This window comes from Bacteroides oleiciplenus YIT 12058, assembly GCF_000315485.1.
GTDB classification, from domain to species: Bacteria; Bacteroidota; Bacteroidia; order Bacteroidales; family Bacteroidaceae; genus Bacteroides; species Bacteroides oleiciplenus.
Window position 1 is genome coordinate 446,703 of the sequence record NZ_JH992944.1, and the last position, 57,671, is coordinate 504,373.

The window sequence follows — 57,671 nt, forward strand, 5'->3', positions numbered from 1 at the left end:
CTATCGGATTTCATTACGATTTTCATTTGAGGCTTAATAGTAGCTTCTTGTGACTGCATACCAATGTAAGAAATTTGCAATGTTTTCGCAGAACTATGGCGATGCTATTAGATTGATAATCATTGATATATCCAAAACATGGGAACTTGATTTTAAATGATAATTATTTATAATATCCTGATTGATAAGCATCTATAAAATAGTAATTTGTCTTTATTTATACCATAATTATACTATATCGCTTACCTAAACGCCTTATTCCTAATATACTATAGTTCATTTGAGAATGCAAATGAACTATAAAACAAGTACTATGAGGTTTTACTAATAAACAAATGTATGAAATGATTTATAATTCCACCAAAATACCATTAATAGCGATATAAATAAAATGGGTGAAGTATATTGTTCTGTTTTTTTATATAAGACTAGTCTGTACAACCAAATATATTACAAGTTGTTTTGTTTTTCTATAGAGCAAATGGTAGCATAAGAAAGAAACGAAAAATAGAACAAAGTCATTAATGAGCAAAGATAATCTTTGTGACCAGATAGTTTATCGGCTATATACAACTATTTCACAAAAAGAGTTTAATCTCGGTTAAAAGCAAAGAGTCCGGTACATACCGAACTCTTTCTCAAATTAGTTGATAATCTACTGTCTAACTTTTGAGGTGCAGTTTACTTTTGGTATTCCCTCTACAGTTAATATTATTCTGCAATAAATATTTTATGGCAAAGTAATAATGACAACTCCGTCTGAAGTAGCTCCGTTAAAACCACCGGAAAGTTCTTCAATATAATAATAAGGAGCCAATTGGATAGTCTTTTCATCAACTACCTTATTGAATTCAGTGGGTACTCCGGTAAAATTAGAAGGATGGTAAGCAAGGACATCACCACCACCAACATAATTCAAGCCAATAGCAAATTTATTGTAAAGAACAGCACCATCTTCAATCCAAAAATCTAAATTAGATACTCTGGCTGTTGAAAGCGTAAAGTCTCCAACTAAGTCAGCCGGTAACCCATTGGTATAGTATCCATTATAAGGTTCAACCACGCGATAACGGTCAAAACCTTCAGCCTTGAATACTTTTACTTTGTTTGTACCTCCGAAGAAATAGTTATCCGTAAACGTCCCCTCTCCAAGCTCTTGCCAGTTATAATCTTTGCTTACTGTAAAAGAAGCCTGGGCAGATCCGCTTATCGCAATATCTCCCTCCGGTACAGACAATGCTAATGTAACGGTTATTACTTGACTTATCTGTAAAGGGGTAACATCAACCGTTACAGTCGTTTTGTTTTCGCCGGCAGCAAAATTAAAGCCGGTAACAGTGCATCCCTCAAATGGCACTTTATTGAGTACAGCAGAAATAGTAATATCTCCACTATACGCTGAAGCTGTATTCGAACGAAGCAAATCTATTGTAAAAGTCGGCTCTGCAGGCGACACAACAACAACATCCAAAGATTTGGAAATAAAGGTAACTCCCTGCCCCTCTCCTTCAGTATACAAAGGCCCTTCTTGGTCTGTGCTACAAGCAGAGAACAGCAATACTGTCAAAAGAGACAATAAGACTGAAATTCTATTGATATATTTCATAATGTTTTTTCCTCTAAAGTTTGTAAAATGAATCATTCTTTATAATCTCCCACCGGATTCTGGTCAGTTTTTACATCCATGTTCACATTACCGTCGAATTCACTCTGCGGAATAGTCAATACCCACATATAGCATTCCGGATCGTCTGTCGGACGATTACCCAGCAAGGCATCAGAAGGCCATCCCATAGCGGCTGTACGACGGAATCCTTGTTTCAGACGGCGTAAGTCATAGATACGTCCAAACTCACCCCATAACTCAACACGACGTTGTATAATGATTTCTTCGAGTAGCGAACCTGTATAATCGCTACTTGTAGCTCCCAGACTTGTGCCGGTCTTCGTGCAGGTATATCCTTCTACACGTTTGTCCATGACAGCTTTCAAATCCTCAATGGCAGGTGCAGTTTCACCCAAACGGCATTCTGCTTCGGCAGCCGTCAGATACATTTCTTCTACACGCATCCAGATGTAATCTCCGGTCCAAGTTTGTCTGTCGGAGAACTTAAATTTCTCCTGCTGATAACCGCCGGACTTATTATTCTCATTTTCCGGATCCCACCATGCCTTACGGGCATCTGCCGGGTTAATCAAGCCATATAACTCTTTGCTAATCTGCTTACGGGCATCTGCTCCATACTTTCCGTCACCTCTCTCGTCGCAAGCATCCATATGAGTAAAGAAGCCGGCATACATGGTAGATTGGTCGGAAATAATTTCAGCTCCCCACATCACATTACCAGCGGAAGAATCATTCAACCCAGAAAAGCTTGAAACTGGCAATACAGTGCAACCACTAACCGCAATAGCATTTTTCGCTGCACTTTTGGCAGTAGCCCAGTCTTCCATAACCAATGCTATACGTGCCTTGAGTCCTAAAGCAACAGCATGGTTAATGTGACTGACATGTTTCCGCTTTATTCCGTTCAGCATATCGACAGCTTTATTGATGTCCGAAGTAATCTGGTCGTAAACCTCTTGTACAGTCGCACGTGCCTTGCCCGCAGTACCTGCAACGGTTGGCTCAGTATAGATAGGGCAACACTGATCCGACTCATGTCCTTTATAAGTGCGGGCAAAACTTTGTGCCAGCATGAAGTAAGAATAAGCACGTATGGCATAAGCCTGTCCTATCACATAGTTAATCTCCTCTGTTGTACCCTCTATTGTTTCTTCAGCAGCAATAATGTAGTTTGCATTAGAGACCCATGTGTAATAACCATTCCATAAATCGTAAGAACGCCATGCTCCGCTGGAATAGAAAGATTTTACGTTATAAAGGCAATCATACCAGAACCAGCCACTACCTATAGCACTCATTACCATGTCCTCGCCCATAACATCAGCCATCAAATTATAAGAACTGATACCAAAGCTTTGGTGAGTGTTGCCTGTAGGAGACCAGGAAGCGTACATAGAACGATAGATACCATTCAGAGGAACCAACGCCGCATTGGCGTTTGCCAGCAAACCATCTCCGGACATAGAGTCGGTAGGAGCAGTTTGAAGTGCATCGTCCAAGCAGGACGACAAACTTGCACAACCCACAAAACCAGCAAAAATATATTTGAATATCTTTTTCATACTTGTTTTTATCTTAAGTAAATATTAGAAATTAATTTCGACACCTAATGACCAGGTCTTATTAGGCGAATAAGAGTAGCTTGTCTCACCGCTAAAGTTGTACTGCGGGTTCATGCCTTGTAAGTGAGTGAATAATGCCAAGTTATCTATAGAACCGAAAACACGTACAGAGCCCAATTTGGCCTTTTGCATCCACGCCTTTGGCAATGTGTATCCCAATGTAATATTCTTAATAGCAAAGTAAGACGCATCTACTAAGAAACGATCATTCGTTGTGCTTTTTCCTGCAATCTCAATACGGGGAACATCAGTGACATCACCCGGCTTCTGCCAACGACGCAACGCATGTTCATTCCATGCATTATTGTAGTACATATTATTCATAGAAGCACTGTACAAGCCATCATACACCTTGCCTCCAATAGAATAGGTAGTCAAAATAGACAGGTCAACACCTCTCCAGGAAAGGTCGGTCCCAATACTACCATAAAGATCTGGAATACGGCTTCCCAAATAATACTTGCTTTTGGCTGCTTTTTCATAATCACTGCTGATACGTTCGTTAATCATGTTGCCTTCATCATCAGTGTCATATACCCAATACAATTGGGCACCGGTTGCGGGGTCAACACCTGCAGCTTTTGCCATATAGAATGTATTGATAGGCAAGCCTTCCTTGATACTATAAATACCATCGATTATTTCCGGAGTTTCTCCAGTCAGCTTTAACACCTTATTCTTTACTGTAGAGCCCATCCAAGTGACATTCCAAGTAAAGTTATTGGTCTTGACAGGAGTACCTTTGATTTCAAATTCAAAACCACTGTTACGCATGTCACCGACATTGGCATTATAGCCACTGAAACCTGTGGAAGTAGCCATAGGATAATTCAACAGCATGTCGGTAGTCTTCTTATTATAGTACTCAGCATTAATACTCAAGCGGTTGTCAAAGAAAGATGCTTCAACGCCAATATTGAAATTGCCGCTTTTTTCCCAGCTTACATTCTTATTCTCCAATGTAGATACCAAGCCACCAATCTGGTTGGAATTTGCCCAACCCAGATCATAGAGACTCTGCCACAAATAATAGTCGCTGGTGTATACTCCACCTGAAATCTTCAAAATGTCATCATTACCTTGCTGTCCGTAGCTAACTTTGAAAGAAAGATTGTTTATCCAACTGATATCTTCCATAAATGCCTCTTTGGAAATACGCCAGTTTCCACCGACTGACCAGAATGTACCCCAGCGGTTATCTTTATAGAAACGAGAAGAACCATCCGTACGGAGAGAAGCTGAGAAATAATACTTCTCATCATAATTGTAGTTGAAACGTCCTAACCATGATTCGATGCGGTACTTATCTGTATAAGAGTCTGCATCGCTAAGAGTTGTACCCGGACGCAATTCCAAAATACCATCCACCAAATTAGTCTTTGCAGCTTTCAGATATTCATATTGGTAAGCATAGAATTCATGACCAGCCATTACATCAAAATTATGAAGACCAAAGGAGCGGTTCCACATCAACAGTTGATTGAAAGTGTAACTCTGCATACGAGTGCTGTATTTAGACAATAAACCACCGGCAGCAGCCTGATTGCCATGATACATATTCATATAATTCATTTGAGATGCCTGGCGATAGTCCATACCAAAGTTTATAGCCAGTTTCAAGCCTTTTAATACTCCGAAATCATCCTTATCAGAGCCAAAAGTTAATCCAGTACGTAAACCGGCAACATCATTCTTTACGCTTGATTTATCATCCAGCAAGCCCCCCAACGGGTTATAATCAGAATAGCTACCCGGTCGACCACTTTCACCATAATCTAATTGTGGACGGCCATCCTCTCCTAAAGCATTATTACCTTGTGCATCCTTTATATATACCGGGAAAAGCGGAGATACAAACTGTGCGGAATACCACACATTAGATTGAGAACTACCAGTATATTGACTGTAGTTTGATACGGAATGCGTTAATGACGTATTTAGATTTGCGCTGAACCAGTCTGTCACTTCAGAGTTTATGTTAGCACGTGCACTGTAGCGTTGGAATCCGGTAGTTACCAAAATGCCATCTTCATTCAAGTATCCCAAAGAGAACATGTATTTAGTTTTCTCGGTACCGCCAGTCAATGACAGTTGATGTTCGTGACGGAAAGCGTTATCCTTTTGAAGTGCATCCATCCATCTTTCATCCCATGCGGAAGTTGCATCGGCACGCACTGTCCCAGTTGTTGGGTCAATGATATTGCTCCAGGTATAGTTCTTAAACGGATTATATTGTTCACCGCCCAACGTACCGCTCAAGCTATTACGGGCAGCAGCTTCTGCATCAGCCCAAGCATATCCGTTAGTAAACGCAAAACCATTGCGCAAACCCTCGTAAGTCAACTGCACATAATCTTTCTGACCAACCATGTCATACTCCTTAAGTGCACGTGAAGACCAACCTACAGTAGAACGCCAAGTAACTTGAGTCTTACCTTCTTTACCTTTCTTAGTAGTAATCATCACAACGCCATTAGCACCGCGGGCGCCATAAAGAGCACCGGCTGAAGCATCTTTTAGAACCGTCATCGATTCTATATCAGAGGGATTGATGGAAGATAGTGTACCATCATAAGGAATGCCATCCACTACATATAGCGGATTCTGCGACGCATTAATAGAGCCATAACCACGAATTACAACCGAAGCTGATTCACCCGGTTGGCCGGTTCCTGAAGTTGTCAAAAGACCAGTAGCTTGTCCTTCGAGTCCCTTTGATACATTTGTAATAGGACGAGATTGCAACTTCTTGTTGTCGATTGTAGAAGCCGATCCTGTAAATGAGGATTTCTTAGCCGTACCGTAAGCAACTACCATAACTTCATCAAGCATTTCAGAGTCTGATTTCATAAATACTTTCACAGAAGATTTGATAGCGACCTCTTGTGTTTGCATACCAATGTAAGAAATTTGCAATGTTTTCGCAGAACTATGGCGACTATATACTATTGATAATCAGAAATATGATAAAGCATGAGGAACTTAAATTGGAATAATTATTATCAATAATGCACTGATTAATAGAATCTTATAAAATAGCAGTATGTCTTTATTCGTACTCTAATTATACTATACTGCTTATTTAAGTATTTGATATTTAATATATTCTGGATTGTTTAAGAATGCAAACGGAATATAAAACAAGTACTATAAGGTTTTATTAATGAATAAATGTATGAAATGATTTATATTTCCACCAAAATACGATTAATAGCGATATAGACAATATGCATAGAGTGTATTGTCCTGTTTTTTATATAAGGCTAATGTGTATGATCAAATATATTACAAGTTGTTTGTTTTTTCTATGGGGTAAATGGTAGCATAAGAAGGAAACGAAAAATAGAACAAAGTGATTAATAAGCAAAGATAATTTTTGCAACCAGATAGTTTATCACCTATATATAACTATTTCATAAAAAAGAATTTAGTCTCGATTAAAAATAAAGAGTCCGGCGCAATACCGGACTCTTTCTCAAATTAGATTGATAATCTACTATCTAACTTTTGAGGTGCAGTTCACCTTGGACACACACCCTTTTTCATATAGCGATTATTCTCAGTTCATCAATTCTGTACCGGTGTCGGTGGAATTGCGGCTTCATTATTATCAGCTGGAGTAATAGCCTTGTTTACTGCGGTTTCACATTCTGGAATTGTATAGATCAGAAGTGGTGATTCAGCAGCTATATCAGTAAATGTACTACCTGCAGGGAAGTTAGTTCCAATACGTTTGACAGGCTTTTTCAGACGTAGGATATCGAATAATGAGAATCCCTCACCCCACAATTCAATGCGGCGTTGAAACCATACTTCATCTATAAATTCATCCAGATTCGTAGCTTTGCAAGTGTATGTTTCATCACGATAACCTTTCACAAAAGCTTCTAACTTTTGCTTCCCGGCTGCAAGATTGTCTCTACCGATAGCTTCGGCTTCAATAAGCAGCATCTCTTCTACACGCATTAAAGGCCAATCTTGTGCATTGTCAGAGTTGGCAATCTGACCACCTTCGGGGCCAAACTTAACATTTACATAAGGTGAAAACATAGTTGAACCAAAAGCTCCGCTTACCCATCCGGCGGCATTCTGCGCACCATATGCATTAACTAAAGCATCAGAGTGGAGGTTTTCATCCACCCACCAAGTCTTGCGTACATCAGTAGTTGGTATTTCTGCCCATAACTTATTATTGATAGCTCTAAATGCTACATCTGTAGCACTTGCTGCGGTGGTATATCCCATGCCAGTAAGTGAACAAAGATGAGAGGGCCAGTTTACGATACCCGTCTTTACAACTCCATCTTCTGATGTAACAACTATACCCCAAATCCAAGAGGCATCATTGGCATCGTAAAATTTGGGTACGCTTACTTCTGCTTTAGAGTAGGGGCGAGCACCGGCATATGCCTTAGCTGCGTCCGATGCCGCAGCAGACCAATTGCCCATAAGCAAGTTGGCGCGTGCGCGAAGGCCATAAGCAACTTCAGCCGTAATTTGTGCCTTGTCCTTACGAGTAACAGGGTTTTCTGATAAATAAGCAATTGCAGTGTTCAAATCAGCCATAATCTGAGTATAAACCTGTTCTACGGTTGCACGGGGATTGTTCAACTTCTCATCATCAGTCATAGTATCCAATACCAAAGGCACACTTTTAGCTGATTCATGGCCAATATAGGTAAACTGGTAGGTCTGTACTAATTGCAGATAATCAAATGCACGTGAAGCCAGAGCCTGTCCGAAATAACTCTTTACCTGAGCTGTACGATTATCTTCCGGGAATGCAGCTGACAAAGTTGCAATACAGTCATTGGCTGTTTTCAGATGATTATAGTAGTTCTTCCAGATAAATTCATTAAAGACAGAAGTTGTGATACGGTCTCTGAATTTTTGTGGAGAAATGTATTTGTTATAGCCAATAGCATCATTTTTACAGAGCATATCTTGCCCTGCCTGATCATAAACTATACATATTGCCGGGAAGCCATAATCAAAGTGGTAACCGGTAGTATTCGGGTTACCTAACGTTCCTAAAACATTTAATCCGCTTTTCAAACCATTCAACTCAGACTCAATGCGTTCAGGAATCATGGAGATAACTTCATCTTTTTGATCTTGCGTCATGGTAGAGCCTTCGGGATATTTATCCAGGTCGCACGCAGCCATCACAAAAACAGATGAAAGTAACAGTATACTCTTATTTATTTTCATATTTTCTTGCTTATTAAAGGGTTAGAAAGAAAGGGTTATACCACCGGAAATAGTCCGTATTGGAGAATAAACATCAGCACTTGATGCTGTGTAACTCTGACGAGGATCCAATCCTTTTCGTGCACTAAACAATGCAACATTGTCAGCAGCCATATATACACGCATAGAACTGATTAGCAACTTACGAGTCCAGGTTTTAGGTAATGTATATCCTACTGTGATATTATTAATGCTTAGGTAGTCGGAACTTGTCAAAAAACGATCTGACAGAGAGTTGGCATACTGAGCAAATACATTGAGCTGTGGGACGTTGCTTGTTTTGTTTTCTGGAGTCCATGCATTCAAAGCGTCTTTATGCCAGTTCTGACCAGGATCATCACCTGCATGCATCAGAGCTGCATAGCCGTTGTCATATACGCGACCACCTAATTGATAAGCTAATGAGATAGCAAAATCAAAACCATAAGCATTTAAGCGGGTACCGAATCCACCGTATACTTTAGGAAGAATATCCCCAGTTGCATAACGAGTTGCATCAGACCAGTTCTGAGTTTTTTCTTGACCGGTAACATTGTTATTCTCATCCGTTATATCTTTATAATAGAGGGCAACTCCAGTTTCCGGATCTACACCTGCATATTTACGCAAATAAAATTGGTACATAGATTCCTTTTCCTGATAGATACGGTTTCCATCAATCAATTCACCATTCAAATCAGGATGTAATTTCAAAATCTTATTCTTGAAGTGGGTCAGGTTGAAATTTACGCTCCATGTAATGTCATTAGTACGAATAATATCACCGTTCAAATCGAGCTCAACGCCACGATTGATCATGGAACCTACATTCATAGGGATAGAAGAATAGCCTACCGATGGATTTACAGGCTTTTTATACAACATATCTGTAGTTTTACGGCTGAAATATTCGATTGTACCATTCAGGCGTTGATCAAAGAATTCAAAATCAAAACCGGTGTTAAAGCTATGCGAGGTTTCCCAAGTGATGTTTTTATTGCCTTTGTATGCAAGTGAGACAGAGAAATCATCATTGCTGTTTGATACCGTAAATTGATCTTGGTAGGCATAATAGTTACCAATATTGTCATTTCCTTGTACACCATAGCTGGCCTTAAATTTCAGCATATTAATCCATGTCAGGTCGTTCATGAATGATTCTTTATTTAGCAACCAGCTGGCACCAACTGACCAGAAATTCCCCCACCGGTGATCGGGATGGAAACGGGAAGAAGCATCACGACGATAGGAGGCACTTGCAAAGTATTTACCGTCATAATCATACTGGGCACGTGCAAGGAAGCCTTGGGTTGCATAATTAGTTGTTGCAGAATAAACAGCCGGAGTTTTAATAGCATTATTGATTTCTACAATTGTTGGATTGTATAATTTCTGTTTGCTGCCCGATAAATATTGAGATTTATAGTTGTAAGATTCGAAACCTGCAAGTAAGTCAATATTATGCACATCAAAGTTGTTCTTGTAAGTAAGCAGATACTGTTGATTCACGCTAAAAGTACGAGAATGTTCCATAGAAACTAACCCACCTACACTTTCAGAAGCATACTGTCCATAATAGGGATTAACCAATTCGGAGTAGCGGGTGTTATCTAAATCCATTCCCCAATTACCGGTAGCTTTTAAACCTGGCATGAACTCTATTTCAACAAATCCTTTGGCGCTTAGAATATCCATCAGGAACTCACGCTTATCTAATTGTAATGCAGAAGCCGGGTTAGAGTTAGACAAGAATGGGCGGTTTAAGGCTTCTGTTTTCCCATTCACTACTCGGTTGTACATACCATTACCGTAATCGTACATGGTATAACCACGGCTATCTTTTTTGATGCTGCCATCCGCGTTGCGAATATAAAGCGGATAAATAGGAGCAATGTTATTGGTAATATAGAACAAATTCATACTACTACCTGAAGTAGTCTGTTCATCAGGGTAGCGACTTTTCACATTAGCATACGAAAAGTTAGCTCCAACTTTCATCCATTCTTTGACTTTATAATCAGCTTTTAAACGAGTTGAAAGACGAGAGTATCCAGAACCCGGAATGATACCACTATCGTCCAGATAACCAGCTGACATATAATAGGTCATTTTATCAGTCGAACCACTGATGCTTACATTGTATTCTTGACGTAGATTACCATTATCAAGCAGCTCATTTTCCCAATCATCCGGTGTGATATAATAGTTGCCATAAACAGAACCAAGTTTGGCATTTGGATTAATCTTGCCATCCATGCCGATTACATTTTCCCCGTTGGAAGTGGAATATATAGGATAACCTAAATAGTCACTTCCAAAAATCAAAGCGTTAACAAGATTATTACCAGACATCATAATGGACCCATCGCCTGCATAATCAACAATTTTGTTGGGATCACCACCGGCCCAGCCGTTCAGCATTGCTTGATAGTAGGTTTCAACATATTGGTTCGCACTATTCATAACATCATAGCTGGGAACACCACGGCGATTTGTACCCCATTTTGCATCCACATTTACAACTGCTTTTCCAGAAGTACCTTTTTTAGTAGTCACCAAGATTACTCCATTGGCGCCACGTGCTCCATAAAGCGCATTCGAAGCAGCATCCTTCAGTACGGTCATACTCTCAATATCCTGAGCGTTAATTGCAGAAATGTCACCATCATAAGGAACACCATCTACTACATACAATGGATTATTGCTGGCAGAGATAGAGCCAATACCACGAATACGTACCGTAGAACCTGTACCAGGTTGCCCATTACCACTTGTTGTTTGCACACCGGCAACTTGTCCGGACAACGCATTTGTAATATTAGAAACCTGACGTTCTGCTAATTTATCAGCTTTAATAGTTGAAGCAGAACCTGTAAAAGCAGATTTCTTTGCTGTTCCATAAGCAACTACCATTACTTCATCAAGCATCTCCGAATCAGATTTCATCATAATCTTTACATTTGGCTTGATAAGCACCTCTTGTGTTTGCATACCAATATACGAAATTTGAAGCGTTTTCGCAGAACTATGCATTTTCTATTTAGTTGTAAATGAAGTAATTGAGATTATATCAGGAACTCCATGTCTGATAATGTTGTTACTGTAAAATATTGATTTATAACCACATATCAAATAATGAGATATAGTCAAATCTACCGTAATAGCTCTTGTTTTTAACCTTAAAATCTTAATTATAAGTGTATTATCTTTGAATGATAGACAATGATAAACTAAATAACTGATACTATGCGTTTTGATTTACCAGTAATGTGTAAAATAAGGAATACTTCAATTCGTGTTTTGCTAATAGTCTATATGTCCACAAAGAAATAAGGCTAAAAGTCTCGATTTTTCTGTAAGAAATCATAAGACAACTTTACCTGATGAAATAAGAGAATACTCAGCACCCTTTTTCGTTGGTAAATCTAATTCGTTTTTGCTCCAGATACAACCGGATTCTGTTGTAGATAGCCCCCCTTCCACACCTCTGCATTTCCTTATTCATCGGTATTGTCGGGTGGAAGGGCTCCGTTTGTGGCGTTTGTTGTAATAGTCCGTTGTCTCATCAGTCATAGTACACAATCTCCATTTGCATATAAGAAGTTGATGCTTTACAGTAAACATTAATAGGTGTTGACAGCCGTCAGTAAATCTGTTGACGGCCGTCATTCAACTTACTGACAGTTGTCAACAGATTTACTAACGACTGTCAACATCTGATTTTGCCGTATATAAAGCAGGATAATACACTATTCATCAGTGATGCATGTAGTATGTATTGTTTGCCGGAAATATATGTTTAATATGCCCGGAGACATAAACAAGGGGATAAATATCCCCTTCCATCAGCAAACACCGATAAATAAAGAGGTACAGAGAGGTGAAAGGGGGTTGAATCAAAACAGCGAGAAAGCAGTAGATGCTAATGTAGCCTTAAATGCGAATTGCACGAAACACACGAAGAGAGGGAAATATTTATGTAATTCCATACCGGGGAGAAAAACGACAAAAAGAACATTTCTTTTGTTTTTTCATTAGGTCTGCAATTTTGAATCCCGCACATTCCAAAAGAACAGAATGAGGCAATGGAAAATAAGAAGAAGAGAACAAAAACGACAAGCGGAAATTAGTATGTAAATCCACAAAGAAAGGTGTAACCTATTTATCCAATATCCCTAAGGTCTCATGATAAGTAGTTACACCTTACTTTAGTAGGGGTTATTTCCCTTTTTTACGATGAGCCAACGAGTGGTTTTTCTCTAAATCACTTATTATTGTCATATCCATTACATTGGTATATATTTGCGTGGTTTTCACACTCTTATGCCCTAATAACTTCTGTACGGTTGTAATATTTACGCCATTATAAATCAGTAGCGTTGCATTAGTATGTCGCGCAGTATGGAATGACACTCTTTTAGGTAGCCCGGCTAATCGGGCAATTATAATCAGTTCTTTATTCACATTCGAATTGTCTCTCAAATGAAAGAAGTCTTGTAGATTTGCCTGATATTTATTCAAAATTTGAATCCCTTTTCCACAGAATAACAAATAAATTGGAAGCCGGACTTCCGTGCCTGTCTTGATGGATTTATATATCAACCAGGTTTCCTGATGCATCTCTACAATGTTCTCAGGCTTCATATTGACAAAGTCGGAGTACCTCATACCAGCATAGCAACAGAACAAAAATGCATCCAGTGTTTTCTGGTATTTCGTATGTCTTCCTGTCAGTTGCAAGGTTTCCAGCTTCTCCAATTCTTCCGGCGATAAATGGGTATGCCTGTTCTCTACAGTCTTTATTTTATATTTCCTGAAAGCATACTTCTGTATATCCATATATTCCTTATTAATAGCCACATTGATATGTCGCTTTAAATGCTTCATATGCTTGGCTATCGTGTTGACATGATACCCTTTAGACTGAAGGTAGTACTCGAAAGAGGATATAAATTCAAAAGTCATTTCAGAGAAGGTCACACCTTTCTTGAAGTCTTGCAGCAATGCAACGGTAGATAGGTGATTTCGTTTCGTGCTTTCTTTCAAGCCTGAAGTCATTATTTCCTGCTTGAAGAAGGGTATAAACAACGATTTATCCTCTTGCTCTTGCTTCTCTGTCAGTACATCCTTCAATACATCGAGAGTTATAGGCTTCCCCTGCTGCCAAAGCTCAAGCTCACGCTTCTCTATCATTGCCATAAATTCGTAAATCAGTCGATTTAAGGCATCTGCATTGGGATGGTTTTTTACTAGTAGTTTTTTTGCATCCCATTGATCGGGTCTCAAGTAAACCTTGGTCGAAAAATACTTTTTCTTCCTGTTTAAGTAGGCCTCAACTTGCACTAGAGCCATTCCCCTTTTATTAAGGCTCTTTTTGCGGTTGTACACTAAACTGTAAATAATCTTGTTCATCTTTAGTCGTTTTAGTTAATACTATGAACAAATAAGACGATATAATGTGCTACATAAGAATTAAATAAGACTTAATATCTGTAAAAGTTCGATTTACAAAGCGATTTTTGTTTTGTATTTCCTTTATAAAAAAGGTAAATCTACGTAAAATGACTTTCAATTTAATCCTGTCATACCATCTTTTTAACTCTTTTTGTTTAAAAGTAGCCGTCTATATTAAGGAACACAGCTCCAAGGAGCACTTCAGAGTGATAGCATTTGTATGACCATTTAGGTTTTTTTAGTACGAAAAATCTGCTGTTAAGCATAAAAAAAGCTTTTTGATTAACAAATTGATAGATTTACAAGGTTTTTTCAATAAAATAGTTGTTCGTTTCAGTTTTATTAATATATTTGCATTTTGTTAGAGTAAAGAAACAATTAATGTAAAGTTAAACTTTAAGAGAGAATTTATGAAAAGAAAATTAATGCTGTTATTGGCCTGTCTTTTTGTTGGAATAGGCCTAGTAACTGCCCAAACTCAGACAGTCACGGGTGTTGTGATTTCTGAAGAAGATGGGCAGCCAGTTATTGGAGCCTCTGTATTGGTAAAAGGTACTCAATTAGGTACTATTACTGGTGTAGATGGTGATTTTACTTTATCGAACGTACCAAGTTCTGCGAAAACATTGCAAATTTCTTACATTGGTATGCAGTCACAAGAAGCTACTATTAAGCCTCAAATGAAAATCGTAATGAAATCCGATAGCGAAATGCTTGAAGAGGTTATGGTTGTTGCTTATGGTACTGCAAAGAAGTCTGCTTTTACAGGTTCAGCGAGTGTTGTTTCCTCTGATCAGATTGGTAAGATTCAGACTTCCAACGTTGCTAATGCGTTGACAGGTAAAGTATCTGGTGTACAGCTAAATACCACTTCCGGTCAGCCAGGAGCAACGACTCCAACCATTCGTGTACGTGGTATTAGTTCAATCAATGCGGGTAAAGATCCATTGATTATTTTGGATGGTATACCTTATGACGGTGACTTGAATAATATAAGCAATCAGGATATAGAATCAATGACTGTATTGAAAGATGCAGCTTCAAGTGCTTTATATGGTGCACGTGGTGCTAATGGTGTAATTATCATTACTACTAAAAAAGGTAATGCCGGACAAGCTAAAGTAACAGTAGATGCGAAATGGGGTTCCAACTCTCGTGCTACCAAGGATTACAATTATGTGACCAGTCCTGCGAAATATTATGAGATGTATTATGGTGCTCTAAAGAATTACTTTACGAATGCTCAAGGGATGGATTCATATACGGCTCACGTCATGGCTAACCAAAACCTGACCGCAAACAATGCTTATGGCTTAGGATATAACGTATACTCTGTACCTACAGGTCAGTATATGATTGGAGAAAATGGTAAAATGAACCCGAATGCTACATTAGGTAACGTTGTGGAGTATCAGGGACAAAAATACACTTTGTTGCCGGATGATTGGACAGATGCCGCTTATAAAACAGGTTTGCGCCAAGAATATACAGTGACTGCAACTGCCGGTAGCGACAAGTCTTCTTTCTATGCTTCTTTTAACTATCTGGACAATGAAGGTATTGCCCAAAAATCAGATTACGAACGTTTGACTGGTCGCTTGAAAGCTGACTATCAGATTAAAGACTGGTTGAAAGTAGGAGCTAATATGGCTTATACTCATTATGAATCAAACCAGTTGGGTGATGATGGTAGTTCCAATTCTTCCGGCAATGTGTTTGCTTTAACTCAAATGGCACCAATCTATCCGCTCTACATTCGTGATGGAAATGGTCAGATTATGACAGATGTGAATGGTATTACACGCTATGACTATGGTGATGGTGCCAATGCTGGCAATAGCCGTCCGTACCTGGGACAAAGTAATGCGATATCTAATAGTATTTTGAATACACTGAATGCAGAAGGTAACGCAGTGAATGCTGTTGGCTTCTTTGAAGTACGTTTCTTGAAGGACTTTAAATTTAGCTCAACTAACAGTGTATATGTAGACGAAATGCGTCAGACCAATGTAACCAATCCTTATTACGGCCAGTATGCCTCGTCTAATGGTATCGCTTATAAATATCACACCCGTCAAATGGCATATAACTACCAGCAGCTGCTGAATTATAAGAAAAGCTTTGGTCCACATAATGTGGAAGCTATGTTGGGACATGAATCTTATCGTTATAAATACTACTATTTATATGCTTCAAAGTCTAATATGTTCGATCCGAGCAATCCTGAACTGATTGGCGCTATTTTGGACGGTTCTGCAAATTCTTATACTAAGGACTATAATACAGAAGGTTATTTTGGCCGTGTACAATATGATTATAGTGAGAAATACTTTATTTCTGCTTCTTATCGTCGTGATGCTTCTTCACGTTTCCATCCGGATAACCGTTGGGGTAACTTCTGGTCACTGGGTGGTGCTTGGTTGATTTCTAAAGAAGACTTTTTCAATGTGGAATGGATTGACGAATTAAAGCTTAAGGCTTCTTATGGTTCACAAGGTAATGATAACATCGGTGACTATCGTTACGTAACAACTTATGAAATAGTGAATGCAAACGGTAACCCGGCAGCAGTACCTAATACTATGGGTAATAAAGATATAACATGGGAAACAAATGGTAACTTTAACATTGGTGTTGACTTTGCATTCCTGAAGAACCGTCTGAACGGTACTGTGGAATTCTTCAATCGTAAGACTTCTGACATGTTGTTCTCATTCCCGCTGCCTCCTACAATGGGCTTTACATCTTATTACTCCAACGTGGGTGATATGCGCAATACCGGTATTGAATTAGAATTAGAAGGTACGCCTATCAAAACTAATGATATGAAGTGGACGGTTAGCCTGAACCTTACTCACTATAAGAATAAGATTACTTATTTATCAGAGAAATCCAAAACATTGAAGGCTGACGGTGTATCCGGTTATTCCAGTGGTAGCTTTTTCTATGGCGAAGGCGAACCTCTCTACACTTATTATTTATATCAATATGCCGGCGTTAATGAAAATGGTGAATCTTTATTCTATAAAGATATTAAAGACAAAGATGGCAATGTTACAGGAGTTGAAACAACTACGAAGCCGAGTGAAGCAACGCAACATCTTTGCGGTACTGCCCTGCCGGACGTATACGGTGGGTTCGGAACAAGCTTTGAATATAAAGGTATTGACTTCTCTATAGACTTTGCATACCAACTGGGTGGACAAGTATATGACAGCGACTATGCAGCCTCAATGGGAGTAAGTAAGGGACATGCATTCCACGTTGATTTGTTGAATGCCTGGACTCCGGAAAATACAGGTTCTAATATCCCTCGTTTTCAATACAATGATTCATATATGAATCAAAGTTCAGACCGTTTCCTGACAGACGCTTCTTATCTGAGCTTGCAAAATATTAATCTGGGCTATACTCTCCCATCACGAATTTGTCGTACCATGGGTATGGAAAAATTGCGTATCTACATGTCTTGTGACAATGTTTGGGTATGGTCTAAACGCCAGGGACTTGATCCGCGCCAGAGCATTACGGGTAGTGTAACATCAGCTTACTACGCTCCTATGCGCACTATTTCGGGAGGTATAACACTAACATTCTAAACCAATTAGCAATTATTGAATATGAAAAATATATCTAAATTAATATTAGGGGTTTGTCTCTCTTCATCCGTTTTGATGACTGGATGTATTGAAGAAACGCTTCCTACGCAGGTAGCGACTGAAGACCAGTTGGGTTCCTCGTCAAAAGCTACAGAAGCATTATTATGGGCAATGCCTGCCTATTTTAATACATTCCAGATATTACCTTCTCGTCAAGATTACGACTGGGGATATGGTTCCATCATGCATATTCGTGACGTCATGACTGAAGATATGCCTATAGTATATAGTGGTAGTGGCTACGACTGGTATGACAGTTGGGAAACGAATAAATCTCAAGGAGATAGCTACATGCTTGCACAGTTCCATTGGTGGTATTACTATAAGTTTGTGCAAACTGCTAACAATATGATTGGTGCAGTAAACGTAGAGACTGCTAATACGCTGCAATTAGGCTATTTGGGTGCAGGCTATACTTTCCGTGCATTGGCTTATCTGGAGATGGCGCAAATGTATGAGTTCTTACCGGTTGAAGGTTTCTCTTCTGTCAATTCAAGCGGAAATGATGTGCTGAACCTAACTGTACCTATCGTAAAAGAAGGTATGACTGAAGCGGAAGCAAGAAATAATCCCCGTGTAACCCGTGAGGTAATGGCTGAATTTATTTTGGGAGATTTGAATAAAGCTGAAGAATATATTGTCAATCTGAAAGAGGCATCTAAAACTTTGCCTCATCTGGATGTGGTATATGGATTGAAAGCACGTTATTATATGTGGCTGGGTGACTATACTAATGCAAAGACTTATGCACGTAAGGCTATCGATGCATCAAGTGTTACTCCAATGACGGAAGACCAATGCCTGAGTACTACGAAAGGATTCAATGACCTTTCCCGTTGGATGTGGGGATCACAGTTGAAGGCAGAAGATGCTCAGGTGAAGAGTGGAATTATCACTTGGACTTCCTGGATGTCAAATGAAACAAAATATGGATATTCCGGTCAGGAACCATATCTGATGATTAACCGTAACACATATGAAAGAATAAGCGATACTGACTTCCGCAAAAAAATGTGGAAAGCTCCTGCTGGTAGTATACTTGAAGGTCAGACACCGTTTATTGATGATGAGTTTGCAGAGAAGTTGCCAGATTATGCTTCTGTGAAATTCCGCCCGAATGAAGGAAATATGAGTGTGAACAACGTTGGTAATGCTTCCGCTTTCCCTGTGATGCGTATAGAAGAAATGTATCTTATTGAGGCTGAAGCTGCTGCTCATCTGAATGCCGCTGATGGCAAACAATTGCTGGAAACATTCATGAAAAATTATCGTGATCCTCAGTATGTTTGCTCCAATAATGATGTAGCTGAAGAAGTTGTGTTCCAGAAACGTGTCGAATTCTGGGGTGAAGGTCTGACATTTTTTGATGTAAAACGCTTGAATATGTCTGTTACCCGTGGTTATCCGGACACAAATTTCTTTGACACTGCTCGTCTGAATACCAATGGACGTCCGGCATGGATGAATCTTAGCATAGTAAGACAGGAGAGTGATAACAATGAAGCTTTGGTAGGCTTTGGTAATCCGGATCCGACAGACTTCTATAAACCTTGGATTAGTGCAGGAGAGTAACTTTAAATTCTGAATAATCTGATTATAAACAAAATTATTAAAAAAAAATTCGTATGAAAAAAATAAATACATATCTGCTGGCGCTGATGGGTGTATTTGCACTAACTTGGAGTGCATGTACCGACTCGTACGATTATGATCCGGCTCCGGGCGTTGATGGTGAGGGTGTATATTTCCCCTCATCAACCCAAACTTCTATTACCCTGAATGGTACAGAAGGAAATTTCACCCTCAAAGTGCAACGTACAAAGTCTGCAGGCGTTGGTGAATCTGGATTGACCGCAGAATTTAATGAAGGCGGAGCAAGCGTATTCTCTGTTCCTGCTAAAGTGAGTTTTGCTGATGGCGAGACTGAAACGACCCTAACAGTGGGATATAATAATTTGGTACGTGGAACAACATATGATGTGAAGCTTTCTTTTGTTGATGGTACATCTTATGGCAGTTCCTCACTGACTTTCAAAGTTTTGTATCCGGCTGAGGTTCTTGAAGAATGGGTTGTTATTTCTACAGAAGCTGTTCTAACAGAAAACATATTTACTCCATTTGGTCATACTCCTATCACTCTTACAGAAGTTACTGTAGAAAAGGAGAAAAACTCAAACCAGTATCGTTTCCAAAGTCCTTATGATAATGATTATTTTGTGTATGGAAAAGGTTGGGATGCATTTTTCCCGGCAGATTTTGTGCCGCCGTATATCGTTTTAAATGGAGAGAAGTATAAAGCAGAAGCTCCAGGTTCTTATTATATTGCCTCTACAGCTCTTGGTTTCCAAATGGTGAATGGTGTGGGCCCGAAATATGATATGGAATGGAATACATTTGGCTCTGTAGCCGGCAATTTGAGTTCAGGCGGTTCACCAATTCCTCCTACCAGCACAAGCTATCCGTTAGGTAGTTTCGACGAAAAAGTCAAAATGTTTAATTTCGGTGCTGTCTATACGCAGATTGGTGGTGACAAAGGAGGATATAGTGTGATACCTGCTGGTACATTTACACTCTATCTTGATCCGACTTTAATGGCACCAGATTATGATCGTGATTATACTTGGGAAACAGTAAATGATGCTACTGGTTATTTCACTTCTGGTATTGCAGGAGAAAGCTGGACACAAGTTGTACAACAAGCAAAAGAAGATCCTACTTTCTATCGCTTTACATCACTCTATGCTCAGGATGTTCATATCTACTTCAACTATGATGCAGCAAAAGGAACGTTGACTATGCCCAAAATGCAACCGACAGGTCTTACAACCTATGGGAATAAGATTTATGTAGACGCAGTTCCTGGAAAATGCACCGTAAATGCTGATCATGATTTTACTTTTGTATTGTCATTCTACCTTGTTGATGCAGATGGCAAGAAGACTGCAGAGTTGATGCAGAGCACAGAAACCTTCCTTTGGGGACGTGGTCCACTTGATCAATTGGTAAAAGGAAAGAAGATTGAAGATTATGTTGGCACATGGTCTGTGCCTTTGACAGATGGGCAAGAGGGAGGCAAAATGCCTGTTAGCATTACGAAGGCAGATAAAACGACATTGCTTGTTCAAGGTTTATCCATTGTAAAAGATTACGATGATACTATGGCGCTTGAGTATGATAGTGAAACTGGTTTCTTGATTTTTGAGTTCCAACAAGTTGCTTCCATAAATGGATATTATGGTTTTGTATCTCCATTTAATTCTGAAACCATGGAACTTGGCACAAAAGCAGGAGAATCTTTAATTGGTGGATTGAGCAAAGATGGAATATTGACATTCCTTAATAATCCTGCAAATGCGGGTACGTATGACTCAATGGTGTATGTTAAGTCTCCTGATGGAAAACAATTAGGATTTATGACTGGCTATTGGAACTACTTGGAGTGGACACCTGTCACTCCGGCAGCGTCATTTGGTTCATTAAATAATGTAAGCTTCAATACTGGCTTTAAAGTTGTAAAACAAGGAAATACTCCGAGACGTACATATAAGACAGAATTGAATCTTAAATCTTCTCCGGTACAACCTCAAGGACTTTCTACAAATATCCAGACCCCAGTTCAGAATGGGTTCTCTTTGGTAGTTCGTTGATTTCTTTATAATTAAAATCCAAAGGGAGTTTGCAATTAATCCATGTGAATATTTGCATACTCCCTTTTGTTTTTTGGCGATTAAATCCTAATAAATATATTGCTTATGAGAAAAATATTACTTCTGTCTTTAGTACTATTCTGTACCATTTCCACATGGGCCACACAGCGTTCTACCGGGGAAGCACTTGAGATTGCCCGTTCGTTTTTTGCCCAATATCCTGCAACACGTTCTGTTGATGATATCCGGTTGGTTGCTGTATCCGGAGACTTATTGAAGTCTGCTTCTACTCGAAGCGTTTCGGATGAACCGGCTTTTTATGTCTATAACCATGGACAGTCTGCCTATGTGATTGTTTCGGGTGATGACCGGATGAAACCTGTATTGGGTTACTCTGACAAAGGTGCTTTTGTGACTGACAACCTACCTTCCAATATACAAGGATGGCTGGAAAGTTATAATGCCGTGTATACAGCTTTAGCGGATGGCAAACAAGCGATCAAAGAGCCTCGACTACTGACACGTGCTGTTTTTCCGGAAACGGTAACTCCCATGTTGGGCGATATCAATTGGAATCAAGATGCACCTTATAATAATGCTTGTCCGTTGGTGCAGGGAAATCGCAGTGTAACAGGTTGCGTAGCCACAGCTATGGCTATGATTTTAAAGTATCACAATTTTCCCGTAAAAGGCAAAGGTACCTATTCTTATAAGACCTCATCAGGGATTGAATGTTCGTTTGATTATGGAAACACAACTTTCAGCTGGGATAAAATGTTGCCTCAATATGTCAGCGGCAGTTATACGACTGAACAAGCAAATGCAGTTGCAGAATTGATGTATGCCTGCGGCGTAGCGGTTGATATGGAATATTCCCCTTCCAGTTCCGGAGCTTACTCTTTCAAAGTGGGACAGGCTTTGATTGATTATTTTGGATATGATGGGAATCTTGGATATGTATACCGTCAGTATTTCACTTCTGAGGAGTGGATGAATATGATTAAGACGGAACTCAGTGAAGGACGCCCTGTACTCTATAATGGTGCATCCAAAGATGTAGGACATGAATTTGTCTTTGATGGCTACGATGCGCAGGATATGGTCCACGTAAACTGGGGCTGGGGTGGTTCCAACAATGGCTATTTTGAAGTTGTTTCCCTCGACCCATCATCTCCGGGAATTGGTGGAGGCACGAACCTTGGCGGTGGTTTTATCTACCAACAAGGAATGCTCATAGGGCTTGAACCTCCTACTGTATCTTCAAGTTATACTTCTCATTTTTATCTTTCAAAACTTGAGGTTAATAAGAAAGAGATAATTAAAGGAGAAAGTTTTGACCTTACAGTTACTGAACTGTATAATATGAGTACGAAATTCCAAAATGGGCAACTGGGCTTGATTGCTGAAAAAGATGGCAAACAATTGGCCTTGTGGAATGCATCTTTAGGAAATGTAAATACTAATTATGGGACCAAGGGACAAACGTTCCCGAACATTACAATTCCCAATGATCTGGTAGATGGAACCTACGCTCTATACTTAGCAACAAAGGACGTACGTGAAACAACTTGGAGCCGTGTGCGGGGCGGGTATGGTTTTGAATCCCAGTTTACACTTACTGTTACCGGCAATAAATGTATTCTTATCCCATTTACCGGCAACCTGACGCTACAGGAGGATCTGGATGGGAGTGTAGAAATTCTGCATAATCTGTATAGTGGTCGTAAAGGAGATTTCAGGATGTTACTTTCTAATAGAAATACGACGAATGACTTCTATGGTTTAGCAGGTGTCGCATTCATTACGACAGATGAAGAAGCACAGATTATTAGTTTGACCGGATATACTCAGTTAGAGTTAAAACCCGGTACAACCAATAGGGAAGTAATTATTTCCGGAGATTTGATTTCCAACCTGGCGGAAACGTCTACTGATATTCCAGCCGGAGATTATTATATTTGTCCGGGAGTTCAATGGGGGGAATATGTATATGGTATAGGCGACAATTTAGTTGCTGTCACAGTTAATAGAGCCTATGGTACGCCGACTTTAGTTGTTGCGAATGCACGTTTAGAGAAGAATCAACTTCAGGTAGGAGAAAAACTGAAACTACTGGCTGACCTGTCATTAAATGGTACAGGAAACGTATATGACAAAACCTTGATGACCGCAATTTTTGCTGTCGGTCAGTCCTCAACGTCTAATATCCACTACGCAGAGGTATTTATAGAAAAGGATCAGCCTCTTGATTTTGAGATGGAAATTGATCCGCAAATCGGCGAAGGTAACTATACCATCAATTTATATAAACCTGAACTACTGGGAGGATATGATGGGAGCAAGCCGATATGTCGCCTCAACTTTTCTGTTGGGCCAGCTACTGGTATTGAAGATGAAGTGGATGATAAAGAAGGGATGATTATCTATCAACAACCGGTAGAAAATGTTCTTTATATCCATACCTCTAATACCGCTAAGATGATTTCCATCTATAACTTAGCCGGACAGCAAATGATACAGCAGAAAGAATCCGGGAATAATTCAACTAAGGAGTATTCCATTCCAGTGACAGGGCTGGTATCAGGCTATTACATAGTAGTGTTACAATCAACGGACGGAAAAATATATCGGAGCAAATTTATAAAGAAGTAAATTCTAATATTATTGCAAAAATAAACATGAGGATGTGCTAGCTAGTCTGCCACATCCTCATTTTCATTCCATTATATCAATCCCTCCTTCAGTATATCCACCAATATCGGCTTCGCCCCACTCACGAAACATTCCACCGCAATCACCATCAGTATAAGTCCCATAAGGCGCATCATCACATTATTTCCCGTTTCCCCCAGCACTTTTACCAGACGTGTGGAAGCACGCAATATAAAATAGGTGATCAGATAAATCAAGGCGATAGCACCAATCAGAACTCCCTTCATTTCAATAGTATTGGCATCCTGCATCAACACAATGGCATTGGCTATGGCGCCGGGACCACACAGCATAGGAATACCTAACGGGGTTACGGAAATATCATCAGCATAAGTCTTGATTTCCTCGTCTTTCAACTTCATGTGGGTATAACGGGCCTGCAACATGTCAAAACCTATTTTAAAGATGATGACTCCGCCCGCAATACGAAACCCATTGGTAGAGATTCCAAAGAACTTAAAGAGGAACTGACCTGCAAAGGTAAAGACCATTATCGTAAGAAAGGCTACCAAAGTGGCACGAGATACGATAAACCGACGCTCTTTATCCGTCATACCCTGTGTCATAGTCAGAAAGACGGGCATGGTTCCCAAAGGATTTGTCAACGTGAAGAAAGATGTCAGACAAAGCAAGGCAAAAGGAAGAATAGATTCCATAGTTGCAATTTTATTCGTTTTTTATCGAATGCAAAATTACAACTAATCCCTCAATGTCACAACAATTGAAGTAACTCTTTCAAGTCTGTAATCTGGTAAGTAGGTTTAAATGGGAACTCCGAACGGCCCGTAACATTGTAATATACCTGATGCATCCCTACCCCTCTGGCACCGGCAATATCATTCTCCCAACTATCACCAACCATCAACGACTCACGCAGTTCGGACTGGGTAGCCGACATGGCAAAGTGAAAAATCTCCGGCCAAGGCTTCAGTACACCGATATCGTCAGAAAGAACCACCTTCTTGAAATAACGGTCGATCCCTGCAGAGCGCATCTTATGACACTGCAATTCCTGGAAACCATTGGAAAGGATATAAAGATTATACTTGGGTGCAAGGTACTCTAACACTTCCCGAGCATGAGGCATCAATCTGCTTTTAGTGGGAATCACTGCAAAGAAATCTTCAGAGAAAGCCTTTGCCAAAGCTGCATCCCCCTCTCCCACTGCTTCCAGTGGATAAAGAAAACGCTGGCGGTTCAACTCATCCTTTGTCACTTTTCCATCCGCATATTCTGCCCACAATTCCACATTACGCCGCTCATAGAGTTCATAAAAGTGCTGGAAAGACCGGAAATAGCGGTCATATTCATATTTGCGATACATTTCTTCAAAGGTATCGCGGGCATTATAAGAAAACGCCCAAAGAGTATCATCGAGATCGAAAAACAGATTCTTGTATTGCATAAAAAAGAAATGGCAGGGCTAATAACCCTGCCATCTTATGATATTATCAAATTATTTCACTTGGATAACCAGATATTTAGATACGCTCCAGAAATCTTTCGGATTCGTAATCTTCAGAACAAGCTGGCCTTTATCATCTTTTTCCAAAGCATAAGAACCTGCCGGATGAGTTGTCAGAACATCAGCATCCTTAGAATACAACTTAATTTCTTTCGTTGTACGGATGTCAACCTGAGTAAAGTAATCCTTATTCACATCACCATCCTTCAATACTTTACCTTTTTTGAAGAGACCGGTATCAGTCAGGATTTTTTGGTCTTTCAATTCCTTCTTAGTTCCAAATACGAACCAAGCGGTGTTTATTGCCTTATCTTGCTCAGCCACAGTCTTAGCCTTAGCCTCGTTTTCAGCAGAGAGAGCTTCTTTATCGGCCGACAGACCGGTTACGGCTGCATCCAATTCCTGAATACGGATATTCTTGGAAGCAAGTTCAGCCTGCAACTCTTCAATACGCTGAGTCTTGGCTACTAATTCCTGAGTCAGAGATTCTACCGCTTTCTTCATTTGTGCAGAATTGGTCTTGCTGCTTTTCAGCATAGCCTCCAACTTTGCAATCTGCTCTTTGTTTTCCTGCATCTGCTTCTGGATGAATTCAATATCAGTCGCAATCTGCTGTTTTGCAGATAAAGAGCCTTCCGAAACAGCGCCACGCTGCAAATCCACGCGGCTCTCAGCGGCATTGATTTGGCGGAAGCCTTCGGAGATATCATTGAAAGTGCCCATCATTTCGTCCAGTTCAGCATTACGCTGGGTAAGTTCCATCAAAAGAGAATCATTTTCAGCTTTCAACTGGTCTTTGCTACCACCTGATAAGCCATCGCACGATGCCATAACGGCTGCGCATACAATTAAAACTGCTAACTTTTTCATACGCTTTTGTTTTACGTTGGTTAATGAGTTATCTAATCGTCTATTCCTTCTACTACTATTACTATTTCTCCACGTGGCTCATTGGCGGTGAAATGCTCTATCAATTCCGTGAGACTGCCACGCACCGTCTCTTCGTGCATTTTTGAGATTTCCCTCGATACGGAAGCCTGACGTTCGACACCGAAGTGTTCGGCAAACTGCGTCAATGCTTTCACCAAGCGGTGGGGAGACTCATAAAACACCATTGTCCGGCGTTCCTCTGCCAAAGTTTTCAGACGCGTCATGCGGCCTTTCTTTTGGGGAAGGAAACCTTCGAAACAGAATTTCTCATTCGGCAAGCCCGAAGCAACCAAAGCCGGAACGAAAGCCGTAGCCCCCGGTAAGCATTGCACCTCGATGCCATTACGAACACATTCACGCACTACCAGAAAGCCCGGATCGGAGATTCCCGGTGTACCTGCATCCGAAATTAATGCCACAGTTTCACCTGCCTTTATTCTATAAACAACACTTTCCACCGTTTTATGTTCATTAAATTTATGGTGGGATTGCATTGCATTCTTTATTTCAAAGTGTTTCAGCAGTATTCCGGAAGTACGGGTATCCTCGGCAAGAATCAAATCCGCCTCTTTCAGGATGCGGATAGCACGGAATGTCATATCTTCCAGATTTCCTACCGGAGTAGGCACTACATAAAGTTTTCCCATATCCGTTATATACTTTAGCTAAAATATTTCTTGAGAAGTTCTACAAAATCGACAACTGCCTCATTTTCTTCGTCAGGATTTACCAGAGAAGAGAAAAGTTCCAGTGCCTTGTCCAGAGAAGGGGCATCACCCAACTGGCGTATGACCTCATTCATGCGTGCAGTGTTACCACCGAAAATCTCACGCGCAAAGCGGAAAGAATCATTCAAGCTGATAGCATGCCGCAAGTCAGTAGCCGGCTTTATCCGCTCTGCCAGGATTGGCGATGCAGAAGAGGAAATTGGAGCCGCCTCCGGTTCATGCTTGGGAGATACAGGCTCGGTAACCTCCGGAGCTTTGATCTCAACAATCTGAGGCTCTTCCACCTTGCTTTCAGTCTCCTCCAATACCTTCTGCAATTCATCCAGGCGCGCACGCATCTGCTGAATACTCCGTTTCGCCACAATCCGCAATTTAGAATCAGGCTCAGCCGTTATAGTTTGCATTAGATATTTCAGTTCCTGAATATCCAGTTCTATGTCGTCCAATAATGTCTGCATTTCCTTTCGCATCACAAATGTTAATGCCGCAAATGTAGAAATAAATAATGAAAAAATATCGGAAAGCCATTAAAAGTGTTATTTTTGCGGCTAAAATAAACATTTTAGAACAATGGTATTATTCTCGGAAGACCATATACAGGAAACCAATCGTAGAGGAAGAATTGAAGTTATTTGCGGCTCCATGTTCTCTGGTAAGACAGAAGAACTGATTCGCCGCTTGAAACGTGCTAAGTTTGCCAAACAACGTGTAGAGATATTCAAACCCGCCATCGACACCCGCTATTCGGAAGAAGAGGTGGTGTCACACGACAGCCACTCCATAGCATCTACCCCGATAGATTCTTCGGCAAGCATCCTGCTGTTCACTTCGGAAATAGATGTGGTAGGAATCGATGAAGCACAATTCTTCGACAGCGGTTTGATCGATGTCTGCAACCAGCTTGCCAACAATGGCGTACGCGTTATTGTTGCCGGTCTGGATATGGACTTTCGCGGACTTCCATTCGGACCGATGCCCGGTCTGTGTGCCATTGCCGACGAAGTTTCCAAAGTTCACGCCATCTGTGTGAAGTGCGGACAACTGGCATCTTTCTCTCACCGTACCGTTAAGAATGACAAGCAAGTACTTCTGGGAGAAACTGCCGAATACGAACCCCTCTGCCGTGAATGTTATCTGCGGGCGGTGAAAGAAGACCAGAAAGCGGCTGGCAGTTGACAACAAATAAAAAAGCATAAGCCTTATGGAACGTAAGAAGATTACATTCGACAGTTTTATCCGTGCCGTCATTCTCGGTGCCATTATCATCGGTATATTGATGCTTCTGAAGCGGTTGAGTGGAGTATTGCTTCCGTTCTTCCTGGCATGGCTGATTGCTTACCTGATATATCCGTTAGTATCCTTTTTCCAATATAAGCTGCGGTTAAAGAATAGAATTGCTTCTATCTTCTGTGCCTTATTCACTCTTACCATTATAGGAGGGGCTGCGTTCTATCTGCTTGTGCCGCCCATGATTCAGGAATTCTTGCGGGTGAAGGATTTGCTAATAGAATATTTCAGTACTACCCATACCGCAAGCAACGTGCCCACTACCCTCTCCGAGTTTATCCGGCAGAATGTTGACATGCACATATTAGAGCAGATGTTCAGTCAGGAAAATATATTGGATGCCCTAAAAGTGACCGTTCCCAAGTTGTGGGCATTAGTCTCGGAGTCCATAAACCTTTTATTCGGGTTCTTCACTGTCTTCCTTATACTATTATATATAGTGTTTATTTTGCTCGATTACGAAAGCATATCCCAAGGCTGGACACATCTCATGCCCAAGAAATACCGGCACACAGTGACCGGCATACTGAACGACGTAAAGGACGGCATGAACAGATATTTCCGCGGACAGGCATTAGTAGCCTTGTGCGTAGGAATCTTGTTCAGTATCGGCTTTCTGATTATCGACTTCCCTCTGGCTATTGGCTTGGGGCTGTTCATTGGTGCGCTGAATATGGTGCCTTACCTGCAAATCATCGGTTTTGTCCCTACCATCATGCTCGCCATTCTGAAAGCTGCGGATACCGGCGATAATTTCTGGATTATCATAGCTTCGGCAACGGCTGTATTCATAGTGGTACAGATCATACAAGACGGTTACCTCGTGCCTCGCATCATGGGAAAGATAACCGGGTTGAATCCTGCCATTATTTTACTCTCCCTCTCTGTCTGGGGCTCGTTAATGGGTATGCTGGGGATGATCATAGCCTTGCCGCTTACCACGCTGATGCTCTCCTATTATCAACGATACATCATTAATCAAGAAAATATTTATCGTACGGAATCTACTGAGGATCAGCCGATAGAGGGTAGCAAAGAAAAATAATGCAAACTTTTTTCCTTATATTCCTTGCAGATTAAATAAAAGTACCTATCTTTGCACCCGCTTAACAGCAATAAAGGTTTGATTCGCTAGCTCAGCAGGTAGAGCACAACACTTTTAATGTTGGGGTCCTGGGTTCGAGCCCCAGGCGGATCACTGAAACAACAAGAAGAATCAAGCAAATCCCTGATAATCAAACATTATCAGGGATTTCTTTTTTCTGGCAGGTAGCAGAAAATAGCCGTTTCAAGCATATTATCGGTGGATAAATCGTGGGACTAAAATTTAGTTCAAAAAAGCCCCACGAATTCGCATCTTTCTCACTGATTCATAGCATTTTGCATAGACTTACTTTGGAAGAGAATACATAGTTTTGTAACTTTAAAAACGATGTAAAAATGGCTCGAAAATCATTTTCTGTATTGTTCTTCATCAAGAAAGGTAAATTATTAAAGAACGGAGAAGCACCCGTGTGCATGAGAATTACTGTAAATGGCTGTATGGTAGATATTTCTATCAAAAGAAGCTGTCCCGTAAACCTATGGAATCAGGCAAAAGAGAATTCAAAAGGCAAAGACCGTATGTCGGTGGAACTGAACCACTACTTAGAAATCACACGCTCACGCATACACCAAATTTATAGGGAACTGGAAACTTCCGACAAGGTTATCACCGTTGATCTTGTGAGAAAACTGTATTATGGTGTGGATGAAAATAACAAAACGCTATTACAGGTATTCAGGGAGCATAACGAACAAAGCCGCAAGCTAATCGGTAAAGACTTTGTTAGTAAAACCGTTCAACGGTATGAAACCACTACCCGATATTTGGAGGAATTCATTAAGAGAGAATATCAGTTATCGGATATTGCTCTGAACAACTTGGAAGCCAACTTCATTTCTAAGTTCGATGCTTTCTTGAAGATTGAAAAAGGTTGTGCGCAGAATTCAGCTATCACCCGATTGAAGAACTTGAAGAAGATAATCCGCATTGCTTTGGAAAACGACTGGATAAAGAAAGATCCGTTTGCTTACTATCGCTTCAAACTGGAAGAAACCGATCCTGAATTTCTGACGATGGACGAGATTAAAATAATTCTTGCCAAAGAATTCACGATTAAACGAGTAGAACAGGTACGGGATGTTTTTATTTTTTGCGTTTTTACAGGTTTGGCATTCAGCGATGTGAAAGATTTATCGCCTGAACATTTGGTTAGAGATAATAAAGGAGAACTTTGGATAAGAAAGAACCGCCAAAAGACAAAAGTCATGTGTAACATTCCTGTGCTACCTGTGGCAGCTTCCATGCTTGAAAAGTATAAGAATGTGGCAGAATGTACTGGAAAACTATTGCCTGTATTGTGCAATCAACGCATGAACAGTTATTTGAAAGAAATTGCAGATGTGTGTGGAATACATAAAAACCTCTCCACACATACCGCTAGGCACTCGTATGCCACCTCTATATGCCTTGCAAACGGCGTGAGTATGGAAAATGTAGCCAAGATGTTAGGTCATGCAGATACCAGCGTGACGAAACACTACGCACGGGTACTGGATCAGAATATTCTAAAGGACATGCAGAAAGTAAATAGCTGTTTGTCGGAATTGACTCTATAAAAAGGTAGTAGCCAATATATAAAAAGGATTGGGAAGAATGAATTTCATTTTCTCAATCCTTTTCTTTTAAGGCAAGTTTTCCATAACTCAATATGAAGCATTGACAAAGGTAAGTTCCGTATTTAGCCTGTCAAGTCCAAGCCTTCGGTTTAGATGAAAATCTTCCTCTCATTACATTCGAGCGTATTTTCATCTAAAGACTTGCACAGACTAAATACTTCACTGGAAAAGTCAATGATTCAAATTAAATTCCGAAAAACAATGTTTTCGGGGCTGGTGGGCTATTCTTTCCAGCTTTCAAAGTAGTGCTTTTGGAGTAGCTTATCAATATCACTTTGACGGTAGATGATTTTACCTTTTATCTGAATAAAGGGGATTAGTCCCGTATCTCGCCACTCTTGCAGGGTTCGCAAACTGACATTCAGTTTCTTGGAAACTTCATTGTTGGAAAGAAAGCGTTCCCCGTTTAGGTGGGGCTTGTAGTGCTTGACAATAGATTCAATGCCGTTCAGCATTGAATCAAGCGAAGAAATAAATTCTTTGACTTGTGGGGTATCTTTATTTATTAGTTCCATGATTGAAAGATTGTTTTATTGAAATATTGATTTCAAGATGGCTAGATAGCAGACTAGTTGCGCAGATAGTCACCAAGCGATGAAATACTAAGTACATCTTTTACCGAATCATAATCTACATAGAGTCGTTTGGATGCAATGGAAATAAAGTACTGGCTATCATCTTGCCGTATCTCATAAGTAGCGGGTGAAGCCTGTTTGGTAGTTTCCGATACATATATAATAGAAAGAAGGTACTCTTTATCATTCCGATAGATGATAACCGTAGGATTCAGATTAACGCTTTCCCATGTGCCGACAATGGAAAATAGGTTGAAGGACGGATAATCTTTTTTAGTTCTTTTCATAAGACGTGGTTTGTTTGGGTGATTGATTCTGTGTTTCACTGTCTGCAATAATTCTTTCAATATCGGATGACTTATAATAAATCTTGCTCCCGATTTGAGAATAAGCCAACCGCCCACTACTTCGGTAATATTGCAGCGTGCGTTTACTAAAGCCTAACAATAGGCATACTTCCTGACTATCCAGCCAGTTTTCGCCTTTCTGAGTATGAGTGCTGCATAAACATTCTATTCGTTTGGCAAACTCGGTAAACCGTTCGCAGACATGCGAAAAGGTTCTCTTTTCAATGGTTACTACTTCCATGCTTTTAATTTAAAATGGTTTATAAAACGTGTTGATTCTATTTTCATCGGCAAATGAAAGAAGAATTAAGAGCCGTTTTCAAAACTGTCTGGAAGTGGTAGAATATGACTATATCTGGCTTCTTCCAAAAATTCAAAAGCCAGATATATAATTGAAATATGCTTTGTTATTAGAAAATACTATATTAATATCAAAAGTAGAATTTTAAGTCTCCACACCTGCGCTATGCTTCGGGTTATATTCTAGTTTAAGACTTGCACAAACTGGATAATACACTGATAGAGTTAATGTTATTAATCCGTCTCAGAAAAAATGTTTTATTGAATCGAGCTGTTTAATAAGCCCAACCTTTGAGCAATATTAACAGCTTCAATAGAATTGTTTGCCTTTAATTTTAATAGTATGTTTTGCCTATGAGTGTTTATTGTATTGATACTGACATTTAAAGAGTTTGCAATTTCTTTGCTTAATAAGCCTTGTTTCATTAATTGTAAAACGCACAACTCCCTATTAGTCAATGGTTCTTCTAAGGTATCTGACAAATCAATAAATATCTGTTCTCCTGTTTCAAAATTATATAGGTGGCTTTTGGTTATTTCTGATTCATGACTTGCATCAACATCAATAACCGAAAGCATAAGCCAAATATTACCAGATTTATCCAATTCTATTGCTTGCTCCTGTTCAATAATACGGATATATTCACCACGTACATTTTTTACTCGCATCTCATGTACCATCTTGTGCTTCATTTTTTCTTCTGCGGAAAGACTACTTAATAAAGAGTAGATTTTCTTTCTAACAAGCAAGCCGTAATGTATATCACCCGGATGAATAATTTCTAAGACAGGTTCATGTCCGTTGATAAATAACCTTTCAGGGTCAATTCCGTATGACTGAGGAATATTGTCTGATGCAAAAACGAATTTTTTAGTACAGCAATCAAAGACCAGCACAATACTATGCGCTAGTTCCGACAATTTGAGCCAATCTGCTTTTTTTTGTTCTATAACAGAGTAATCCAACTCGTTGATAAAAGTGCTTGATGTTGGCAGAATATTTTCGACTACTTTTTCTATTTTATCTATTGATTCATTTTTCATATCTCACATTTTCAGTTCATTAAGTCTTTCCTCATTATAAATGACTATTGTAACAGTTAAGGCTTGCCTATAACTTTGCACAAAGTTAATAAATTAATAATGAATAACATGTGTAGGGCTACATATAGTTATTCATGCCAATAATAAACAATTAAAAACTATCAATTATGATTCAGAAAGTTAAGCTAACAACACGTGAAGGTAAAAAAGTTATGGGCTACCGAGTTACTGTAACTTCGGATTTTCATTCTAATATAGAGAATATATGGGATAAAATTCAAGATGTCAATACTCTGAGAGAGATTTGTAAACCTAAAGCTAGTTTTATTGCTTGTGATGATTCTCCTATACAGTGGAAAGAGGGCAAAACTTTTGTTTTCAAAATGTACTTGCATGGATTTTTACCAGTAGGTAGGCATACAATTAATGTTGTCAAGATGGATAAAACGTCACGAGAAATAGATACAAAAGAATATGATAATACTGTAGTCATTTGGAATCACTATATTAAGATGGAAGAAATAAGCCAACAAGTAACCCGATATACTGACACTGTGGATTTATATGCAGGTTGTTTAACGTCTATTGCTGCATGGTGGACTTTAAAATTCTATAAGCATAGACAACGTAAATGGCAAAAGATAGCTAAGAGTTTATAAATTCATATAGAGCGATAAAAACAGAAAGCCATGTCAGATTGGGATTTAACTGAAAAACGTATATATAAATTGCTAAGACATCCATACCAATTAGATAAGTCTGTTGTTGAAGATATGGCTTCTGCTTATTTGGAATTTGTGGAGGAACTCTTTGATTACCTGAATAGAATAGGTGACAATAAAATACGTATTAGACAGCTTAATATGAGCTATATTGACTTTGGAACACTTAAAGCGTTGGAAGAATCATGTCCTACAGAAAACAGTAAGTTGAAATTGGTTTTTCTAGATAAGTTGTTATCGTTGATAAATATGGAACAGGAATTAATTTATCGACAGATGGAATACCCCAAATTCTTTATTAATATTGAATCTGAATGGAAATCACCATTTTATCTAAATAATGAAGTAATAAAACTCGTAGATATGATGGAGCTAGTTTGTGGCATTTTCTATATATCGGATGGTGTTATTCGCATAGATCATAAGGAAATCTTTCTTAGTGATGTGGCTCGTATCTTTGAAAAGATGTTTAATATAAATTTTGGTGATATTTATAAGAAAGAAAGTGCAGTAATCAAACGAAAGCCAATGAAAATAACTGAATTTCTCGATAGGTTGAAAGCTGCCATTATCCAGAAGAGTAAAGAAGAAGGTTACTATCATTCATAAAGTATAAAGTAATTTGATCTGAAAATCAATTATATACATGCAATTTATGGGGGAGTACCACTGGTATTCCCCTAACTTATTTGCACTCATTTGCCGAACTTTGCTTCATCAATCGATTGAAAACAAGAATGTTGAACTTAAAAATTAAGCAAAATGTATATAGATAACGAAAACTTCGAGAGGTGGATGGAAAAACTATCCAAGAAACTCACTGAAATCGGACAAGACTTGAAATCACTCATCAATACTGATACGGTACTAGATGATAATGAGAAGATTCTCGATAATCAAGATTTAGCTTTTCTCCTGAAAGTATCTTTCCGAACTCTTCAACGCTACAGAGTAAATAAACAACTTCCCTATTTCACTATCGGAAGGAAAACCTATTATCGGGCTGTAGATATTCGAGCTTTTGTTCGTGAACGTGCCGATTCTCAAAGCTACAAGCAGTTTGAAAAAGCCAATCAGTTGGATAATCAACCTTGATAGCAAAAAGTAGCAGAGGAAAGAAGCCTGTGTTCAGGCTATACCTTTGTGCCGTCACCCCGATTTAACACAAACTGCCTCACCTATCGGTTCAGCCCGTTTCGCTAAATCGAGCAAGAGGGAACTGGACAAGTCCTGTTCTTCCCTCTTGCCCTGCGGGGCAAAGCCTTCGGCTTTAGCGTGTTACAAGAACACGCTGTAATGACATCTGTAATAAGCATTTTCTTTGCAATGTTTATTATCAGGTATTTATCTATTCATATTTCTATAAAAAAGTAATTACCATGCCAAATAGCAGTCGAAAAACGATATTCACTACCATTTCCATAGACAAGGAAACAGCAGCTTTGGTAGAGAAGATATGCAAACGCTATTCACTGAAAAAGAGTGAAGTTGTAAAGTTGGCGTTCAGGTATATAGATAAGGCACATATCAATCCAACCGAAGCACCTGAATCTGTAAAATCGGAACTGGCGAAAATAAATAAGAGACAGGATGATATTATCCGCTTCATTCGTCATTATGAGGAAGAACAACTAAATCCCATGATACGTGCTACAAATTCTATCGCTTTGCGCTTCGATACTATCGGCAAAACATTAGAAACTCTCATTCTCTCACAACTGGAAGCCAGTCAGGAGAGACAAACAGCCGTACTTAAAAAGTTAAGCGAACAATTCGGCAATCATGCCGATGTGATAAACAACCAATCCAAGCAGATTAATGCACTTTACCAGATACACCAACGGAATTATAAAAAGTTACTTCACCTGATACAACTCTATTCGGAACTTTCTGCTTGTGGTGTGATGGATAGTAAAAGAAAAGAGAGCCTAAAAGCCGAAATCAATAATCTGATAAATACCTAGGATTATGCACATAGACTTTGCCCCACCATCAAACGGAACATATAATAATGCTGGTAGTAGTCGACAGCTAGCTAATTACCTCGAACATGAAGATTTAGAACGGATGGAGAAAGATATTTATACCGAAGGCTTTTTCAATCTGACAGAGGATAACATATATAAATCAGTTGTCATAAAAGATATAGATAGCAATATAGGACAACTCCTGAAAACTGATGCAAAGTTTTATGCTATCCATGTCAGCCCATCCGAAAAGGAACTCCGAGCAATGGGTAATACAGAACAGGATCAAGCCGAAGCAATGAAACGTTATATTCGAGAGATATTTATACCTGAATATGCTAGGAACTTCAATAAAAAACTATCCGCTTTGGATATAAAATTTTACGGGAAGATTCATTTTGACCGTAGTCGTTCAAACAATGAACAGAATATGCATTGTCATTTGGTTGTTAGCCGGAAAGACCAAACGAACAAAAAGAAATTGTCACCACTTACTAATCACAAGAATACCAAGATCGGAATTATCAAAGGTGGTTTTGATCGTGTGAACCTGTTTCAGCAGGCAGAGCAGGGATTTGATAAGCTATTCGGTTATGATCGTCAACAAACAGAATCGTTTGATTACCAAAATGTGATGAAGAACTGTTCTATATCCGAACAGCTTAATTTGCAGAAGCAAGATATTCAATCCGATGAAAGAAAAATAGAAGTTGATCAGAATAGTAATATTGAAAACAAAACAACAAGTAATCAAACTCTCAATCAAGAAAGCAATCAAGCATCCGATTCGTTTATCTCTTTTGTTTCGTCGGGAGCAGGCTTTCAGTATAACCTCGAAGAGCAAATATCAAAGCCTAAAAAGAAAAAGAAGAAAAGACACAATTTGTGATTTCTCTATCATATGACACATATCTGACTAAGGCTTTAAGCTGTTTTGCAACACCAATAAGCATATAATTATAAGAAAAATAGAGCAACAGCAAAATATTTTATATCTTTGCGGCTAATTTTTAATTTCTTATGAAGAGCGGTAGAACTAGTAAAATAGGAATTGATATATTTTCAGGTGCAGGAGGACTCAGTTTGGGTGCCGAGTGGGCTGGAATTACAGTTCGTTATGCCATAGAAATTGATGAGAATTCCGCGAAAACATATTCCAAAAATCATCCTAACACCCAAATTATAAGGCAAGATATATCAAATGTGGAGACATCAACTTTTTCGCATGAAAATATCTTTATTTTATTTGGTGGACCTCCTTGCCAAGGATTCTCTGTTTCCAATAGAAAAACTCGTACTGTTGAAAATGAAAATAACGGTTTATTTAAAGAATTTCTTCGATTTGTCGATGATCTTAATCCTGAATGGTTTCTTTTTGAAAATGTAGAAGGTTTGGTAAACTTTGACAAAGGTAAAACGTTACGATATATATTAAATCAATTTAAGAAAATAGGATATAAAACATCAGAAGCTATATTGTATGCTTCTGACTATGGAGTTCCACAACACAGGAATCGTTTTTTTATCGTAGGGAATAGAAATGATATTGATTTTGATTTTCCTCCCCCTAACGACAAGATTATTACAGTCGGAGAAGCAATCAATGATTTGCCAATTATTGAAAATGGCGCACATTGTGATGCTCTACCTTATAGAAATGATATAGAGTTAAGTGATTATTCTTTATTAATGAGGAGAAAATCGAATAAATCAACTCAAAATTATGTATCTAGGAATGCGGATTATATTATTGAACGCTACAAATATATAAAGCAAGGTCAAAATTGGCGTTCTATCCCAGAATTTCTAATGACAAATTACAAAAACAAAAACAATTGTCACAGTGGAATATATAAGCGTTTAGAAGAAGACAAGCCATCTGTTGTTATCTCTAACTATAGGAAAAATATGCTAATTCATCCATGGCAAGATCGAGGATTATCAGTTAGGGAAGCTGCCAGATTGCAGAGTTTTCCTGATGATTTTGTCTTTGAGGGAACAATTCACTATATTCAACAACAAATTGGCAATGCTGTACCCCCGTTATTAGCAGAGGCTATATTTAAAAAAATATTATCTTATGGAAAATAGCATGTGGAACGAATTAGACTTAGAAAAGATTTTACACGATAAATTAACAACTCGATTCGACAAATCTACAGCTGAGTCTATTTGGAGTGATTATATACAAATACGCAAAGAAGCGATAAATATTGCGGAGCAAATAAAAGCCAAAGAGCCGACATTAACAGATCATGGTCCAAAACATTTGGCTAATGTCATGGAAAATTCGTATAAGTTGATTAAAGATAAAATAAATGTCTTCACATGTGGCGATTTGTATTTCTTATGTACTATCATTATGTTGCATGATGTTGGAAACATTGAAGGACGAGAAAATCATCAAATAAAAATAACAGATATCTACAATGATATTAGAAAAGAAAACAGTAAATATTATCATGAAAGAACTTTAGTTCTTCAAGCTGCTGCTGCTCATTGTGGAGAATCTAAATTGGGAGACAAAGACACACTCAAACAACTAAGTGAAAGTTCGAACTTATTAGATGATAAATTAAGATTAAGAGAGTTAGCAGCGATATTACGTTTCGGTGATGAACTGGCAGAAGGTCCTCAAAGAACATGTGATTATATTATAAGAAGAGGGAGCCTAAGTTCAAAATCAGCTATATATCATGTCTATGCTCAAATCACTCGTGTTTATATAGACATTGATAGAATAGCACTTACTTACAATATTGATATAGAAAACTCAGAGATAAAAAAAGTAGGATTAAAAAAAATACTTAGCTTTATTTATAAAAGAATCATCAAACTAGATGAAGAGAGAAGATATTGCAAATATTATACAGAGATACTAACTCAATATAAACAAACTCATGTGACATTTAATATCACAAAAAAGGGGTTCCCTATCATTGATATTCCTGAAATTAGGTTAGAGGATAAATTTAATGTTTCCAGCAATAGCAATAAAGCGATGAAAGTATTCATTAATCAATATCCTCAATTGAAAATAGAAAATGTAGTAGAATCAATTCAAAAAGCGAATATATGAAAGCTATAAGTAATCCATTTGAATTTGAAGCGGCAAATAATTTGAAAGACGAAGATATAATTAAATTTTACATTGAAGATCATAATTATACTCGTTTCATCCGTTCTACCAAAAATATATTTATAGTAGGGGAAAGAGGAGCTGGAAAAACAATGACTCTTTTGTACAATTCATTTAGTATTCAATATAAAATTTCGCAAGGAAACAAAGCAATTGCAAATTTTGACAAAATAGGCATTCATGTTCCATGTAACACTCCTTTATTTCACAAAAAAGAATATCTATTACTAAAAGAAGAACATAAAAAATATATAATTTGCGAGCACTATTTAGTTCTTAGCATATTATTCAATATTGCTAAAACACTGTCAGAAATTCCAGAAATAAAAGATGGCTTAAGCAAAATAGATAATTATAACATACAAAATCTTCAATATATATGGGGAACTAGTCATGACTTTAGATCGGAGTACTTTTTTAATGACATAAGGACTTTTGTAAACAAAGAAATTAGGGAAACTCAAATAAAGATAAATACCTATGGCAATGATAGTTTCTATGAAACTTCATATTCTTTTTCTTCTTTATTATTGCCATTTTTCGATTTACTTAAAAGCATTCCATGCCTAAAAGATAGTCACTTTTTACTTATGATAGATGATGCTCATGATATGAACGAGTATCAGATAAGAACTTTAAATTCATGGATTGCGTATAGAGATCATTCTATTTTTAGTTTTAAAATAGCTATAGCAAGAATAGCAGAACTTGACAGACAAACAAGTTCTGGCGGAAGCATTTTAGAGGGGCATGATTACTTAACTATTGAAATGGGCAAGGATTTATACAATAAAGACTCTGATTTTTACAAATTTGCAAAAGATATAATTGAAACTAGACTTTCTAGAATAGAAATAAACATTCCAGCTGAAACATTCTTTCCTCCCAATAATGATTTCTTAAAAGATATAGAAGTAGCCAGAAGCAAAGCACGAATATTAGCAGAAACCAAATACTCTGAGCCCAAGAAAATTACGGAATATATAAAGAAATATCATCGAGCAATCTATTTTAGAGATAGAAGTCCCAAAGCCAACACCCCTCCTTATGCCGGTTTTGAAACACTTGTTGATATCTCAACAGGAATAATTAGAAATTTGTTAGATCCATGCTATTGGATGTTTGATAATATTGTAAGCGAAGATAATTTCGACATATCCAAATTAACAGAAATTAGCCCGGCAATACAAAATTCAATTATACAACAAAGAAGTGCTTCATTATGGACTATTTTAAGAGAAGGATTAGATAAGATAATACCCAATTGTTCAAATAAAGAAGGAGAGCAAATATACACGATGTTCGATAGGCTTATGATTCTGTTTAAAAAGAGACTTTTAGCTGACATTTCAGAACCTAGAGCTATAGTATTTACTTTAACAGGGGAGAAAAAATTCCCTCAAGAATATGAACATATCAAAAAGCTTTTAGATATATCTAGAAAAGCTCAAATGTTATACACTCGCATAAGCAGTGGAAAACAACTTGGAAGTAAAACGACTTATTATGTTCCAAATAGGATGTTATTACCTGATAGAGGATTAGATATTAAAGGACAATATTCCCAAGTACCTATTTCCGTAAAATATTTATACCAAACCATTACTTTAAATCAAGATTTGCCATTCTTTTTAGAGAATAGAAATAACGATTCTAGTAGTCACCAATTAACGCTGAATTTATGAATAAAATATTAATATTATTCCCAAGTTGGGAAGAAAGAAGTTTTTTAGGATTAGCAAAAATTGTTAGATCCAGACAGATAAATGTCATCTATGTAATAGAGAAACTAGATTCATTAAATAAGCAGGAAACGGAGAACTCTTTAAAAAGAATCAAAGAATTCTCTCGAAGTAATAACATTATTATTAATACAATAAATTTAGACAATGAGTTATTCTCTACATTTGAAACAATTGGAAAATCTATAGAAAGTATAGAACCAAATGATAAAATTACTATTGATATCACAACTATGTCTCGAAACATCATTTGGTCATTACTTTTCTTCTTAAAACAACACTTTTCAAAAGTGGATATAGTCTACAACTCCCCATTTGATTATTCAAATGAGTGGATTAGTCGTGAGCCTTCTAAGCCTAGATTGCTATTTAAACATTCAGGCATTATTAATCTAGAATTAAAAAACTGTCTTGTTATTGTAACTGGATTTGATGCTGATAGAACAAAGCAGTTAGCTCGATACTATGATCCACAAAAAATTATTTTGCTAATACAAGATGGAAATAAATTCAATAACAGTTTAAGAAACAAAAGTGATATTCATAAACAAATGTGTGAAGAACTGGGATATACAAACATTGATATACTAAATATTGATGCTTACTCTTCAGACTTAGGTTATTCAATTATAGAGGATGTTATTAGTAAAAATATACAAGATTATAATATTATACTTGCATCATTAGGTCCTAAATTATCTGCTATTTCTATCTACAAAGCATATATATGTCATCCAGAAATAGCATTGTCCTATGTTCCTTGCAATGAATACAATATTAATTATTGTACAGGAATTGGTTCAACATATGAATACAGCTTCGATCTAGAATGTTTAGTAGATTAAAATAGAATTATATACCCTATCAAGAAAAACTAACTACTCTTGCTAGTGATCTATATAATAAAATACTTTCGACTAATTTTGTATAGCATTAAAAAGTGGTTATCTTTGCCCTCAGTATTCTCCATGAGCAAACTACCGCAAAAGCATGTAGCAAATTAGTGGGATAATTCATGGGATATGCTTGAAGCAAAAAATACAAAGTTTTAAATATCAGCGTGGTAACTCTTTTAGGAGAATCCCAGGCGGATCACTGAAAACGAAAGAAAAATCAAGCAAATCCCTGATAATCAGACATTACCAGGGATTTATTTTTTTCCCTCAGTCCACCATTTTAGGCAGATTACAGCAAGAAAAGCAGGTGAAATAGGTGGACTTTATTGGGGTCCGATTACAAACGTCAGCAAACTGAATCATTCGATTATCAAAACACTATGAAGAACGGTTCTACATCCGACAAACTTAATTTAAATTAACAATCCATTATTTCCAGTGAAAGAAATATTGAAATAAAAAAGGAGTATACTATTGAAAACAGGAGAGTTATTAATCAAGAAAACAACCAAACAACTAATTCATTCATTTCTCTTTTTTCATTGGATTCCGATTCCTCTACTAAGTTACAGGAACAAATACCTAAAAAGAAGAAAAAAAACGTAGATTGTAATTTCAGTATTCAGACTAGTATATTTAATAACAATGTGAAAAGGTTATATATTCATGTACTATACTAACAATCAATATATTGAAGCTAATACACACATCATTCCATCTATTTTAATGCAACGTCTATCCTCTATCCACAAAAACATTCACTGATTATTACTGAATTTTGCATAAAATTCTATACCTTTGGAACTAAATTAATAATTAGCATTAATATTTTAATGGAAGCAAAAGACACCTCCAAACGCAATATATGGCAAAATATCCTTAATGAAAAGGTTGGATTATTGATTTCCTTAATTGGAATTCTATTAATCATACTAGGATTATATCTTTTTCTGATTCATGGAAGCTGGGCGAAATCATCAGTATTAGATGAAAGTAAAATAGGACAATTTGGAGATTTTATAGGAGGAGTTGTCGGAACTTTATTTGCACTTGCTGGGGTTATCTTATATTATGCAGCATTAGTTGATCAAAGAAAAGATTTCAAAACTAATCAAGATGCTTTAAATCTTCAAGTGAAAGCTTTAAATCAGCAAATAGTAGAATTTCAAGAACAAAGGAAAGAATTGGAGATTACTAGACAAATTTATGAACAGCAAAATAGAACAATGAAAATACAACAATTTGAATCTAATTTTTATTCATACTTAAATGTCTACATAACAATTAAAAACAATTTGAATTCCGGTTCTGAGCAAAAAGATTTTTTTAAAGATATCTACGACTTATTAGTTGATGACTTGTCAATTCAAAATAAATCCTTCTCAGATAGTCATATGTATATGATTGAAAAATACAATTGTATTTTTCAAAAAAAACGAGGTTTGTTATCTCATTATTTTAAGACAATATATAGACTATTAAAGATTGTAGATACTTCAACTTTTGTAACAGAAGAAAAAGTTTCTTATGGAAAAATCATAAGATCTCAATTGACTGATTATGAATTGTTGATATTATATTATAACTACCATACGTCATATGGGGAAAAGACACGTTCTTTAATTCTTAAATATAACATATTGAAGCATTTACAGACTTTATCAAAGATTGAATTTGAATTTAAATATTCTTTTAAGAGCGAAGACGAAAAAATTAAAGCTGTTTTCTTTACATCATGGCTCAACAAATTACTAACAGAAAATATTAATCATGGATACGATATTGAATATACAGATAAACTTATAGTTGAAGAGGTATGCAATATTTATGATTGTATTGTGGGGGTTTATATCGACGACACAATCGAAATAAAAATAATATTTGACAATAATAAAACAAATAAAATTCCATTTAGCATAAAAGAGTTCAACTCATTTATTTGTCATTTTTTATATGATAGATTATTTTATGACAGATTTTCTATTCCAAGTGGAGATGAACTGATAAAATCCATCATCAATGAGGATGATAGAACAATATTTGCGTATAAAATAGCAAGCGAGCAATCAATAATAATTAATTCTGACAAATTTTAGCAATATGGGTACTACAGTAAAAGAAGATAAGTTTATCAAAATTTTTAAAAGCAGTTTAAAGATTGATGCAAGAACAATATCAATAAAAACTCTTCTGAGTGAAAGAAATCTACGCCGAATCAATTACACACCATATTATCAAAGGAATTATGTTTGGGATAATATTAAACAAACATTTTTTATTGAAAGTGTTATTTTAGGAACTGAAATACCTCCACTAATCTTCTTTAAAAGTGGAATGAAAATGGAAGTTATAGATGGAAGACAGCGATTTGAAACTCTTAAAAGATTTAAGGAAAATGACTTAATATTAAGTGGTAAAGGCTTAATGACTTTGCCTGCTTTAGCACGCACTTCATTCAATAAAATGGCACCCGAAATTCAAGATATATTCTGGAATTCTAATATTAGAATATTTGAATTTGAAGTTATAAATGAACCCAATCTAGATCCAGAAATTGAAGATAAAATAAAAAAAGAAATTTTTAGGAGGTATAATACAGGTATAACGCCTTTGACTTCAACCGAAGTAGATAATGCCAAATATAATGATGACAAATTATCTATATTATTCACGAAGTATCTCAAAAAAAACAATAATTTTTTATGTAAAATGGAAGAATGTTTTTTTGGGAGTGTTTCAAATTCAGCTGAATTAGTTGTTAATATAGTGAATTATATTAGACGGTGCTATACACTTAGTTTTTTTCCTATATCAAAGTATGCCGCAGGAAGTGATAGAACAGAAACTTTAGATTTATTATATGATTTTACAACACAAAATATTGAAGATTATGATAGAGAATTTAAACTGTACAAATCACAAATAGATAAGGTGATTTATATTTACGATAAATTATCTCAAAAAGATGAAAGACTGAAGAATAAATATATATATGAATGCCTATTGTGGGGAATAAGAATATTAGACAATGAATCTATTGAATTAAATTTAGATGATCTAATAGCAAAAGCTCCCAACTATTACTCTAAAAATATAGATATATACTCTAACTCAAATCCTCATTATTATAAAAGTATTATCGATAGATTTAGTGATACCGCTATTTTTCTAAAAAAGATCACTAACTTTGATTTTGATATATATTTAAAAAACAACGGATTTAAAGACACTGTCAAAGATATCAAACAAACAGAGCAAGCAGCAGTTAGCACTATAGAACAATTATCCAATTTGAGAACCAATAAACCAGCTCCAATTTCAACACCAATAGATGAAATAAAGAATGATATTAAAACAAGTAATTATTTGGTAAGACCAACTTACCAACGCCAAGAAAAAATCAATCAATTAAAAGCTTCATCTATTATCGAGAGTATATTGCTTGGGATTAACTTGCCTCCTATATTTGTATTTAAACGTACTAGTGGAATTAAAGAAGTTATTGATGGACAACAACGCTTATTATCTATTATCGGATTTTTAGGAGAACAATATAAAAATGAAGAAGGGAAATTAGTAATTTCAAGAAATAACAATTTCAAATTGAAATCCCTAAAGATATTATCAGAATTAAATGGATGTAATTATTCAGACTTAAATATTGATTTACAAGATAAAATATTAGATTTCACAATTGACGTTATAATAATAGAAGAGAATATTAATCCGAAATTTGATCCAACAGATTTATTTATAAGACTAAATAATAAACCTTATCCAATTGAGCAAAATTCCTTTGAGATGTGGAATTCAACTATTGATAAAGACATTGTTCAGAAAGCTAAAGATGTTACAAAAAAATACTCATCTTGGTTTTTTAGTAAAGAAAGTAATCTAAATGAAGAAAATAGAACTGATAGAATGGAAAATGAAGAATTGATTACTATTTTATCATATATTTCGTACCATGGCAGATTAAATTCCTATGAAAAGATATTGGGTTTTTTCAATAGACAAGATAGAATTACATGCCGTCTTAAAAACAAAAGTGGAATGACCGATTTTTTATCAAAGTTAGAAAAAGAAGCAAATGAAAAAATTATATTTGTGAAGTGTATCGAAAAAACCGATCGACTCATAAACTATTTTGGCAATTTATTTATAGAAACTCCAAATAAAGAATTATTAAATAATTTCTTCAATGTAAAACAGGCATTGACATTTAGGCGATCATATCAAGATTTCTATATTATATGGCTCATTTTAGATAGTATTTCATTAGCGGAAGAAAATGATTTCAAAGAAAGCTTACTATCAGATATTCGTAGTCTACTATGTATATTAAGAAATGTAAACGGCGTATCCGTTAACGAGAAATACTTAAATGATTTTATTGGTAATATGGAAGCAATTCGCAGTAAATATAAAAAAGAAAATTAAAAAATAAAGTAAGCATTCGGTGAACCCCGTCTTTTTTTGAATAATTCTTTTCTTTACTTTTGCTAGTTTTTCGGTAAGCTCCCGATAAAGTCCCCGTATAAATTATAGAATCGCTATATACATCTAATAAGTTTATAGCGATTCTATGTTTATAATATTCTTTTCATTAGAGTATTGTTAGATTTCTTTGGAGTTTCTCAGTTTCCAGTAATTGGGTAGTAACTCTTTTAGGTCTTTTCCCTTATTCCTTGTGTAATATGGCAACCAGGCAATTATATCGGTAAGCCATTCTCTGGGGTTAACTTGCGATGCTTTGCATGATGCCAATAATGAACAGATGACAGCTGTGTTTTCCGCCGCCTCATGATTCCCGCAAAACAAGAAGTTTTTTCTCGATAAAGCTATTGGGCGGATTGCATTTTCAGCCAGATTATTATCAATTTTGAGCCTGCCGTCTTTGAGGTAATTTCTCATGCGTGGCCAGAGGGTATAGGCATAGGCGATGGCTTGTCCCATCCGGCTTTTAGGAAGCACTTTCGGATAGGTTGTTTCCATCCATTGTTCCAGCTCGTCAAGAATAGGAAGAGCCTGTTCCCGCCTTTTTGACATTCGCATTTCAGGGGATATTCCCTGTATGTCGGCCGCCTGCTCTATCCGGTAGAGTTCCTGTATTTTGGCCAGAACGTATTCAGCCTGAGACTTATTTTCCTCTTTGGCGGTCTCATAATGACGCCTGATATGGGCAAGGCAACCCACAAGGCACACCCCTTCCTTACCTTCAAAGACGTTGTAGGCCGCATAACCGTCACTTTGAAGATATCCTTTAAATGGTTCCAATAAGTTCCGTGCCGTTTCCTGTGAACGGGAACCGTCATCATAATGAAAGAATACTAATCCGGCAGTTATCGCCCTGACCATCCACAGGTATTCCCTGACAGCTTTGTGGCTTTGCTTGTTGATGACAGGCAATGTGGTTTCATCCACCTGGATGTAATCGACTGCCAATACCTGCTTCTTGAGTTCATCGTACAAAGGCTTTAACAGCTCACAGGCGGGTTTGAACCAGCCATGAAGCGTGTTTTCCGGGATTTTCAAACCTAAGTGATGGAACTCCCGTATCTGACGGTAGAATGGAACGTGATACTCATACTTTTGCAGGAGAATTTCTGCCAGCAGACTGGCACCCGGAAGTCCCTTATAAATAGGCAACAGTGGAAGATCGGCTATTACGATACCACCCTGATGTTCCTGGGGTAAAGCGGTATTGTCTTTCAGTCCATATTTGGGACGTATGATTTCCTTTACATATAATTTACCCGGTTCAAACTCAAGTGTACGCGTACGTTCCTCGCCAATCCGTTTATACTTTGTAAGATCCAGGTCTTGCGGTTCTATGACAACTTCCACAACCGGAAGTCCTTCCAGCAGTTTACGGTTCTGCCGTTCTTTCTTTTTAGTAACCATAGGTGTTGTAGTTTGTCCGACTACAGTTTCTTCCAAAGGTTCCGGTTCTAAGGATTGAGCCGGCTGTTCAAACAGGGATAGCTGATTTGGGTCCAGACGGGATAACTTTTCACTCTTACGACCAAAAAGTTGTCGGTTCAACCACGCTACCTGAGCCAGGAGTTCATCCAGTTTGTTTTGTAACTGTTCATTCTGCCGGGTCAGCTCTCTGATGGACTCAGACTGACTGGCGTTAGTCTGTTGGAGTGTGGCTACCAAAAGTTCTAATGTTTCTGTCTGAGTCATTATTTATGAGGATTTTGAACAATACAAAAATAAGAAAAAACTCTTACTTAAACAAGGTCTGGTCCATTGAGTTTCATTGTTATATATCACTTTTTCGTAACGCCTTCAATCGCTTGAGCCTCTTAGCGGATCCGTTATTGATTCCTTCCACCATCATGACCAGGTCACGCCACTCCATGGGGTATGATTTGCTTTGCTAATCATATTCGGGCAAGCGGAAGGTTCCTTCCTCCAGCCTTTTTATATACAGGACAAGACCGCCATCTTCCGCATGCAGAAGTTTCATCGTGGTCCGCTGGCGGTTTATGAAAATGAATACGTCACCTAAACGGACGTCGTAGCCCATCTTGTCATGAATGACTCCACATAGTGAATTCATGCCTTTGCGCATATCTGTCTTACCCGGGCAAAGGAAATACCGCATCGTATCATTCAGGCAAAACATGATGACCGCAAATTTGAGTGAGTAATTGCATGGCGGCATGGGATTCAGCCATACCACTGAAGCGGGCTATTATGCCACCAGGAAACTCTATTTGAATCTCCCCGGATCCCATAGCTACTCTATCATAAGACGGGTTGGATGTGGACGGGGAGGTCAGATTGACAGGAGCGAACTCTCCGGAAGAGGATCTTTCCCCATGATAAGGTCGTGAGAGACCAAACTTTCCTTTCCAATAATAAAAACTAGATTCGGTATAGGCTTCATTGACACAGAAGTCTTTTATTGTCAAACCGCTTCGTTGCTGACGGGATAGAATTTCTAAGAATTCTTCTTTGCTCATTTTTCGCATAATCTTTTTTGCGCAAAGATCGAGCGAAAAAAGATACTAGACAACGGGGATTTTATCGGGGGCTTACGTTTAAAACACTACTAAACATTGGTTACGAATCATAGTGAAATTTTAGCTACTCACACTAGAACGGAAAATCTCTTATCAATACAGATACAGTACTAAATGATAATGAGAAGATTCTCAATAATCAGGATTTAGCCACGCACAGGCGTAGCGGTTGGAGGATAGAAAAAGGCCCCATTTACACCCGTGATGTTTACTGGTAATATAAAAGCATAAAATCAGACATAAGGTCTTTCTATATAATACTTACCATTAAAATTATGCTTATGAATGTATTGTTAAACATGAGGATATTCGGATTATTCACCGGAACCTCACAAGAAGTAACTAACAATGAAATGCAAGAAGCCTATGGCGAATTTGTCGAACAAGTTAGAACTATAAGTAATAAAAATGATTATTCAGCAACTTATCGGATTCTTACAGCTACCCGCATCGAGATAACTTTACTCGAAACAACACCTCTTTACAAGCAAGGGGAAAAATGCGCTTAAAAAGCAATTTTCACAAAAGGCACAGGCTACTATTACCGCAGAAATGAAACTGCTGAATCTAAAAATTCAGTACCCCAACCAATTTCAAAATAGACTAAATAGTTTTCCACCTTCATCACTCTATTTGACCGACAATACCAACCTAGTTGAAATCATGGAGTTGGTTAGGGGAGTAGACATATTACACCCCTAACTTCTCTGCATCCATTTGCCGTACTTTGCTTCATCAATCGGATTGATAATAATCTGGCAGAAAACTCTCAAAAACTCTAAATCGTCTCTGAATGTTTTGCTAGTTTTTCTAAAAGAATCAGAAATACGTGCAAAGATAGAGGTCGAAGACTATAGAAAAAATACGGGGTTCACTGCTTACACACAAAATTGTGGACAGTGCCTTTCAATACGGATGATACCATAGTCTTGAGGCAGGGCCAATGCCAGTAGGTGGCCAAAAATTCCTTAACAACATATCCGTCTCCACTCAGGATATTCGGGTAAATTAAATTCATTCCCATTGATACCTCTCCAACAGATTATATTCGGATGCATGAAAAAATATCAGCCATCCGAATATTTGAAGAATTAACAATAAATCAACGAGAATTCCTATTACGTTCTAAAAATCCACCTAATGAACATCCACAAAAGCCCTCATAATCACTGGCTAGACCGGGAGTTGCTGATTCAAATATATTATTGTCTTGCATATAATCGGTTAATTTATTAAAAGCAGTCAACATATATTCATGGTTCGCCCAATTACCATAAGTATCTGATAGAATGCCTTCTGTTCCTGTGTTTTCCAGAATTGTTTTAGTATACTCCCCATCCACTTCAAACACAATATATAACCACTTCAAAAAATCGACAAGTAAATCATACAACTGTACTTCCCGGGGAGAAAGCTCCATGATATTTATAGACTTCAACCTTTCATCATCCATTTCTTTCTTACGATTTTTTAATATGACAACTAATGAATCGGCTGTTTGATTTAAGGAGTCTTTTATTAATGAATTTGGTATTCTTATCGTCTCATACCCTTTTTCTAAAGAATATTTAGTACGCTGCAAATCGACTAAAGCTTGTTTTGAATCTATATTATGATGACTTCCATCCACTTCGATATTAATTCTAAAGCGAGGTATTGCAATATCAATTGTTTTATGCCCATCGAATTTTTCTATTTCTACCGGCACATGTCTCTTTTTTAATTCTAAATATAATCTTTTGGCATACTCAGTTGCTTTCGTCTTATTTGTCAACCAACACTGACACACTCTACATAAAGGGAAACCATGATTTCTGATAGAATAATCATATACTTCATCATATAAAGGATATCCACATTTTAAGCAACTATGCTCAACAAACATTTCCATAGTAGTTATTTTAAAAATTATTTTTCCTTTTTTTATGTCACAAAGATAACATCTTTCCGTGTAATCTAAGCAAAAAACCGAAAGTATATAAAAAAAAGGAAAGCCTGATTGGTTTGTTGTCTTTCTCCCTACCAGTATGCTTCCTGCTGTTCCATGACGCTTTTCTTTTGCCAACTCTCGTGGACAATATGGATTATCAGGACAAAAAAAGATACCCATATCAGATATCCGATAATAATTTCCTGTTTCAGTTTTGCCCATATCATCGGGTGTTTGTTTTATAGTTTCATTACGTTTCCCTGATGATACAAGCAATTATGCATGTTTCATGACAAGCAGCCAACTTTCCTGTTCTTACTTTTGATGTTTACCTCTTTTTCACTCCAAAACAAATGATGGAGAGTGGGGGTTGGGGAGGGAATAATCATTAATTAAAAGAACAGTGTGATGAAAATGAAGACATTAAAGGAGGCTATTGTGGCACATGCGGAGGGGCTGGGGGACTTGTTTAAGTTCTCAGCGGAACATACGTGCTGGAGTATGCTGCATAGTTTGGAGAGGTTTACGGATATGGAAGTGCTGGGGGCTAAGGAAGTGACGGCGGGGGTATTTCTGAGTTTTGAACATTATTTGTTGGCTTCGGGGTGTTCACAGAATACTTCGGCGTGTTACTTTCGGGCGTTGCGGGCTATTTGCAGGGAGGCGGAAAGGAAAAAGGAGCTGAAGGATATACGACAGCTTTTTAACGGGATTTTTATGGGGTATGAGGAAACGAGGAAACGGGCGTTGAATATTGAACAGCTTCGGGCGGTGGCGGAGGTGGATTTGGAGGATGCACCAAGGTTGGGGATGGCACGGGATCTGTTTATTCTTTCTTATTATCTGAGGGGGATTCCTTTTATTGACTTGGCTTATTTACGGAAGACGGATATTCATGATAATGTGCTGTGCTATCACCGGAGTAAGACGGGAAGGGTGCTGAGTATTACGCTGGAGCCGTGGATGTGGGAGATTATTGAGAGGTATAGGTGTGAGAATCCGGATTCACCTTATCTGCTGAGAATTATTCGGAATCCGGGGAGTATTCTGGAAGAGAGACGACAGTATGAGAGTGCTTTGCGGCTTTATAATAAGCATTTGTACCGGTTGTCTATCCAGTTGGGATTGGGGGTGAGGCTGACTTCTTATGTGGCCCGCCATACTTGGGCGACATTGGCGTATAATGAAGATATTCCGGTGTCTAAGATTAGTGCGGGGTTGAGTCATGCTTCGGAAGAGATTACGCATACTTATCTGCGATCGTTTTCTACTGAACAACTGGCGGTGGTGAATTTGCAGATGGCATCGCTGATTAATCCTGCAGCGGAAAAACAGTGGAAAGGGAAGAAGAAAGAAATAGGGCGAGATAAAGAGAGAAAAAGCTCTAAAAATAAGCTTCATACAGGCGTTCCGATTCCCGGTAGGAAACGGAACGATTCCGGCGGTAAAGGAACTGTTTTCAATTGAGATAAACAAGGAAAACCGGAAATACTTATCGAAGTTTCCCTATTTTCTGTAAAAAATCGGTTAGTTTACAACATCAGACACGACAAAAACAGCTCTCTTATCCTGAAAGTTAGATTTTGTCCGGAAAAGTCATGTCAAGAAATGGGATATTGCTGTAATAATATGATATACTGCCTCGAAAGTCCTTTATATAGATTAGAAAGCTTTCACTTTTTTTATTTGAAGATACGACTCCCCTTACCCATACCTCAATATGGGGGAAGCTCATTATAAAATTGAAGAATACAAGGAGGAAAAACGAAGAATTGTCCGCCTTTTTAAAATGGAAGATGAGTATTATCCGCCTGTCCTATGCTTACGCCGCCGCTTGTTCCGTTTCCTACCGGGAATCGGAACATCCTTAACAAAACAGACAATAATCTACATAAAAAGCAAGCGCTATGTTAACACTCAGAACCAAACTCGCCCTGGCAGTACTACACGACATCCAATATAAGGATTATCAGTTGAGCACTTCCTTCAATTATTCCCCTTCCGAAATAGCCTATCTGTTGCAGGCTCTCTCAAAAGGACATATGATTACGCTGACGGAGAACCAACCGGACAACCTGCCCGAATCTTACCGCCTTGCCTGCGAATATCATAAAATCAACCTCCTCTCCATTCTTGAAGCATTGGGCGAAGGTATCTACTTCAACCGTCCCAGCGATGAGGATTTTTATTCCTGCTACGGGACAACAGCCCGTAAACTGGGTATCATCAACCAAATGACACGTATCTATCTGATGGAGATTTCCATAGCCGAACTTCCCGTCAGTGAATGCCTGATCGGCAATCATGCCATAACAATGCCGTAACCCGCATCCGACACGCCAATATAAATCCGAATTACCCATGAAACGACTTTATCTGCTGATTCTGTTACTCTGTACGGTGAGTACCGCTGTCTTTGCCCAACGTGTGGCATTGCGCACCGACTTGCTGTTATGGGGAACCACCACTCCGAATGCAGGAGTGGAAATCAGCATCAACCGTCATTTCACAATGGTACTGAACGGTGCTTACAATGCATGGAAATTCGGTAATGATATGAAACTGAACCTTTATCTGGTGCAACCGGAGTTGCGTTATTGGCCCTGCCGCAAATTCGAGGGGCATTTCTTCGGCGTGCACGGACATTACGCTTATTATAATGTGGGGCAGATTCCCTTTTTTTCGGGCATGGAAGACATCATTTACCGGGGCGACCTGTATGGCGGGGGCATCACCTACGGTTATCACTGGGTACTGGGCGACCGCTTCTCCGTGGAGGCCGTGATAGGTGGCGGCTACGCCCGCATGGAATATGACAAATACCGGTGCGCAGGCTGCGGCGAGCGCATGGGACATTATAAAAGGAATTATTTCGGGCCTACACGGGCCGGTGTGTCACTCATTTATTTCATACGATGAAAGTTATGGTAATTCTCTGCTGCATACTCTGGTTCTGCACCTCCTGCACGTTCGATTTTGACGAGCCGCAGGTGTGTCCCTACAATGTACGGCTGAATTACCGCTATGCCGGAAGACCCGATGCCGGACAGCTCGCCATGTATGTGGACAATATCCAACAGTTCCTTTTCGATGCGGACGGGGTGCTGGTGGATACTTGGACATTGCAGGGCGACAGTCTGGAATACTGGCAGGGAGAATTACCTCCCGGACACTACACCCTCGTGGCATGGGGAAACCAAAGATATGAAAGTGACATACTACCCCCGCCGCAACCCGGTGTGACAAAAATCCGTGAACTGGTAATGACCTCGGCCACGAGAACACCCGCAGGAGGATACCGGACCAATACCGAACGGCTCTATTACGGATATGGCACATTCGAAGTTCCCGCCACAGGGGTTTCAGTGAACAGGATCGTATACCTGACACACTGCCACGCCGTGCTCCGGATAACCGTACATTGGGAAGACGGTTACTATCCTGCGGAAGGAACGGGCGGATATACGCTCCGTATGCGGGGCGTGCCTTGCGAATACGGTTTTCCGGCAGGTTACGACATACCGCTGGCCATGGGCGACGGGGCTTTCACATTCCCTTCCATAGGTAGCCCGGTGACGTGGCACCAGACCCGGGCGGCAATGAACTACAATGACGAACTGACGGGGGAATTGGTGACGTACCGCCTAACATCGGGATCACACCCGTTGCTAAGTATCTACCGGGGCGATGAAAGGATTATGAAGGAGATAGACCTGCAACTATTCTTTCGCAAGCTACCTGTCAGTCTGGATGAGAACACGGAACAGGAATTCGACCTGTTGGTAACCATAGGGCGGACGATTGTGGTAACGCAAATGAATGCGTCGGACTGGACGGAAGGAGGAGGACTCGGATAAATTGAAAGTTGAAAATTAAAAATGAGGCATATAAAGAAAATATTAGGAGGCTTGGTTGGGGTACTGCTGGCGGCGGAAGCATGGGCGGGCGGAACTCCGGTACTCAGTTCGCATGTCTTTACGCAAGGGGACAGTCTTCATATAGAACTGCTGTTGAATCTGGACGATACAAAAGCAGGGAATGCGGAGGCTTACCACTTTACGCCCGTGCTGCGCAGTGCGGGACGCTTGCAGGAACTTCCGGCAGTGGTGGTGAGCGGGCGTCGTCGTGCCCGTGCCGATCACAGACAGCAGGTGCTCCAACCCACACCCGGTTATATTCCTCCTTACCACACGCTTTATGCCCGAAACCGGAAAGACAGTATCAACTATCATGTGTCCGTCGCTTACAGTCCGTGGATGGAACATGCCTCGCTGGTGCTGATGCGTGAGCAACGGGACTGTTGCCGGATGAAGATTCTCGGAGTGGAGCCGCTGATGGCAGACCTTGATTTGGCAAGCCCTTTCCGGGTGCCGCAGGGGCAGATAATGATTTCACAGGGGCAGGCAGCGGGTTCGCAAGGACAAGTAGCGATTCCGCAGGCGGTTGTGGAAAGGCAGGAAACGGGTGCTACCGACCGACGGGAAACAAAGGGCCGTGCAGACTGCATGCCCTGTGCTGAATGTACGGCTATGGTGACTTACCTTACTCCCGAGGTGGAAACACAAAAACACCGTTCGGAAAGTGCCACCTTATATATAGACTACCCAACAGGAGTGTATGATGTCCGCCGGGAGTTCCACAACAACCATTCTGAACTAGAGAAACTGGACAGCCTGATGCGTCCGCTCATCAAAGGGAATCTGGCAAGCATCTCTGATATTTCCATTTGCGGCTACGCTTCGCCTGACGGAACATACAAAGACAATGAAATACTTGCTTCCAACCGCGCCCGCTGTTTCAAGGAATATATGTGCGCAACGTATGCGCCGGGACACAACCTTTATAAAGTATCTTCCATACCCGAAGATTGGGACGGGCTGGTGGAATTGCTGAAACAGCATCCCATGAAACATGGTGAAGAGGTATTGACTCTTATTTCACGGACAGGCATTTTCGAAGGACGCGAAAAACAGTTGATGGATATGTATGGAGGAAATATATATAGGGAACTTTTGAAAGACTATTTCCCGCAATTAAGGCGCATACGGGTTACGGTGGGTTATGAAGCCCGCGCTTTCAATATCGAAGAGGCGGCAAGCCTGATATACACACATCCCCGCCTGCTGTCATTGCAGGAGATGTACCGGGTAGCCGCTTTCTACCGCCCCGGCACGGAGCAATACCGTGAAGTTTATGAGATAGCCGCTTATCACTTCCCGGACGATGCATTGGCAAACATCAATGCCGCTTCGGCGGTAATCATGGCAGGCGACCCGATAAGTGCCCGGCAATATCTGGATAAGGTAGCGGACGATCCGCGTGCATGGAATGACTTCGGTGTGCTGGCTTATCTGGAAGGTGACCGGAAGAAAGCGGAAGAATGGTTCCGCAAGGCACTGGGCATAGAGCCGGAAAAGGCGAGGAAGAACCTGAAGAAAATGAGGAATGAGGAATTAAGGATAAAGTATAAAGTATGAAGTCTGAAGGATAAAATATAAAAGATAAGTAATGAAAATAAATAGTAACTACATAAAACACTACAAGTTATGAAAAGATTAGCTAAATTCTTGCTACGCCTCTCATTGGCGGTGCTACCATGCCTGACGGCAGCTTGCACCTCGGAGGTGGAAACAGTAGGCGAAACTCCCGGAACACCGGAGAATCCACAGGCCAATGACCCCAATCGCCGTTCGGTGGTAATCTCTTTGCAAAACAAGTTGATTCTGGTGAGCGGTACACCGGAAAACCGTACCACCATGACCCGTGACGGCATAGCCGAAGACGATGAAAACCGTATTGAAAGTTTTGATATTTACGCTTTCGGCAGTGATAAAGAAGAAGGGCCTTACACTTTTCAGGAACGCTTTGCCTACCGTGCGGAAGCCGGTAACCTGCCCGCAGGCACTTCTCCGCTCGACCTGAAATCAGATGAAGCAGCCGGAAAAGTGAATGTGGTGTTCTATCCCCGCAAGGGCCTGTTCACCAAGTTTTATTGTGTAGCCAACCAAACGAAAATGAATGATACGACAGGTCATGAGTACATCGACTATATACCGTTGCAACAGAGTTCTCAACAGGCAAGCACGCCGGGCGATGCAGTAACGACACCCGGCATTCCCACCGAGAATGACTTTATCAAACTGAATACCCCGTTATTGGAACCCACCGGTTTCAATAACGATATCCTACTTGCCCCACTGCCCATGTCCGGTGCCAACGGGCAACCTGTTGACTTGCGAGAATACAGCATGGGGAGTTATGTGCGGCTGAATATTTCGCTCACCCGTGCCGTGGCGCGATTTGACGTGGTGAATGATGCCGTAAAGTCTCATTTTACTATTACCGATATCAGTATGGGCAACGGACGACAAGGCGTAACACTGTTTCCCATTCGGGCTATAGGCGACGTTCCCGCCACACCCGGACAGTTGATTACATATCCCTACCGTCCTTTTGACGGGCTGAACGCCAACGCAGGAACTACTACCAAAGCTTTCTATTGCTACCCATGCAAAGCAATGGATGACGGATTCCTGATATTGAAAGGACTGTATGCGGTGAATCTGACAGACGAGAAGAAAGAGGTTTCTTATCGCATCCCCTTCGAACGGGTAAGTGACGGTAACGGCACACGTATTGAAATTAATCATAACCATCGCTACACAGTACAAATCACAGAGGCTGATCCTTTTGAACTGACAGCCAATATCCGTCTGGTGGACTGGGAAACGGGCGATTATATTGACGATTATGAACCAGATAACGGGCTGGATGCCATCACCGTATCCGAACTGTTGCCTGACGGTGAAACCACCTATGATGTCAACACCAATATTGTCACACTGGCACTTAAGGTAGGCAGTGGTTTCAATATATCCACTGGTTCCAATGCCG

The 57,671-nt window shown here is 38.8% G+C and carries 44 protein-coding genes, 1 tRNA gene and 1 pseudogene (1 of these 46 only partly in view); 27 read left to right on the forward strand and 19 right to left on the reverse strand.

All coding sequences use genetic code 11. The features are described from left to right. Positions 1–730: 730 nt before the first annotated feature. From HMPREF9447_RS21450 to HMPREF9447_RS21480, 6 genes are all read right to left on the reverse strand, one after another. Entirely contained in the window at positions 731–1,606 is an 876-nt protein-coding gene (locus HMPREF9447_RS21450; RefSeq protein WP_009131890.1) for a hypothetical protein, read from the reverse strand. Positions 1,607–1,638: 32 nt separating this feature from the next. Beyond that, positions 1,639–3,189 (reverse strand): RagB/SusD family nutrient uptake outer membrane protein, encoded by a 1,551-nt coding sequence (locus HMPREF9447_RS21455; protein WP_009131891.1) that lies wholly within the window; start codon positions 3,187–3,189, stop codon positions 1,639–1,641. 24 nt (positions 3,190–3,213) lie between these two features. Continuing rightward, positions 3,214–6,165 (reverse strand): SusC/RagA family TonB-linked outer membrane protein, encoded by a 2,952-nt coding sequence (locus tag HMPREF9447_RS21460; protein WP_081589802.1) that lies wholly within the window; start codon positions 6,163–6,165, stop codon positions 3,214–3,216. 651 nt (positions 6,166–6,816) lie between these two features. Next, positions 6,817–8,460, reverse strand: coding sequence for a RagB/SusD family nutrient uptake outer membrane protein (locus tag HMPREF9447_RS21465; protein WP_009131893.1), 1,644 nt, complete (start codon positions 8,458–8,460; stop codon positions 6,817–6,819). A gap of 21 nt (positions 8,461–8,481) precedes the next feature. Next, complete coding sequence (locus HMPREF9447_RS21470; protein ID WP_009131894.1) at positions 8,482–11,511, reverse strand: SusC/RagA family TonB-linked outer membrane protein; 3,030 nt, start codon at positions 11,509–11,511, stop codon at positions 8,482–8,484. A 1,185-nt stretch (positions 11,512–12,696) separates the two neighbouring features. Beyond that, positions 12,697–13,890 (reverse strand): site-specific integrase, encoded by a 1,194-nt coding sequence (locus tag HMPREF9447_RS21480; protein WP_009131895.1) that lies wholly within the window; start codon positions 13,888–13,890, stop codon positions 12,697–12,699. Positions 13,891–14,342: 452 nt separating this feature from the next. On the opposite strand from HMPREF9447_RS21480, the gene HMPREF9447_RS21485 reads away from it, so the two are divergent. From HMPREF9447_RS21485 to HMPREF9447_RS21500, 4 genes are all read left to right on the forward strand, one after another. Next, positions 14,343–17,531, forward strand: coding sequence for a SusC/RagA family TonB-linked outer membrane protein (locus tag HMPREF9447_RS21485; RefSeq protein ID WP_044138522.1), 3,189 nt, complete (start codon positions 14,343–14,345; stop codon positions 17,529–17,531). Positions 17,532–17,552: 21 nt separating this feature from the next. Then, positions 17,553–19,163 (forward strand): RagB/SusD family nutrient uptake outer membrane protein, encoded by a 1,611-nt coding sequence (locus HMPREF9447_RS21490; RefSeq protein WP_009131897.1) that lies wholly within the window; start codon positions 17,553–17,555, stop codon positions 19,161–19,163. A 53-nt stretch (positions 19,164–19,216) separates the two neighbouring features. Continuing rightward, positions 19,217–21,238 carry a hypothetical protein gene (locus HMPREF9447_RS21495; protein ID WP_009131898.1) on the forward strand — a complete coding sequence of 674 codons (2,022 nt, stop codon included), beginning with the start codon at positions 19,217–19,219 and terminating at the stop codon, positions 21,236–21,238. A gap of 105 nt (positions 21,239–21,343) precedes the next feature. Then, a complete protein-coding gene (locus HMPREF9447_RS21500; RefSeq protein ID WP_009131899.1) occupies positions 21,344–23,890 on the forward strand; it encodes a thiol protease/hemagglutinin PrtT in 2,547 nt (848 codons plus the stop codon). A gap of 71 nt (positions 23,891–23,961) precedes the next feature. On the opposite strand, the gene HMPREF9447_RS21505 is transcribed toward HMPREF9447_RS21500, so the two are convergent. Genes HMPREF9447_RS21505 through HMPREF9447_RS21525 form a run of 5 tightly spaced genes read right to left on the reverse strand, consistent with a single transcriptional unit; the run spans position 23,962 to position 27,543 of the window. Further along, on the reverse strand, positions 23,962–24,606 hold the full coding sequence (locus HMPREF9447_RS21505; RefSeq protein ID WP_009131900.1) for a MarC family protein: 645 nt from the start codon (positions 24,604–24,606) through the stop codon (positions 23,962–23,964). A 56-nt stretch (positions 24,607–24,662) separates the two neighbouring features. Further along, complete coding sequence (locus tag HMPREF9447_RS21510) at positions 24,663–25,355, reverse strand: YjjG family noncanonical pyrimidine nucleotidase (protein ID WP_009131901.1); 693 nt, start codon at positions 25,353–25,355, stop codon at positions 24,663–24,665. 51 nt (positions 25,356–25,406) lie between these two features. Next, the gene (locus HMPREF9447_RS21515) at positions 25,407–26,285 is read right to left on the reverse strand and encodes a Cbp1 family collagen-binding glycoprotein adhesin (RefSeq protein WP_009131902.1); all 879 of its coding nucleotides are present in this window, start codon (positions 26,283–26,285) and stop codon (positions 25,407–25,409) included. A gap of 32 nt (positions 26,286–26,317) precedes the next feature. Continuing rightward, positions 26,318–26,992: a 16S rRNA (cytidine(1402)-2'-O)-methyltransferase gene (rsmI, locus tag HMPREF9447_RS21520; protein WP_009131903.1), complete on the reverse strand. Its 675-nt coding sequence runs from the start codon at positions 26,990–26,992 to the stop codon at positions 26,318–26,320. A gap of 14 nt (positions 26,993–27,006) precedes the next feature. Continuing rightward, the gene (locus HMPREF9447_RS21525; RefSeq protein ID WP_009131904.1) at positions 27,007–27,543 is read right to left on the reverse strand and encodes a hypothetical protein; all 537 of its coding nucleotides are present in this window, start codon (positions 27,541–27,543) and stop codon (positions 27,007–27,009) included. A gap of 100 nt (positions 27,544–27,643) precedes the next feature. Between HMPREF9447_RS21525 and HMPREF9447_RS21530 the strand changes: the two genes are divergently transcribed. The 4 genes from HMPREF9447_RS21530 to HMPREF9447_RS21545 all read left to right on the forward strand — a co-directional run bounded on the left by HMPREF9447_RS21530 (position 27,644) and on the right by HMPREF9447_RS21545 (position 31,021). Beyond that, positions 27,644–28,249, forward strand: a complete 606-nt coding sequence (locus HMPREF9447_RS21530) for a thymidine kinase (protein WP_009131905.1) — start codon at positions 27,644–27,646, stop codon at positions 28,247–28,249. A gap of 25 nt (positions 28,250–28,274) precedes the next feature. Further along, entirely contained in the window at positions 28,275–29,405 is a 1,131-nt protein-coding gene (locus tag HMPREF9447_RS21535; protein ID WP_009131906.1) for an AI-2E family transporter, read from the forward strand. A gap of 80 nt (positions 29,406–29,485) precedes the next feature. Further along, positions 29,486–29,558: transfer RNA gene (locus HMPREF9447_RS21540), tRNA-Lys, on the forward strand. Between the two features lie 242 nt (positions 29,559–29,800). Beyond that, complete coding sequence (locus HMPREF9447_RS21545) at positions 29,801–31,021, forward strand: site-specific integrase (protein ID WP_009131907.1); 1,221 nt, start codon at positions 29,801–29,803, stop codon at positions 31,019–31,021. Between the two features lie 281 nt (positions 31,022–31,302). Here the strand turns inward: HMPREF9447_RS21545 and HMPREF9447_RS21550 are convergent, their stop codons facing one another. From HMPREF9447_RS21550 to HMPREF9447_RS21565, 4 genes are all read right to left on the reverse strand, one after another. Continuing rightward, on the reverse strand, positions 31,303–31,596 hold the full coding sequence (locus HMPREF9447_RS21550; protein WP_004293696.1) for a helix-turn-helix domain-containing protein: 294 nt from the start codon (positions 31,594–31,596) through the stop codon (positions 31,303–31,305). A 53-nt stretch (positions 31,597–31,649) separates the two neighbouring features. Further along, on the reverse strand, positions 31,650–31,943 hold the full coding sequence (locus tag HMPREF9447_RS21555) for a DUF3876 domain-containing protein (protein ID WP_009131908.1): 294 nt from the start codon (positions 31,941–31,943) through the stop codon (positions 31,650–31,652). Beyond that, positions 31,930–32,244 carry a helix-turn-helix domain-containing protein gene (locus HMPREF9447_RS21560; protein WP_009131909.1) on the reverse strand — a complete coding sequence of 105 codons (315 nt, stop codon included), beginning with the start codon at positions 32,242–32,244 and terminating at the stop codon, positions 31,930–31,932. Before HMPREF9447_RS21560 ends, HMPREF9447_RS21555 begins: the two co-directional genes overlap by 14 nt. A gap of 317 nt (positions 32,245–32,561) precedes the next feature. Then, complete coding sequence (locus HMPREF9447_RS21565; protein ID WP_004293693.1) at positions 32,562–33,347, reverse strand: LuxR C-terminal-related transcriptional regulator; 786 nt, start codon at positions 33,345–33,347, stop codon at positions 32,562–32,564. 167 nt (positions 33,348–33,514) lie between these two features. On the opposite strand from HMPREF9447_RS21565, the gene HMPREF9447_RS21570 reads away from it, so the two are divergent. From HMPREF9447_RS21570 to HMPREF9447_RS21620, 11 genes are all read left to right on the forward strand, one after another. Next, positions 33,515–34,006 carry a hypothetical protein gene (locus tag HMPREF9447_RS21570; protein WP_009131910.1) on the forward strand — a complete coding sequence of 164 codons (492 nt, stop codon included), beginning with the start codon at positions 33,515–33,517 and terminating at the stop codon, positions 34,004–34,006. A gap of 30 nt (positions 34,007–34,036) precedes the next feature. Then, positions 34,037–34,678, forward strand: a complete 642-nt coding sequence (locus tag HMPREF9447_RS21575; RefSeq protein WP_004293691.1) for an RteC domain-containing protein — start codon at positions 34,037–34,039, stop codon at positions 34,676–34,678. Positions 34,679–34,831: 153 nt separating this feature from the next. Continuing rightward, positions 34,832–35,164, forward strand: coding sequence for a helix-turn-helix domain-containing protein (locus HMPREF9447_RS21580; protein ID WP_009131911.1), 333 nt, complete (start codon positions 34,832–34,834; stop codon positions 35,162–35,164). A gap of 284 nt (positions 35,165–35,448) precedes the next feature. Next, positions 35,449–36,033 carry a BfmA/BtgA family mobilization protein gene (locus HMPREF9447_RS21585; RefSeq protein ID WP_009131912.1) on the forward strand — a complete coding sequence of 195 codons (585 nt, stop codon included), beginning with the start codon at positions 35,449–35,451 and terminating at the stop codon, positions 36,031–36,033. Between the two features lie 4 nt (positions 36,034–36,037). Then, entirely contained in the window at positions 36,038–36,925 is an 888-nt protein-coding gene (locus tag HMPREF9447_RS21590; protein ID WP_009131913.1) for a DUF5712 family protein, read from the forward strand. A 131-nt stretch (positions 36,926–37,056) separates the two neighbouring features. Then, on the forward strand, positions 37,057–38,127 hold the full coding sequence (locus tag HMPREF9447_RS21595; RefSeq protein ID WP_009131914.1) for a DNA cytosine methyltransferase: 1,071 nt from the start codon (positions 37,057–37,059) through the stop codon (positions 38,125–38,127). Beyond that, a complete protein-coding gene (locus HMPREF9447_RS21600; protein WP_009131915.1) occupies positions 38,117–39,115 on the forward strand; it encodes an HD domain-containing protein in 999 nt (332 codons plus the stop codon). Before HMPREF9447_RS21595 ends, HMPREF9447_RS21600 begins: the two co-directional genes overlap by 11 nt. After that, entirely contained in the window at positions 39,112–40,860 is a 1,749-nt protein-coding gene (locus tag HMPREF9447_RS21605) for an ORC-CDC6 family AAA ATPase (RefSeq protein WP_009131916.1), read from the forward strand. The genes HMPREF9447_RS21600 and HMPREF9447_RS21605 overlap by 4 nt, the downstream gene beginning before the upstream one ends. Further along, a complete protein-coding gene (locus tag HMPREF9447_RS21610) occupies positions 40,857–41,762 on the forward strand; it encodes a hypothetical protein (RefSeq protein WP_009131917.1) in 906 nt (301 codons plus the stop codon). Before HMPREF9447_RS21605 ends, HMPREF9447_RS21610 begins: the two co-directional genes overlap by 4 nt. Positions 41,763–42,646: 884 nt before the next feature. Further along, positions 42,647–43,909 (forward strand): putative phage abortive infection protein, encoded by a 1,263-nt coding sequence (locus tag HMPREF9447_RS27480; RefSeq protein WP_009131918.1) that lies wholly within the window; start codon positions 42,647–42,649, stop codon positions 43,907–43,909. 4 nt (positions 43,910–43,913) lie between these two features. Further along, complete coding sequence (locus tag HMPREF9447_RS21620; protein ID WP_009131919.1) at positions 43,914–46,253, forward strand: DUF262 domain-containing protein; 2,340 nt, start codon at positions 43,914–43,916, stop codon at positions 46,251–46,253. A gap of 177 nt (positions 46,254–46,430) precedes the next feature. Here the strand turns inward: HMPREF9447_RS21620 and tnpC are convergent, their stop codons facing one another. The 3 genes from tnpC to tnpA all read right to left on the reverse strand — a co-directional run bounded on the left by tnpC (position 46,431) and on the right by tnpA (position 48,796). Continuing rightward, entirely contained in the window at positions 46,431–48,002 is a 1,572-nt protein-coding gene (gene tnpC / locus HMPREF9447_RS21625) for an IS66 family transposase (RefSeq protein WP_009131920.1), read from the reverse strand. A gap of 196 nt (positions 48,003–48,198) precedes the next feature. Beyond that, a complete protein-coding gene (tnpB, locus tag HMPREF9447_RS29160) occupies positions 48,199–48,486 on the reverse strand; it encodes an IS66 family insertion sequence element accessory protein TnpB (protein WP_316929691.1) in 288 nt (95 codons plus the stop codon). Continuing rightward, positions 48,431–48,796 (reverse strand): IS66 family insertion sequence element accessory protein TnpA, encoded by a 366-nt coding sequence (gene tnpA / locus HMPREF9447_RS21635; protein ID WP_009131922.1) that lies wholly within the window; start codon positions 48,794–48,796, stop codon positions 48,431–48,433. The genes tnpB and tnpA overlap by 56 nt, the downstream gene beginning before the upstream one ends. A 134-nt stretch (positions 48,797–48,930) precedes the next feature. Here tnpA and HMPREF9447_RS29460 point away from each other — a divergent pair. Together HMPREF9447_RS29460 and HMPREF9447_RS21640 are read left to right on the forward strand one after the other, a co-directional pair. Continuing rightward, a pseudogene (locus HMPREF9447_RS29460) lies at positions 48,931–48,999 on the forward strand (helix-turn-helix domain-containing protein); the annotation flags it as partial. Between the two features lie 129 nt (positions 49,000–49,128). Next, positions 49,129–49,356, forward strand: coding sequence for a hypothetical protein (locus HMPREF9447_RS21640; RefSeq protein ID WP_009131923.1), 228 nt, complete (start codon positions 49,129–49,131; stop codon positions 49,354–49,356). A 593-nt stretch (positions 49,357–49,949) separates the two neighbouring features. Here the strand turns inward: HMPREF9447_RS21640 and HMPREF9447_RS28605 are convergent. Then, the gene (locus HMPREF9447_RS28605; protein ID WP_208860742.1) at positions 49,950–50,999 is read right to left on the reverse strand and encodes an endonuclease domain-containing protein; all 1,050 of its coding nucleotides are present in this window, start codon (positions 50,997–50,999) and stop codon (positions 49,950–49,952) included. A 186-nt stretch (positions 51,000–51,185) separates the two neighbouring features. Between HMPREF9447_RS28605 and HMPREF9447_RS21650 the strand changes: the two genes are divergently transcribed. The 6 genes from HMPREF9447_RS21650 to HMPREF9447_RS27490 all read left to right on the forward strand — a co-directional run. Then, positions 51,186–52,244, forward strand: a complete 1,059-nt coding sequence (locus HMPREF9447_RS21650) for a tyrosine-type recombinase/integrase (protein ID WP_009131926.1) — start codon at positions 51,186–51,188, stop codon at positions 52,242–52,244. A 440-nt stretch (positions 52,245–52,684) separates the two neighbouring features. After that, the gene (locus tag HMPREF9447_RS21655) at positions 52,685–53,101 is read left to right on the forward strand and encodes a hypothetical protein (protein WP_009131927.1); all 417 of its coding nucleotides are present in this window, start codon (positions 52,685–52,687) and stop codon (positions 53,099–53,101) included. A 37-nt stretch (positions 53,102–53,138) separates the two neighbouring features. Next, positions 53,139–53,696, forward strand: coding sequence for a DUF3575 domain-containing protein (locus HMPREF9447_RS21660; RefSeq protein ID WP_009131928.1), 558 nt, complete (start codon positions 53,139–53,141; stop codon positions 53,694–53,696). Then, a complete protein-coding gene (locus tag HMPREF9447_RS21665) occupies positions 53,693–54,634 on the forward strand; it encodes a FimB/Mfa2 family fimbrial subunit (RefSeq protein ID WP_009131929.1) in 942 nt (313 codons plus the stop codon). Before HMPREF9447_RS21660 ends, HMPREF9447_RS21665 begins: the two co-directional genes overlap by 4 nt. Positions 54,635–54,655: 21 nt before the next feature. Further along, positions 54,656–56,254: a DUF3868 domain-containing protein gene (locus HMPREF9447_RS21670; protein ID WP_009131930.1), complete on the forward strand. Its 1,599-nt coding sequence runs from the start codon at positions 54,656–54,658 to the stop codon at positions 56,252–56,254. Positions 56,255–56,323: 69 nt separating this feature from the next. Further along, a protein-coding gene (locus tag HMPREF9447_RS27490) for a hypothetical protein (RefSeq protein WP_009131931.1) crosses the window boundary here: on the forward strand, positions 56,324–57,671 show its 5' end (the start). The gene runs 1,976 nt beyond the window's last position; the window shows 1,348 of its 3,324 coding nt (coding positions 1–1,348); it begins with the start codon at positions 56,324–56,326; its stop codon lies beyond the right edge, outside the window.

Excerpts from the sequence above, each read along its gene's own strand:
- HMPREF9447_RS21450 (WP_009131890.1), bottom strand. The coding sequence starts at position 1,606 with ATGAAATATATCAATAGAATTTCAGTCTTATTGTCTCTTTTGACAGTA.
- HMPREF9447_RS21455 (WP_009131891.1), bottom strand. The coding sequence starts at position 3,189 with ATGAAAAAGATATTCAAATATATTTTTGCTGGTTTTGTGGGTTGTGCA.
- HMPREF9447_RS21465 (WP_009131893.1), bottom strand. The coding sequence starts at position 8,460 with ATGAAAATAAATAAGAGTATACTGTTACTTTCATCTGTTTTTGTGATG.
- HMPREF9447_RS21470 (WP_009131894.1), bottom strand. The coding sequence starts at position 11,511 with ATGCATAGTTCTGCGAAAACGCTTCAAATTTCGTATATTGGTATGCAA.
- HMPREF9447_RS21480 (WP_009131895.1), bottom strand. The coding sequence starts at position 13,890 with ATGAACAAGATTATTTACAGTTTAGTGTACAACCGCAAAAAGAGCCTT.
- HMPREF9447_RS21485 (WP_044138522.1), top strand. The coding sequence starts at position 14,343 with ATGAAAAGAAAATTAATGCTGTTATTGGCCTGTCTTTTTGTTGGAATA.
- HMPREF9447_RS21490 (WP_009131897.1), top strand. The coding sequence starts at position 17,553 with ATGAAAAATATATCTAAATTAATATTAGGGGTTTGTCTCTCTTCATCC.
- HMPREF9447_RS21495 (WP_009131898.1), top strand. The coding sequence starts at position 19,217 with ATGAAAAAAATAAATACATATCTGCTGGCGCTGATGGGTGTATTTGCA.
- HMPREF9447_RS21500 (WP_009131899.1), top strand. The coding sequence starts at position 21,344 with ATGAGAAAAATATTACTTCTGTCTTTAGTACTATTCTGTACCATTTCC.
- HMPREF9447_RS21505 (WP_009131900.1), bottom strand. The coding sequence starts at position 24,606 with ATGGAATCTATTCTTCCTTTTGCCTTGCTTTGTCTGACATCTTTCTTC.
- HMPREF9447_RS21510 (WP_009131901.1), bottom strand. The coding sequence starts at position 25,355 with ATGCAATACAAGAATCTGTTTTTCGATCTCGATGATACTCTTTGGGCG.
- HMPREF9447_RS21515 (WP_009131902.1), bottom strand. The coding sequence starts at position 26,285 with ATGAAAAAGTTAGCAGTTTTAATTGTATGCGCAGCCGTTATGGCATCG.
- rsmI (WP_009131903.1), bottom strand. The coding sequence starts at position 26,992 with ATGGGAAAACTTTATGTAGTGCCTACTCCGGTAGGAAATCTGGAAGAT.
- HMPREF9447_RS21525 (WP_009131904.1), bottom strand. The coding sequence starts at position 27,543 with ATGCGAAAGGAAATGCAGACATTATTGGACGACATAGAACTGGATATT.
- HMPREF9447_RS21530 (WP_009131905.1), top strand. The coding sequence starts at position 27,644 with ATGGTATTATTCTCGGAAGACCATATACAGGAAACCAATCGTAGAGGA.
- HMPREF9447_RS21535 (WP_009131906.1), top strand. The coding sequence starts at position 28,275 with ATGGAACGTAAGAAGATTACATTCGACAGTTTTATCCGTGCCGTCATT.
- HMPREF9447_RS21545 (WP_009131907.1), top strand. The coding sequence starts at position 29,801 with ATGGCTCGAAAATCATTTTCTGTATTGTTCTTCATCAAGAAAGGTAAA.
- HMPREF9447_RS21550 (WP_004293696.1), bottom strand. The coding sequence starts at position 31,596 with ATGGAACTAATAAATAAAGATACCCCACAAGTCAAAGAATTTATTTCT.
- HMPREF9447_RS21555 (WP_009131908.1), bottom strand. The coding sequence starts at position 31,943 with ATGAAAAGAACTAAAAAAGATTATCCGTCCTTCAACCTATTTTCCATT.
- HMPREF9447_RS21560 (WP_009131909.1), bottom strand. The coding sequence starts at position 32,244 with ATGGAAGTAGTAACCATTGAAAAGAGAACCTTTTCGCATGTCTGCGAA.
- HMPREF9447_RS21565 (WP_004293693.1), bottom strand. The coding sequence starts at position 33,347 with ATGAAAAATGAATCAATAGATAAAATAGAAAAAGTAGTCGAAAATATT.
- HMPREF9447_RS21570 (WP_009131910.1), top strand. The coding sequence starts at position 33,515 with ATGATTCAGAAAGTTAAGCTAACAACACGTGAAGGTAAAAAAGTTATG.
- HMPREF9447_RS21575 (WP_004293691.1), top strand. The coding sequence starts at position 34,037 with ATGTCAGATTGGGATTTAACTGAAAAACGTATATATAAATTGCTAAGA.
- HMPREF9447_RS21580 (WP_009131911.1), top strand. The coding sequence starts at position 34,832 with ATGTATATAGATAACGAAAACTTCGAGAGGTGGATGGAAAAACTATCC.
- HMPREF9447_RS21585 (WP_009131912.1), top strand. The coding sequence starts at position 35,449 with ATGCCAAATAGCAGTCGAAAAACGATATTCACTACCATTTCCATAGAC.
- HMPREF9447_RS21590 (WP_009131913.1), top strand. The coding sequence starts at position 36,038 with ATGCACATAGACTTTGCCCCACCATCAAACGGAACATATAATAATGCT.
- HMPREF9447_RS21595 (WP_009131914.1), top strand. The coding sequence starts at position 37,057 with ATGAAGAGCGGTAGAACTAGTAAAATAGGAATTGATATATTTTCAGGT.
- HMPREF9447_RS21600 (WP_009131915.1), top strand. The coding sequence starts at position 38,117 with ATGGAAAATAGCATGTGGAACGAATTAGACTTAGAAAAGATTTTACAC.
- HMPREF9447_RS21605 (WP_009131916.1), top strand. The coding sequence starts at position 39,112 with ATGAAAGCTATAAGTAATCCATTTGAATTTGAAGCGGCAAATAATTTG.
- HMPREF9447_RS21610 (WP_009131917.1), top strand. The coding sequence starts at position 40,857 with ATGAATAAAATATTAATATTATTCCCAAGTTGGGAAGAAAGAAGTTTT.
- HMPREF9447_RS27480 (WP_009131918.1), top strand. The coding sequence starts at position 42,647 with ATGGAAGCAAAAGACACCTCCAAACGCAATATATGGCAAAATATCCTT.
- HMPREF9447_RS21620 (WP_009131919.1), top strand. The coding sequence starts at position 43,914 with ATGGGTACTACAGTAAAAGAAGATAAGTTTATCAAAATTTTTAAAAGC.
- tnpC (WP_009131920.1), bottom strand. The coding sequence starts at position 48,002 with ATGACTCAGACAGAAACATTAGAACTTTTGGTAGCCACACTCCAACAG.
- tnpB (WP_316929691.1), bottom strand. The coding sequence starts at position 48,486 with ATGCCGCCATGCAATTACTCACTCAAATTTGCGGTCATCATGTTTTGC.
- tnpA (WP_009131922.1), bottom strand. The coding sequence starts at position 48,796 with ATGCGAAAAATGAGCAAAGAAGAATTCTTAGAAATTCTATCCCGTCAG.
- HMPREF9447_RS21640 (WP_009131923.1), top strand. The coding sequence starts at position 49,129 with ATGAATGTATTGTTAAACATGAGGATATTCGGATTATTCACCGGAACC.
- HMPREF9447_RS28605 (WP_208860742.1), bottom strand. The coding sequence starts at position 50,999 with ATGGGCAAAACTGAAACAGGAAATTATTATCGGATATCTGATATGGGT.
- HMPREF9447_RS21650 (WP_009131926.1), top strand. The coding sequence starts at position 51,186 with ATGAAAATGAAGACATTAAAGGAGGCTATTGTGGCACATGCGGAGGGG.
- HMPREF9447_RS21655 (WP_009131927.1), top strand. The coding sequence starts at position 52,685 with ATGTTAACACTCAGAACCAAACTCGCCCTGGCAGTACTACACGACATC.
- HMPREF9447_RS21660 (WP_009131928.1), top strand. The coding sequence starts at position 53,139 with ATGAAACGACTTTATCTGCTGATTCTGTTACTCTGTACGGTGAGTACC.
- HMPREF9447_RS21665 (WP_009131929.1), top strand. The coding sequence starts at position 53,693 with ATGAAAGTTATGGTAATTCTCTGCTGCATACTCTGGTTCTGCACCTCC.
- HMPREF9447_RS21670 (WP_009131930.1), top strand. The coding sequence starts at position 54,656 with ATGAGGCATATAAAGAAAATATTAGGAGGCTTGGTTGGGGTACTGCTG.